A 56,805-nucleotide genomic window follows, 5' to 3' on the forward strand; every position below is an offset into this window, starting at 1 on the left:
GTTCAGTTCTGTCGTCACACACGGATCTTGGACACCCTCGCTGCATGTTCGCAGCCAGACTCGGAATCCTCAGCCCTTGGAATCAATCATCTAGTCGGTTCGGCGGTAAGGAGGCCCGATGCTCGCCCCCACCCATGACACCGAGGAGATCGTCGAAAGGGTCGCCGCGCTGGATGTCGGTAAGGCCAGCCTGGTGTGCTGCGCCCGCGTCCCCGACGACAAGAAGGCCGGCAGGCGGCTGCAGGAGGTGCAGACCTACAACACGATGACGCGGTCGCTGCTGTCGATGGCCGATCGGCTGCGCTGCCTGGGCGTCACCCGCGTGGTGATGGAGGCAACCTCCGACTACTGGAAACCCGTGTTCTACCTGCTGGAAGCACAAGGCTTCGAGGTATGGCTGGTCAACGCCCGCGATGTCAGCACCTGCCCGGCCGACCCAAGACAGACAAGCTGGACGCGGTCCGGCTGGCCAAGGTCGCCGAGCGCCAGATGCTGCGGGCCAGCTTCGTGCCGCCGCCGGCGGTCCGGCTACTGCGCGACCTAACCCGCTACCGGGTGGACCTGGTGGAGGCCCGCACCGCTGAGAAACAGCGGGTGGAAAAGCTGCTGGAGGACGCGCAGATCAAGCTGAGCGTGGTGGCCTCAGACATCTTCGGCGTCTCCGGACGGGCGATGATGGCCGCCCTCATCCGCGGGGAGCGCAGCCCCAAGACGCTGGCGCAGCTGGCGCGCTCCAGCCTGCGCGGCAAGATCCCCGCGTTGGAGGAGGCCTTCACCGGCCGCTTCTCCGACCATCACGCGTTCCTGCTGGCCACCATGCTGGCCCGGGTGGATGCCATCAACGCCGACATCGCCGCCCTCGATCAGAGGATCACCCAGCAGATCGACCCGTTCGCCGCGGCGGTCGAGCGCCTGGATGAGGTTCCGGGGATCGGCCTGACCGCCGCGCGCGCGATCATCGCCGAGATCGGCCTGGATATGAGCCGCTTCCCCACCGCCGCGCACCTGACCTCCTGGGCGAAGTTCGCGCCAGGAGTCAAGGAGTCGGCCGGCAAGCGCAAGGGGAAGAACGCCACCGGGCACGGCAACCGTTACCTGGCCCGCACTCTCGGAGAAGCCGCGGTCGTCGTCGGCCGCACCGACACCTTCCTCGGCGAGCGCTACCGGCGCATCGTCCGGCACAAGGGCAAGAAGCGCGCCATCGTCGCGGTCGGCCGCTCCATCCTGGTCATCATCTGGCACCTGCTGTCCGACCCCGACGCGCACTTCATCGATCTTGGTGCCGACTTCTACACCCGGCGCACCAACCCCGACCGCAAGAAGCACGCCCACGTCCGCGAACTGGAAGCCCTCGGCTACCGCGTCACCCTCGAACCCGCCGGCTGACCGCTACCGTCTCCGCGAATCTGCTGCATGCCGCGACGTGAGGTTCGCTGCCGCATGTCCGGTGAATGTCCGATTTTCGGATCAGGAGAGTGGTAGCTGTACAGCAAGCGCACGCTCGCTGAGCTGGGCAGATGCCTCACGCTGCCTTCACTACCTCAAAGATCATCCCGTGCATGTCCCGCATCTGAATCTGAAATGGCCGTTGCCCCCGTGCCGAGAGGCTACGGGGGCAACGTGTCAGGGATTGAGCTAGCTGGCCTGAGGCCACCGTTCCCGGTCGTAGGGAAGGAGCCAGCCGGCTACCTCGCCTCCGATACGCCTGACTTCCTTCTCCGAGATGCCCGGCCGCAAGGGTAGAACGTAGATCTTGCTCCACCTGGCGGTCTTGAGATCTTCGTGGAGATACTCACGGACATGGCTCGCGAGCCCCTGCGGGTCACTCGGCCGGTAGACCGACCCGACGTAGCAGACCTTCTCCCGGCCGTCCACCACGGCGTACACCGCGCAAGACGCGTCCGGGAGCATCTCGAGGTCTACCTCGTAAGGGTGGGGCATGGGGTGCAGAAGCGCATGCCCGCACATCTCAGCCAGTGCCCTGTAGACAGTGCGGTTCATTAGGCCGCCTCTCCGTTACCAGCCTCCTCGTCCAAGACCGGCTCGTCGAAGTCTTCGGTAGCGCTGAGGGCTCCGTCGATACCGGCCTGGGCTTCGAGAGCTGCCTCCCACCAGCGCTCAGCGTCATCGATCATGTTGCGCAGGTTGTTGCGGAGAAGGACCGCGACGTTACGGCCTTCCTTCTCTATGAGGGGCGTGCCGTCAGAGGCAGTGATCGCCTCGAGATCCCGCATGCTGCTTTCCAGGTTGCGTAGATGCGTCTTGACGGTGGCGGTTGCCTGCTTGAAGCGCTTGCTCACCTCTTCCTCCGGGGGAAGGGGAGCCGGGGGTTCTCCGTCCTTTGGGGCGAGTACCTCACGCAGGAAGACGTTATCGATGAGGAGGTCTTCGCCGGCAGCGCTCTTACGCGGCTGGCCCTGGCTATCGACCTGGCGGGGCTTGAGGCCTTCGCGGTCGTCTTCGACGACCTGCCGGAGGTGCTGCAGCCCGGCCTCGGATTCCAGGAGGGCCTCGATGACAGTGGCGGGAGTGCGGCGATCACCACCCACGCCGGTGTCGTGCCGCGGTCCACTGATCATGCCGCGCTTGGCGAGGACGTAAGCAGCCCGGACCCACAGCTCGGTGCTGGCCGGACCGATCTCGGCATTTGCGAGTTCCTCAACGGCTGCCTCGAACAGGCTCTGAGGGGTACGCCTGGTCGGCTTCCAGGGACGGGTGCTCAAGTCGCGGGGCAGGGCGTCCTTGAACGTCTTCCGGAAGTCGGCCAGCCTGGTGTCGCTGACTGCGCCGTGGAGCTCGCGGGCGACCACCTCGATAGCGAGGGGAAGCTTGGTGTGGCCGGTGACCTTCACACGACGCCGCGTGCCCCCACCGTCCTGGTCGTCGGTGAGGATGAGCGCGATAGGCCGACGGATCGCGTTGTGGGTCTTCGGTTCGTTCGTGGTGAACAGGTAGACAGCGCGGGCAGCGCGGTCGTCGCCATACGGCAGGAGCTTGCGCGCCGAAGCCTCGGTATGGGTGAGCCGTCCTCCGAGCCAGTGCATTTCGTCGGTGGAAATGACCTGCGCAGTGTGGGCAGCGATCAGGCATTCCTCTGCCAGGGAGGCATGGCGGGCTTCGTTGGTCCACTGCTTCTTCGGGTTGAGGTGATCCTGGGCGACCCGAGCCTTGATCGCCTGGGACAGGTCCACGGTGCCCGGGATGTCGGGGTCCACGCCGATGATCAGCTCGAAGTCGGTGGTGGCGCATCGCACCGCCGCCTTCTCGCTGCCAGTGATCTCCTCGGCCGGCTTGTTGGCGTAGCTGTTGATCTTCATGATGTGGCTCTGCATCGGTGCTGCGGCCCGGGGCAGGTCGAACAGCACCTCTTCAGCGCTCAGTCCCATGTAATACAGGGCGTGGCTGGTGCGACTAGATCCCTCACGCACGAAGATATGCGTCGTCGGGGTGGTGCCGTCGTCATAGAAGACTGTGGTGGCCACTCCGATCGGGGGATCCATGATCCCCTGCTCCTCGATGCTGGGGTGCGGGCTGTTGCGTGAGCGCGTGGTATCGATGGCCCATTCGAGCTGCTCGGCCAGTGCCTCACGACTTGGGACCCGAATGCCCATCTCTCCCACACCTTCCTCAGCGGCGAGGGCTAGTGTGGCGGGTGGGGCGCCAACGGGCTGTGCGAGAGCGAACTGGACCTGGTCGGCGTTGCGGGGGTTGTACGGGTCGGGCGCGAGCCTCGCCGTGTAGACCTGCCCGCTCACGACACGCAGGTATGCGCCGGGAATCCGGCGGCGCTGCGGGTTCTCGACCTGGGCCAGGACGGCAGCCGGGTCAGTCCAGATGGTTGAGATCGCTCCGGCAGTGCGGTCGTTAATGCCCTGCTTCTTCAGGGCAGCGCGCAGCGCGCGGTGGGCATCCGAGTCCGGGATAGCCGGGACATGGCGGATGGGTTTGACCAGCTCAGCCGGGTTCGGCTGGCCGTTACCAGAGGTGGGGCTCACCGGTACCTCCTTCAGGCTCCCTCTCCACGGGAACCGCTCCCGTGGAAACAACACACGGGAGCCGGAGACGCCGAACCGGCTCTCGCGTCCCTGCTCAGCGGATCCTGGCCCGCATCACGGGGAGCGACAGAGGCACGATCTACACCTCGTTGGCTTAGCCTCAGCACCTTCCAGGTGCTTGGGCGGGCTGTGCCCTCTCTCTTCGGAGGTCGGCGCCTCCATCGAGAGTACGAGGTGACGCATGCCTCGCGTCACACGACCCAAGGTAAACCGTTCCTCCCGTATCTGCAATAGGTCCGTAAAGTAGCCGCCTTGGGGCGGTCCGTCAGGGTGGGTTGGGTCACCGCCGAGTCTCGCGCCCTGTACGTGAGGTCACCGGGATAAGCTGTGCACGTCTCACCAAGTGACGAGTGTGGGGGTAAGGGCCGCGTAACTGAGCACACGACCCTGCTGAATACATTCATTCCATGCGGCTTGCTGGGTCTGGTTGCCGACGCTCCGGACCGCCGCGGCAAGTGCGTCATAAGCGATGTGGTACACAGCGTCGACTTCGCCGGTACCGCGCGCAATGGCCTGGAGACGACTCGGGAGCGGCTCGGCCGTCACGGTGACGAGATGTGGCTGGCGTCCGCGTCTATGGCGGATCATCTGATTAAATTCGTGACGAATGTTCTGTACGCGGTCGGACCGGATCGTCCACTTGCACGAGATTGCAGCGTGTAGGAACGGTGAGCCTCCGCTCGGATCAGCGATGCCCACGGTGACGTCGGGTTTAATCAAGTAGTCACGGCCAATGGTGACGGCAAGGGCCGGATCGCGTTTTACAAGACTGTCGACCTCACGAAGATGCTGGTACTGGGAGAAGTCGGTAATGATACGGCCGCGGGAGACAACCCAAGATTTACTGGAACCAGCTTGGGTGAGTTGGGCAGCGATATCGCGTTCAACCAAGGACTCTAGAAGAGGGCCGGGATTTCCATAAATGTTCGTGGGAACCCCTGCTGGAACACCGAGCTGGTTAAGGATCTCCCCAGCGAGCGCGACGGACTGATCGCTGTCAGTGTCGGCGGAGTTAGGCACGAGGCTCTGCTTCTTCTTGTTCAGCAGCCAGCCCAGGAGATCCTTCGCGAAAGAGGCGGTCACCCGAGGGACACTACAGCACAGGCCGTACTATTCCCTATCTTGCGGGTCTTCCGCGACGAAATGGATGCCGCAGGCGTCGTGCCGCTCTGTCAGCTAATCTTCGATCTGTGCCTGTTGAACAGGTCATGCCGCTGATGGTTCTCCTGTCCAAGGAACGCCTTAAATTCGCCGAGCTTGTAGGCGACGTCGCCGTTGGACCGCTCGGCCGTTATCAGCTCGAAGTCATGGCCGAGGTGGTTCAGGTGTCGTTCGACCTCCGGCTGCCCCAGCGGATCCTGTGTGTTAGCTAGGCGCTCGACGATCTGCTCAACCGTCAGTGGCCGGCTGCTGCCAAGCAGAACCCTGTAGACGGGGTCCAGCACAACATTAGTGTTCTCCACTAGAACCCGTCGGTCACCCTCCTTCTGTAGAGCTTTTCTAATTGCTACGCCGAGCGCCATGGCGACCGGTGGCGGGAAGGCGTTACCGATCTGCCGGTACTTTGAGGTCTTGCCGCCGAGGAACTCCCATGCGGCGAAGTCTTTGCTGTACCAGCCCTGGATGCGCGCAACCATCTCCACGGTGAGCATCGGATGCCTAGCGCCCTTCACCCTCGGGTTGTTGGGTCCAGGTGGACCATCGGCTACTCCCTTGGCGTCAACTCCCATAGCCTCCCACGCTGCCTTGGCCCGCGTAGGACCAAGGTCAGCACCACCGTGCTTTTTTGAGCCCCCAACAATGGTCGGGGCTATCTTGTTCGCATTTCTGACCCACTCCTCAAGCCTGTCCTCGGGCCAATCGCCTTCGGCCATTAGGTCCCTGAGTAGCTCGCCGACTCCCGGCGGTTCTTCCGTGTGCTTCTTGGGCCACTTGAAGTATTCCGCGTACTCCGGCTGGAGTGCCACCAGTACAAACCGGGGACGGAGCTGAGAAACGCCGTAGTGATCCGCTTGCAGAAGATCCCACTCGGCTATGTAGCCGTACTCCTTCAACCGGTCGAGTACTCGCTGCCGATACGCCGTGAACCGGCTGCCACTCAGGCCCTTGACGTTCTCAAGGAGGAGCGCCTTCGGCTTGATGCGGCCGCACAGCTCCACGGCCCATGCGAACAAGTCTCGCTCGTCAGTGGCCCCCAATTGCTTGCCTGCAATGCTGAAGGGGGGGCACGGCACGCCTCCGGCCAGCAGATCGACGCCCATGTATTCTTCTGGCTTCCAGACCTCAGGGTCAGCGACATCACCGACTTTGACGGTGTCTGTGGCCTCTTTCTCGTCGTATCCAAGCACTTTGATGAGGTTGTGACGGAGCGTCTCGGCAGCTTGCCTGTCAAGCTCGACGGCAAGTGCGTGCCGAAAGCCTGCACGTTCTAGACCGAGCGACTGTCCTCCGGCGCCGGCGCAGATCTCGACCACCTTGAGCACGCCTTCTCCCTCTGATGTCGGCGTGCTTGATCCATCAGCCTCAGCGGCGAGCTCGTAGTCCGACGCTGCGTTTTTGTGTCCGAGAGGCTGCTCTCTGTCTCCAGCTTGGATCTCGACGACGCTAGGCTGCTCTGTGGTCACTGGGATCCCTTTCGTAGTCCGGATGAGGCGATGGACCGGTGGGCAGCTGTATCTTCACGGAGAAGACCGTCAGCCGTACGCCCAATGGGACGAGTGTGGGAGAGAACAAAAGAGTCCAAGCCAGGAAGCAGGCCCACGCGCGAGGGATCTATCCGGCGCCGCTCGACGAGGGCCGATCTCGCAACATGCAGGCCAACCGGCGCTCCAACACCAAGCCCGAGGTCGCCTTGCGTAGCGCGTTGCACCGCATGGGGTTCCGCTACCGGAAGGACCTCCGGCTGGACTTCGGTGAGGTGAAGGTCCGTCCGGACATTGTCTTCACAGCCAAGAAGGTCGCCATCTTCGTCGACGGCTGCTTCTGGCACGTCTGTCCGGAACACGGTCGCTACCCCACCACGAACGAGTGGTACTGGGCGCCCAAACTCCGCCGGAACATGGAACGCGACCAGCGCGTCAACACCGCGCTTGCGGCGGCTGGCTGGCAGGTGGTCCGGCTTTGGGAGCACGAACCTCTGACCACGGCCGTAGCGGCGGTGGTTGCAGCGGTGAGCCCCGATGCTGAGCATGCCAGCGAGACTAGCGTGACCTGCCGACAATCCTGCAATCAGGAGTGAGCACAAGGTCGGTAAGATCCTGGCCGCCAAGCAAGTTAGGGCCTATTGCCGATCTTGCCATGTGACTCGTACGGCCATACTGGAGAGTGCTGGTCAAGCCACGCTCTTACAGCTGTCCATAGCCATAGCCATAGCCATAGCCATAGCCATAGCTGGCGTGTCGAGCGTCCACACCGGATCACCTGCGTACGCTCTGGACCGAGACGGGATCAATAGCGCGAAGCCGTAACAAGCATGGAGTCGTACTCGATCAACTGTCGCTCGCATCCTCGCCCAGGAGCAAACCGAGACTTTTCTGGATACTTTCACGATGTACGGCGGGCAGTTGGCGGTATTGGGACCACACCTGCTCGGCATCCGATAGCGAGCGGTGCCCCACGGCCATCCACCTCAGCAGCTTCTGCTTCTCCTTCCTCCGCAGTTCCTTGATCCGATCCCAGATCTGCTCGGGTGAAAGCTGCGCCCCAGTGAGGTGCTGCGCGGTCTCGTTGCATCGAGCGCACTCGGTGACTAGATCTTCCAGACCGGCCGTGGAGCCGTGCTTGTGTGGGTTCACATGGCCCAAGGTCAGGCGTGCAGTGGTGTCGGGGTCGTCCGGATAGGCCTCGCCTGCGCTGATCCCACATCGAATGCATCGGTGCAGGTCACGTTCCATGACTTGACGGCGGACTTTGCCGCTAATGGAACGGAGACCGGCTGAATGCTGACCGGGTTCCCAGACATGGGTGCCAATTTTCTCCAGGTATAGCTCGTCCGGACTCAATGTAGCCATGTCCCGGTAAGTCTTGATCACCCACCCGGCAGGGCGTAAATCCCGCATCCGGCGGTCAACCTGCTCAACATCGGGGATGGCCTTGCGGAGCTGCTGCTTACTGAAGCGCCTCCCCTCGCCGATCTCCCCGTGCAGCCAAAGGGCGACACGGATCCGCGCGCCCAGCTTTGAGTCGCGCCAGTCTGGCCATACGACGTCCATCAAGACCTCCCCAAGATCCGTTTGAGAGGGAGGGTAGGCGATGCGGTGGGAACCGGCAACCAGCGGCAACGTTCAGCCGATGACCATCAGCACGGAAATGTCGGAGTTGAGGGCTATGATCGCAAGTAGATCGGTTCGAGCCTTTTGGGTATGCGCACAGTTTTGGATGGCTATGACGACTCCCCATACCACTGCTCAGGATGTCCTCGACCTGTTCAATGTCACGCCGGAGACCAGGAGCGCCCTTGCTGAATGGCGTGCCGACGGCTCCAAGAAGCACGCGGTCGTGCCCTTCGTTGAGGCTCACGAAACCTCATTTATCTATCAGCTCGGATCTAAGGACGTCGAGCATGTCTGCAGGACGACGGAACATGCACTTGGCGACGTGAAGCGCGCTACCGCCGAAAGCGTTCAGGACATCGTGAACTGGCATCCAGATTTCGCGTTCATGCACGTCCTCCACTACTGTGCCGAAGCCACGAGGGAGTTACCGACCTGGCAGCTCTTCTACGAGTTCATCCGCGAAGACCCGGAGGCCAAAAACATGCTATGGAGGCCTGCCCAGGAGGAGGTCCAGCGCATCGCCTCCTCTGGTATTAGTAGGTCTATCGTCAAGGACGCCATGCGATGGCGCGTTGGCAACGCTTACTACTCCTTCCTCCGAGAGATTTACGTAACAACGCACCTCCGGGCGGCTGGACTCGACGTCCGCATGCATCCTCTCGCTGACGCCTTATTCCGCGTAGACCTCTGGTGCGGTCGCACAACATGCAGTCTCCTGGTCAAGAACAGCAAGTTCCACAAGGACAACGAGGGGAGGAAGCTCCAGACACGCGAACTGCTTTCAGCGGCAATGCCACCGTTCCAGTTCCACAAGATTCAGCTGGAAAGGGCATCGAGATTCGGCGTGGTTCACTTGCCGAGCGCGGATCAGATCAAACTTGCTGCGAAGCGGCTTCATACTGCGGTCGCTACGGGAGAACCTGCGTAGACGCCTGCCGCGTATCGCTCCATCGAGTAACCGCGCGGCGCCACGGAGGGCACGAAGAACAGTGCGGACCGGGGCGAAGGCACAAACAGCAGCATGTGGCCCCTTGGCTCTTCCGTTGGCGTGGTGTCCATCGAGTCCGGCGCCGACAATGCGCCCGCGCCCTCTGACCCCTGCTACTCGTTCCTGTGGGCCGAAGAGACAGGTCTACCTCATGCGGGTTTCCTTCTAGCGTAGTGCAGGTGAGCTGCTGTCGCTGTGATCATCCCAAGTTGCCCGGTGGCAAGGCCCGACGAAGGAGGGCCGCGGCAGCCGATCGCCCAGCCCGACTCAAAGAGCGCCGAAGTGAGCGATCGTCACGGCCTGTTACCGTCTGATCAGCTCGCTGTGCTGCTCTTGACGTCAGAAGACAGTCGCCCGTAAGCGCGTCGGCGGTGCTGGCCGCGACCGGCCGGAGAGCCGCAGCGCGGCCAGCGACCGCCCGACGCGCGGCAGTCCACCTGCCCACACGGCACCATCATGTCCTGCACAGCCAAACACGGCCCCGACGACCCACGCCTCGGCGAACCACTCTGCCCGAACTGCTACGACTACACCGGCTCGGTCCTGTTCAACGCCCTGGCCCCGCTGCTGTGGAAGCGCCTGGCCGACTCCCTCCGTCGGCACCTGGCCAAGCTCGGCGGCCTGGCCCTGCGCGAACTCCGTGACCACCTCGCCGTCTCCTTCGCCAAGGTCGCTGAATACCAGCGGCGCGGCGTCGTCCGCTTCCACGCCGTCATCCGCCTCGACGGCCCCGACGGCCCCACCACACCACCTCCGGCCTGGGCCACCGCAGACGTCCTGGAGCAAGCCGTACGGCACGCCACCCGCGTCGTCAGCGCCCTCGTCCCTGCCATCGACGACCAACCGGCCCGCCTATTCAAGTGGGGCGCCCAGCTCGACATCCGCCCCATCACCCTGAACGGCGAACTCACCGAACAGGCCGTGGCGGGCTACATCGCCAAGTACGCCACCAAGGCAGCAGAGTGCGTCGGCACCCTTGACCGTCGGATAAGTCCGCTCGACGACCTCGACGCCTTCAACCTGCGCGACCACGCCAAACGCCTGATCGCCGAATGCCTACGTCTGGGCACCATCGAAGAACTGGCCGGCCTCCGGCTCACTCAATGGGCACACATGCTCGGCTTCCGCGGCCACTTCTCTACCCGATCGCGCCGCTACTCCACCACCCTCGGCGCCCTCCGCGCCGCCCGCGAAGACCACGTCCGCGACCACGAAATCACCACCGGCCGCCTCCCGCTCTTCGACGACGACACCGTCCTCGTGATCAGCGAATGGACCTACGCGGGCAAGGGCCACTCCGCGGGCGATCAACTCCTCGTCGCCGCGCTGACCGGTGCCCGCCTCCCGGACATGGGAGGTGGTGCCCGATGAGTCGCCGTGACGAGCTACTCACCGTTGTTCAGGTCCTCGACGAGCTGGGCGGAATCTCCCGCCGCACCTTCTATCGCTGGCGCGAACTTGGGACCGCGCCCGTCTGCATTCAGCTCCCGAACCATGAGCTGCGCGTCTGGCGCAGTGACCTCATGTCGTGGCTCGACTCTCGCCGGGGGATCGCATGAATACCAGCTACGACGTGAAGTTCTGGGAGATCCAGCGCCGTACCGACAGGAAGACCTCGGCGTTCCTCGTCCGCTGGACGGTGGCGCGCAAGCCCAAGAGCAAGACCTTCTGCACCAAGGGCCTGGCCGAATCGTTCCTGTCCGACCTTCGCCAGGCCGCGAAGCAGAGGGAGGCCTTCGACCTGGCCACCGGCCTCCCGCTCTCGATGCTGGAGCCTGAGTCCTCCGGCCCGTCGTTCCTGTCGTTCGCACAGTCCTATGCCCTGCGCCGCTGGCGCACCTCGGCGGCCCGCACCCGCGAGACGGACGCTTACGCGCTGCTCACGCTGGTACCCGCTCTGGTGGCCGATGTTCCGGGCCGCCCTGATGCAGAGGAGGTACGGCAAGCACTGCGCTCTCACGCGCTGCTGCCCGAAGACCGGCGGACAAAGTTGCCCCGCGAGCAAACCGCAGCACTCGCCTGGCTGGAGAAGGCATCGCTGCCCATATCGGCCCTCGGCGAAGCGGCTACGTTGCGCCTGGCCCTCGACGCCATCGCGGTCACCTTCGCGGGCAAGACCGCCGGGGCCAACACCATACGGCGCAAGCGCGGAGTCCTTCATCACCTTCTGGAGCAAGCAGTAGAACAGAAGCTGTTCACGACGAACCCGCTCGATGAGATCAAGTGGACTCCGCCCAAGGCCGTGACCGTCGTTGACCCTCGAACGGTCGTGAGCCCGGCCCAAGCTCGGAAACTCCTCGACGCCGTGCCCAAGGTCGGGCGCAAGCGCGGTGCCCGGCTCAAGGCGCTGTTCGCCTGCGTCTACTACGCCGCGCTCCGCCCGGAGGAGCGGCAGACCTGCGGCAAAAGAACTGCACACTGCCCGAGTCGGGATGGGGCCTGCTCATCCTGGAGCGGGCACGGCCCCAGGCAACCAAGCGCTGGAGTGACAACGGCCAGACCCACGAGTCGCGTCGGCTCAAGCACCGGGCTGACAAGGAAACCAGGGAGATCCCGATCCCGCCGGTCCTGGTGGCCATCCTCCGAGAGCACATCGAGGCGCACGACGTCGCTGAGGACGGCAGGCTCTTCCGCACCGAAACCGGCGGCTCCTACTCAAGCTCCGCCTACTCCTACGTCTGGCAGGAAGCCCGCAGACTGGCCTTCACGCCCGCTCAGGTCGCTTCATCCCTGGGCGCCCGGCCGTACGACCTGCGGCACGCTGCCGTCTCGCTCTGGCTGAACGCGGGCGTCCCGGCCCCTGAGGTCGCCAAGCGCGCCGGTCACAGCGTGGACGTCCTGCTACGCGTCTACGCCAAGTACATCGACGGCCAGCAGGACCACATCAACGGAAAGATCAACGATGCTCTTGAATAGCTGACCCTCGCTCACCTCGGCCCCGGCCCTCACCGCCGGGGCCTTCTGCTTGCAGCATCCAAACGGGTGATTAGTTCCCATCTTGAAGCGCTTGGTCCGACAAACGATCCATATGCCTGCGTCATAGAGACTAAATGGGCCAAAATGGCCCACATGACGACTACGCCCGAAAACCGTGTTGAGACCGCACATTCGCCCCGATTCAACGACTACGACAGGATCGCCGAGGGGTACACGGCCGAGAACGAGACCAGCCTCATCCACGCGTACTACGCGCGGCCCGCGATGCTGGAGCTCGCCGGGGACGTGACCGGAAGGCGCATCCTCGACGCCGGCTGCGGCTCGGGTCCCCTGTTCGCCGAGCTGCGCGATCGAGGCGCCATCGTGACCGGCGTCGACGCGAGCGCCGGGATGCTGGAGCAGGCTCGGCAGCGGCTGGGCGCCGATGCCGATCTGCGGGTGGTCGATCTGGCTGCCCCGCTGCCCTTCCCCGACGAGGCGTTTGACGACGTTGTCGCGTCCCTGGTGCTGCACTACCTGGAAGACTGGGAGCCGACACTGGCCGAGCTGCGACGCGTGCTGAAGCCTGGCGGCAGACTCCTCATCTCGGTCCACCATCCTTTCGGCATCGCTCTCTATCAGCACATGGCCGGGGAAAAGTTCAAGTACTTCGAGACCTGCAGTCGGACCGACGAATGGACCAGGGGCGGGGAGACCGTCCAGATGAGGTTCTGGGACCGGCCGCTGCACGCGATGACCGAAGCCTTCGCCGCGGCGGGCTTTCGCATCAGCGTCATCAGCGAACCGCCGTTTGTGCCGGAAGCCCGCGAACTGTTCCCTGAGGAGCTCCGCGAGATTACCGGCCCGAGGTTCCTAAGCTTCCTGTTCTTCGTTCTAGAAGCCAATTAACGGCGCCGAGTAGCGATCAATTGTGATGACCGAGCGTTTCAGCGGGCGGTTCCCACCGACTGGAGCGCTCATTCGTCCCCAGCTTCGCCTGCGGGCACTCCATTTGGCCTGATCCTTCCGTCGGCTGATGGGCGCGTGTCCGAGGGGACGAGAGAGAACGAGGGTCGCCAACCCGGACGACTTCCAGGGCGTTGTTGCCACCGGTGAGAGGTTCCTCGGTCACGCTAACCATGATGAGTCACGCCATGGAGAGCGCCTAGAGTGCAGCGAGGACGTACGACCTTGAACGGCCAGGACTGCGGGCGGCGAGGACCGGAGCACCACATCAGCCACGGTCACCGATGCCGTGGGGCCGACGGAGGAGGCCCTGCGGCGGCGATCGCCCCGGCCCCGTGCGGTGCTCAGCCACCGCCAGCGATCGTTACGGCCTGGCGATGCGCCGACGTAGAAAGGCCGTTGACCTGGGCCAACCCTCTCAAGATCGGTTCGCATATGGTTCGCGATCACTGGCCTACGGCTGCATTCCGCTGCTCTCAGCGGCCTAGCAAGCAAAAGACCTGCGACTGAGAAGCCGCAGGTCAGGTGCCGAAATGGCTGATCAACTGTGTGCCCCCGGCATGATTCGAACATGCGACACCCGCTTTAGGAGAGCGGTGCTCTATCCCCTGAGCTACGGAGGCGGACGCACCTAAGCCTAGCGAAAGGAGAGCACTGCGTGTGACATCGACCCGAGGGAACTTTCGCGGGATCGGTCACGGGTGCTCTGGTCGGCGGTAAAGGCATGGCAAGCGGTCCCGTGATCAGATCCGGTGCGTGGCTAACGTCGCGCTCGTGACCAGTAGTCGACGTGGTAGGCGGGGCGCGGGGCGGCCGGTGGTGCTGTTCGCGGCGTTGCTTGCGCCCGCGATCCTCGCTGGGGGGCTGCTGGCGGGGGAGCTTGTCGGGTACGACGCGGCCGTCACGGCCGCGGCGATGGAGGGCTCGGGTGAGGGGCGGGCGAGCCGTCGCACTGTGGACGATCGGCAGGCCGGTGGCCGGGTGGCGGGTGAGCAAGGGGACGGTCGCCGGGCGGTGGGTGCGGCGCCGGGGGAGCGGCCGGTGGTGGCTGGTCGAGAGGTCGGGCGCATGGCCTTCGCGCCGGTGCCGGCGCCCGCGCCGCCGCATGCTGAGCGGGCGTTCGAGAGGCTGTTGCCGGCGCCGCTGGGGGTGGAGGCGCCGGAGACGGTGGCGCTTGCCGTACCGAGGCGTCAGGAGCGGGGTGAGGAGCCGGCGGAGGCGCGGCAGGCGGTGCCGGAGCGGCCCGTACGGCAGGAGCCGGCGCGGCCGGGCGGCTGTCCTGACGAGTGGGTGGACACCTGGCTGTGGGAGTTGTGTCAGGAGTATCAGCGGAAGCAGGCGTAGGGATCTGGCGGTGGAGCGGCGCTAATGGCGTGTTCGGAACATAACGGCTGCCGGGAGTTCGGTCCGGGCACCGAGACGGCTGTAGTAACGTGCGTGCCTGACCCAGGTAACGAGTTCGCAAACGGAGGAATCGAACGTGTCAGCCCCTCGATCAGTGGGTCTGATCGCGGTCGTCACGGCGATCTCTTCGGTGCTTCTGGGCATTCCGGCCGTACCCGCGCATGCTGTCGATCCGCTGCCGGACTCCGTTCTCGAGGCCGTCGTCGGCGGCGGGGTGGTGGAGGGGTCCGCCGGGGACAGTACGGCGGTGGCGCAGGGGCCTGGGGATCTTACGGCGCTGCGCAAGGAGGCCGAGAAGTCGGCGAACGAGCTGGCCGCGGCGCAGAAGGTGCTCGACAAGAGGACCAGTGATCTCAAGGCGGCCAACGCCCAGCTCGACAAGAAGCTCGAGGACCTGGCGAAGGCGGAGGCGGCGTTGACGCAGATGCGGCGGCCGATCGCGGACCTGGTCGAGCTGGTGTACCAGCAGCCCATAGGCGATGGCATCGCGCCGTTCCTTGCTGGGGACGCGGACGCGAACACGGCGATGCTGCGCTCGCAGAGCGACGCGAGCGTGCTGGCGCAGGCCCAGCAGTTGCAGATGGAGCAGGTCGCGAAGGCGTACGCGGACAAGCAGCGGCTGGCCGCCGAGGCGCAGGAGTTGCGCGCCACGAACCTGCTCGCCGCCGCGCAGGTGGAGGCGGAGGTCTCCATGCTGACGAAACGTTCGGACAAGGTCGTGCAGTCGCTCACGAAGGCTCTCGTCAAGATGGGCATCAAGATCGACAAGGTGGGGCGCGCGGCCTTCGCGTGCAACCCGCTGCGGATCAACGCGACGACCGAGTATCCCAACGGGCTCATTCCTGAGAACATCCTCTGCCCGCTCCAACAGCGCGGGCACCTGTTGCGGGCGGACGCGGCCATCGCCTTCGTCTCGCTCAACGAGGCGTACAAGCGGCACTTCGGGCAGCAGATATGCGTCACAGACGCCTACCGGACGCTGGCCGAGCAGCAGTCGGTCTACTACCGCCGGCCGGGTTTCGCCGCCGTTCCTGGGCGGAGCAACCACGGGCTGGGCATGGCGGTTGACCTGTGCGGAGGGGTGCAGAGCGCGGGAACCCCGCAGTTCAGGTGGATGGAGGCCAACTCGAAGAGGTACGGGTGGTTCCATCCGGACTGGGCCTACAGCAGCCCTTATGAGCCGTGGCACTGGGAGTACGACCCGCAGATCGATTCCCAGCGCTGACCGCACCCTCCGGCTCGGGGTTCTGGGTGACTGTTCGGGCGTGGAGTGGATGTCGGACAGGGCTTGGCGCCGATCTGGTCAGACCGGGCTGACCTCGGCGCAGCAGTGCGCGCAGCGGGCGGCTGCCTTGGGGATCTCGGACAGGCATTCCGGGCATTCGCGGTGCGTGGTCTCCTGGCGTCCGGCGGCGCGTTCCTTGTAGCGGGTGTACGGCCTGACGACCAGGAAGTACACGACCAGGGCGATCAGCAGGAACGACAGCAGTGCGTTGATGAAGTTGCCGTACTTGAACTGGGCCTGGCCCACCGTGAGCGTCAGCGAGCTGAAGTCGGGCAGGCCACCGAACGCCGAGATCAGCGGGGTCAGCAGATCCGCGACGAAGGACGTGACGATGGCGCCGAACGCCGCGCCGATGACGACCGCGACGGCCAGGTCGATGACGTTGCCCTGCATGAGGAACTTCTTGAAACCGCTCATAGCTACAAATAGTAGCGAATCGCTTACGGTAAGTGCGGGTTGATGGTCACGGAGAGGCGTCCACCGGCTTGGGCGGCGGCGAGCATTCTCGCCTGGTCGGGAGTGGCGGCCAGCACGACGAGTGCGCCGCTGTCAGACTCCGCCGCGGGGATGGTGATGACCGGAACCCGTTCGGCCACGGTCTGGGCGACCTGGCCGGAGTCCCAGGCCGCGAGCACGCCGATGGCGTCGCCGGGGGAGAGCAGGCGTACGGCGTCGGGGTCGGCGATGCGCACCGGCATGGCGACCGTACCCGGAGGGAGCGTGGCCAGAAGCGCGGGGTTGACGAGACGTACGTCGGTGAGGGGCTCGCCGCGGCGCATCGGGGCCGCGAGCGTGCGGCCGACGGCGCCGGTGCTGAGGGCGCCGTCGGGTACGGCTGCCGCGGGGAGGTGGGCCGGCTGGAGGTCGCCCTGGTGGAGGGTGCCGGGTTTGAGGTCCTTGGTGGCGACGAGGACGGTGGTGGTCGGGCCGGGGCCTGGGCGGAGGACGGTGAGCGCGCATGCGAGGGAGAGGGCGGCCAGTGCGGCCGCGATGAGCCGGCGCCGGCGTTCGAAGACGCGGGTCCAGGCGCGCATGGGCGACTCCAAGGGTGGTGTTGCTGGGGCGGATGCCGGGTCGGTGGTCAGGTTCGTTCAGGTTCAGGGTCGGTTCGGGTTCTGGGGTGGGGTCGCGGGCGGGCGTGCGGCGGCGTGGGATGAGCGGCTGGTGTCATCGAGATGAGGCCATTCGCGTGGCGATACGGCGGTTCGGGCGGCTGCTTGTGGAGTGGTGTGTCTTGTGGGCGCTGCCTCGCGGAGGCGGCGTGCCCTTTGGACGCTGCCTTGTGGAGGAGGCGTGCCTTTGGGCGGTGCCTGGTGGGGGCGGGCGTTTGACATGGGCTCTGGCGGTGGACGGGGAAGGGGATGGCGGACAGTGCATGGCGCGAGGGCAGGTTCGAGGGAGGACATGAGGCGGTGGCCGGGGCAAGCGGCGTCGTGGTGTGGTGGCGGCATGAGCTGAGAAAGCGGCGGCGACCGACGCTGGCCCGATAGCGGGTCTGGGAAGTCCGTTCGATGGCTGGTCAGGCATCGTGATGGTGCAGTTGGCCAGGGAAGCGGCGGCGAGCGAGGCTGCTCCGAGGCGGTTGGAGTGGCGCGATGTGGGCCAGCGCCGCGATGCGGTCGAGATGGCGTGGTGTCGTCAGGATGGCGCGATGCGGTCGGATGGCGTGATGGGGGGTCTAAGGCGGCGATGGGCATGATGCGAGGGCGCGTCGCGGCGCATGAAGAGCGTTGTGGCGCTGTGGGGCCGGCGCTGCGTTGGTGCTGACGGAGAGGCGCTGACCGCGGGAAGATCGGGAGGCCTACCGCGGCCGCCGGGAGTTCGAGAGGTCTGGACGGCTACCGCCGTGAGGGTCGCGAGGTTCGGACAGGGGCGTGGGAGGGCGCCGGGGATGTCTGGAGGGGTGCTGGGGATGTCTTCGGCTGGGTCGTTTTCGTGGAGGAAGGGTGGGCTCCGTGTGGGCGGCACGGAGCGCCGTGGCGTACCGGTGATGCCTTGGGCGGTGCTCGTTAGGGCAGGTCGAAGGGCAGCTTGATGCCGTCGAGGGCCGAGCCGCAGGAACAGGTGCGCTCCTCGGGAAGGGCCTGGACGGCGTCGGAGACGAGGGTGCGCATCTTGGCGACGTTCGTGGCGAAGAAGCGGAGCACCTCGTCGTGGGTCACCCCCTCGCCGGCCTCCACGCCTGCGTCATGGTCGGTGACGAGGGACAGCGAGGTGTAGCAGAGGGCGAGCTCCCTGGCGAGGACGGCCTCGGGGTGGCCGGTCATGCCGATGATCGTCCAGCCGTTGCCGGCGAACCATTTCGACTCGGCGCGGGTGGAGAAGCGGGGACCCTCGATGATGACGAGTGTGCCGCCGTCGACCGTGTTCCAGCCGCCTGTTCGGGCTGCGGTGACGGCGACCGCGCGGCCGTCGGGGCAGTAGGGGTCGGAGAAGGAGACGTGGACGGCGCCGCCGGCGTCGTAGTAGGTCTGCACGCGGCCCGACGTGCGGTCGACGAGCTGGTCGGGGACCACGATGGTGCCCGGGCCGTGTTCGGCCTGGAGGGAGCCGACGGCGTTGGGCGCGACGACCTGGCGGACACCCAGTGAGCGGAGCGCCCACAGGTTGGCGCGGTAGGGGATGCGATGGGGCGGGTAACGGTGGTCGCGACCGTGACGGGGGATGAAGGCCACCGAGCGCGTGCCGATGCGCCCGACCGTGACCACGTCGCTGGGCGGGCCGTAGGGGGTCGTGACCTCGACTTCCTGTGCGTCGTCGAGGAGGGAGTAGAAGCCTGATCCGCCGATGACGCCGATGTCTGCGCGAGTGACCATGGGCGAGAGAGTAGCGGGAGCGGGTGGGTGGGGGGACAGGCGGAATCGGGTTCTGTGGATAACGGCTGGGTGGGGTGTGGATAACCAGTCCGGGCCTGGTCTGTCTCACGGACGGGTTGGGGAGCGCAACGCGAGGTGCGGCCGTGGGCGGTGCAGGTGGAGGGGTAGTGCCCCTGAGCGCCGCGGGCGGAGGTGGTGAGCGCCACGGGCGCAGGGGCGGCAGTGGCTGGGCTGGCGGAGGTGCGGCTGTGGACGGTGCAGGCGGAGGGGTGGTGCCCCAGACGATGTGGCGCCAGCGGAGCGTGAGTGACGTGGGCGGAATGGTGGCGATCGTGAGTGGTCCGGACGGAGGGCAACAGCGGCAGGGCTGGCGGAGGGGTGGTGCCGCTGATGCGGGGCGTAGGTGGTGGTCGTGAGTGGTCCCGGGCGGACGGGCAGCAGTGGCTGGGCGGGGGTGGCTGGGCAAGCGGTGAGGTGCTGCCCATAACTGTGGGCAGAGAGGTGGTCTTGAGTGGCGCGGGCGGAGGTGGTCGCTGTGCATGGCGTGGCCGAGGGGCTGCGGAGGCGGAGGGGTGGCAGCGGCGGTGGGGTAGAAGCCCGGCGATGAGCTGCAGGTGTGGGTGGGGCGGGTAGAACCAATCGGCGGCTGAGCTCGTCAAATCCTCCGCACCCCATGACCCTTCGGAGGCCGTCGATGAACCTGGAGGCGCTCCTTCCCAGCGACCCCCAGCGGTTGGGCGACTACTGGCTCGCGGGACGGCTCGGCGCGGGCGGGCAGGGAGTCGTCTACGAGGCTTACGACGCCGCCGGTGCCAGAGTGGCGATCAAGGTGTTGCACACCTCCGACCGGGCTCGCTTCGTCAAGGAGGTCACGGCCGCCCGCCGTGTCGCTTCCTTCTGCACGGCCAGGATCCTCGCCGTGGACGTCGACGCGCCCGAGCCGTACATCGTCAGCGAGTACGTCCCCGGCCCGAGCCTGCGCACGGCCGTCGAGCAGTCCGGGCCTTTCGCGGGGGATCCGCTGCACCGCCTGGCGACGGCCGTGGCGACCGCGCTGGTCGCGATCCACGAGGCGGGGGTGATCCATCGCGACCTCAAGCCGGACAACGTGCTCCTCGGCCCCGACGGGCCCCGCGTGATCGACTTCGGTGTGGCGCGGACGGAGGAGATGTCGCTGACGTCGACGGGGTTCGTCGCTGGGACTCCGACGTACATGCCTCCTGAGGTGTTCACGGGGCAGCGGGCCGGTACACCGGCGGACGTCTTCGCATGGGGCGGCGTGATCCTGTACGCGTCCACGGGCGCCGACCCGTTCATGGACGAGAGTCTGGGCGGGGTGATGCACCGGGTCCTCACGGTGGACCCCGACGTGACCATGCTGCACGAGCCGCTGCGCTCGCTGGTGTCCGCGGCTCTTCGCAAGAGGCCCGGGGACCGGCCCGATGCCAGGGAACTGCTGCTCGGCCTGGTCGGCACCGGCCGTTCCGAGGCTGTGGGGGAGGCGCTGCGTACGGGTCCCGACGGCGCACCGGACTCGGGCCTCAGCACCGGCCGCTCCGAAGCCGCTGGGGGAACGGCGCGGGTCGGTGGTCCGCGGGGGGCTGGGGAGAGGTTGCCCGCGGGTGCCGGGGGTGCGCCCGCTGTGGGTGGGCCTGAGGGGTTGCGTGACGGTCGTTCTCCGGATGCTGGGGAAGCGGCGCGTGCCGAGGGAGCGGCGGGAGATGGTGCGGAAGCGGCGTCTGCCGAGGGAGCCGGGGGAGCGTTGCCGACCGGGCGTCCGGACGCTGCCGGGGGAGCCTCGCGGGTCGGTGGTCCGTGGGGTGTTGGGGAGACGGAGTACGCGGGTGCTGGGGGTGTGCACGCTTCCGGTCGGCCAGAAGGGGCGGGTGCGGGGCGTTCTGCGGGTGCTGGGGGAGCGGCGGACGCTGGCTGTTCTCGGAGTGCTGGGGAAGCGGCGGGTGTCGGGGGTTCTTCGGCTGGCGGGGAAGCAGGGCTCGCCGCGGGACTCGGGGGAACGGCGCCTACCGAGGGACCCGGGGGAGTGGCGCGTGCCGGGGGAACCGGAGGAGCGGCGCCTACCGGGGGAACCAGTGGAGCGGCGACTGCCGGCCGTTCTCGGAGTGCTGGGGAAGCGGCGGGTGTCGGGGGTTCTTCGGCTGGCGGGGAAGCAGGGCTCGCCGCGGGCCTCGGGGGAACGGCGCCTACCGAGGGACCCGGAGGAGTGGCGCCTGCCCCGCGACCTGGGGGAGCGGCGCGTGCCGAGGGACTTGGGGAAGCGGCGCGTGCCGGGGAGGCGTCGGGTGTCGGGCGGCTCGAGGTTCCTGTAGGGGCGTGGCACGCCGATCCGCCACTGGGCGACCTCGCCGAATCCGTCTACGAAGCGCTCGACCCCGCCGACCAGGCCATGGCGCCCCAGGTGTTCCTGCGGCTGACCGACAGTGAGATGACCCGCCGGGTCTCTCCAGAGGAACTGCCCGAGGGCGCGGCAGGTGTCGTGGCCGCCTACCGCGCGGCCGGGATGCTCGACGTGGCCAGGCCGTCCGACGTGGCCAGGCCGTCCGAGGCGGCCAGGCCGTCCGGCGCGGCCGGGCTGCTCGATGGGGCCGGGCCGGTCAACGCGGCCGGGCTCGGCAGGGACGGGCTGCTCGACGGGGCCGGGTCGCTCGGCGGGGCGGTGGCGATCGTCCATCCGGCTCTGCACCGGGCCTGGCCCCGGCTGCGGGGCTGGATCGAGCAGGAGCGGGACGGCCTGGCGGTTCACCGCGCGTTGAGCGAGGCGGCGCGGCGCTGGCAGACCGGCGGCGACGTCTACCGTGGCGCGGCGCTGGAGGAGGCGCTGCGCTGGGCGGCGACCGGCAGGCGGCATCTGACGCTGACCCGGCGCGAGGCGGCCTTCCTGGAGGCGGGTACGGCTCTGGCGCGACGCGCCACCCGGCGGCGCCGACTGGTGATCGCCGCTCTGGCCGTCCTGCTGGTGGTGGCGACGGTGGCGACCGTCGTCGCGGACCGGCAGCGGCGGGTCATGGCCGAGCAGCATCTGGAGTCGGTGGCCAGGCTGGTCGCGGCGCGGGCGGAGGAACTGCGGGGGTCGGATCCGGTGACCGCGATGCGGCTCAGCCTCGCGGCCGCCGATCTGGCGCCGCTGATGGAGACCCGCGCCGCCCTGTACGGCTCGCTCGCCCAGCCGGAGATCGCCGTCTTCAGCGATCCCGGCGCCCCGCCCGGCGCGTTGCAGGAGTTGAGCGCGGACGGCCAGACGCTCGTCTCGGTGGCCGAGGGGGTCGTGCGGCTGCGGCGACGGACGGGCGAGGTCATTTCCGTCCCCGGCGTGGGGGCTGGGGCCTCCGAGGGTGAGGTCACCTCCGTCCCCGGCGTGGGGCCCGGGGCCTCCGAGGGCGAGGCCACCTCTTTCCCCGGCGTGGGGGTCGGCGGTGAGGTCACCTCCTTCACCGGTGCGGGGGTCGGGGTCTCGGCGGTGGAGCTCAGCCCCGACGGCCGCACGCTGGCCGTGACGGATGACGAGCACGTCCAGCTCTGGGATGTGGGCTCGGGCAAGCGGATCGGCGGTCCGATCCGGTCGGCCATGAGCGGGTTCAGCCCGACCGGCCGCCTGCTGGCCTCGGAGGCGGACGGAAAGGCCGGGCTCTGGGACGTGGCCAGGCGTCGATGGGTCGACGGCCTGCCCCCGGCGTTCGGCGTGGTCGTGGGGCCGGGCGACAGGGTCGCGGCCATCGGGCAGGGCGACTCCTCGTGGGTGCTGTGGGACCTGCGGCGGCGGCGGAAGCTGGCGGACCTGCCACGCGAGGTCGAGGCGTGGAGCCCCGACGGCAGGGTGCTGGCCGTGCGCACGGGGGAGACAGCCTTCCGGCTGTGGGACGTCGAGAAGAGCGCCTGGCGTGACCATGACGACAGGACGTTCCCGTACAAGGGTGAGGTGGTCTTCACTCCTGACGGCCGGTTCGTGGCGGGGTTGGGGGACGAAGGCGTGCTTCAGCTGTGGAAGGTCGACGCCATCGACCCGGTGATGTCCCACCCGCTCCAGGTCAGCGGCGCGAGGAGCCTGCGGGCGGGGGATCGTGGCCTTCACTTCCTGACGGGCCTGGGTGAGGTCGTCACGGTCGACATCTCCGCCTTCACCGCGCCGGACGTCCTTCCGGACCTTCCCGGCCCGCGCTACAGCGAGTACGCGGCCCTCGCGGGCGCGGCCTTCAGCGCCGACGGCAGGCGGCTCGCGCTGGCGCACCGGTCATGGGTGACCGTGTGGGAGAGCGCGACCAGGCGGCGGATCGCCCGGGTTCCCAGTGGGGGCGCCGGGCGGCTCGCCTTCAGCCCTGACGGCCGGACGCTCGCCGTCCCCTCGGCGTCGTCCGTGGCGTTGTGGGACGTCGCCTCGGGAACCGGGCGCGGCTCGCTGCCCGGATGGGACGCCGTGTTCGACCCGGGCGGCACGGTCATCGCCGTGGCGACCGAGAAGGCGACCGAGCTGTACGAGGTGGCCACGCGCCGGCGCGTCCTGCGTCTGCCGCCGGGCGACGGCATGGTCTTCAGTCCCGACGGCCGCCTCGTCGCCGTCCGGGGTGCGGGTGACGGCGGCGGGTTGCGCGTGTTCGAGACGCGGTCGGGCAAGGAGGTCAGGATCCCCGGCCACCTCGGCGCTACGTCGGTCGCCTTCAGCCCCGACGGGGGCACGTTCGCGGTGGGCGAGTCGTCCCTTCGCGGGAGGGTCGTCCTGGTCGACACCCGGACGTGGCAGCGCTCCGGGTACGCCTTCACCCGCGAGGAGGTCGCCGGCGAGCACCTGGCGATCTCCCGGGAGGGCATCCTGGCCGTGGCGCAGGAGGGCACGGTGCGGCTGTGGGACCTGACCGGCCGCCGGGTGATGGGCCTGCCCGTCGCCGTCTCGCCGGAGGGCGTCGTGGCGCTGGCCTTCGGTGACGGCGTCCTCCACATCGCCGGTGGCGACGGCTCCCTGCGGGCGTTCCCGATCGAGCGGGGCAGGGCGAAGGCGGCGGTCCGCGCCCGCGCGGGCGGCCCTCTGTCGGCCGCCGAATGGCGGCGGCACATCCCGGAACTGCCCTATCCCGGCAAGTAACCGCACTCCACCACGTAGCCGGATGATCGCGAAGAGTATGCTCGCCTCGACGGGACGGTCCGAGGGGAAACCATGCCAGAGCGTCAGAAGGACCAGGAGGAAGGCCGGCGCCAAGGTCTCGGCCTGATCATCCTCGCGCTCATGCTCGGCATGCTCCTGGCCGCCCTCGACCAGACGATCGTCTCCACGGCCCTGCCCACGATCGTCAGCGACCTCGGCGGCCTGGAACAGCTGTCCTGGGTCGTCACCGGCTACCTGCTCGCCTCGACCGTCTCCACCCCGCTCTGGGGCAAGCTGGGCGACCAGTACGGCCGCAAGCACCTCTTCATCGCCGCGATCGTCATCTTCATCATCGGCTCCGCCCTCTGCGGCCTGAGCCAGTCCATGGGCCAGCTCATCGCCTTCCGCTCGTTGCAGGGCCTGGGCGGCGGCGGCCTGATGGTCCTCGCCCAGGCGATCGTCGGCGACGTCGTCCCGCCGCGCGAGCGCGGCAGGTACCAGGGTTTCTTCGGCGCCGTCTTCGCGGTGGCCAGCATCGTCGGCCCGCTGCTCGGCGGGTTCTTCGTCGACCGCCTGTCCTGGCACTGGGTCTTCTACATCAACCTGCCCGTGGCCGCCGTCGCCCTGGCGGTCATCGTCGCCGTCCTGCCCGGCCGTACCACCCGGACGCGCCACACGATCGACTACGCGGGCATCGTCCTGCTCGGCGGCGCGACGTCCTGCCTGGTCCTGCTGGCGACGTGGGGCGGCACCACCTACGCCTGGTCCGGCCCGGTCATCCGGGGGCTCGGGCTGGCCGCGGTGGCCATGCTGGCGGGCTGGTGGTTCGTGGAGCGGCGGGCCGCCGAGCCGGTGCTGCCGCCGCGGCTGTTCGCGACGCGCAGCTTCACGGTGACGTGCGCGGTCGGCTTCGTCGTCGGGTTCGGCATGTTCGGCGCGCTGACCTACCTGCCGCTGTTCATGCAGGTCGTGTACGGCGTGAGCGCCACCCTGTCGGGCATTCACCTGCTCCCCATGATGGCCGGCATGCTCACCATGTCGATCGTGAGCGGCCAGGTCATCTCGCGTCACGGCCGCTACAGGGCCTTCCCGATCGCCGGCACGGCCGTGGCCACGGCCGGGATGTTCCTGCTCTCGCGCCTGACGGAGACGAGCTCCACCCTCGTCATGAGCGTCGACCTGCTCGTCCTCGGGGTGGGGCTCGGCATGACCATGCAGGTGCTGGTGATCGTGGTGCAGAACGCGGTCGGTTACGCCGACCTGGGCGTGGCCACCTCGGGCGCCACGTTCTTCCGCTCGATCGGCGGCTCGTTCGGCGTCGCCGTCCTCGGATCGGTCTTCACCGCCACGCTCAACGAGGACCTGCGGCTGCTGCTGACCACCGTGCGGCTGCCCCCGGGGTTCGACCCCGAGCAGGTGCGGGCCGATCCGACGATCGTCCAGCGGTTGCCGCCCGCGCTCGCGGCCGACTTCCTGCACATCTACGCCGACGCGATCTCCAGCGTGTTCGCGGTGGCCACGCCGATCATGCTGGTGGCGTTCGTGCTGTCGTGGTTCATCCCCGAGAAACCGCTGAAGAAGACGGTCGCGGCCGGCGACATCGGTGAGGGGCTGGGCGCGACCTCGGCCGAACGGTCGTCACTGGCCGAGGTCGAGCGGGGTCTGATGCGCCTGGCCGACACCGAGCTGCGCAAGGACTACTACGCGAGGCTCGGCGAACTGGCCGGACTCGACGGCGTCTCGCCGGCGGGCGTCTGGATCATCGCCAGGCTCGGCGGCCACGGGTGGGTACGGGCCCAGGACCTCGCCGACCGCGGGAAGGTCACGCGGGCGGAGGGCGGGCCGTACACCGCGCAGCTGATCGCCATGGGGCTGGTCAGGCGGTCAGCGGACGGCGAGTCGCTGAGGCTCACGGCCGAGGGCGACCGGGCGTACACGGCCCTGCTCGGGCGGGCCAGGGACGGGCTCAGGGAGCTGGTCGCCGACTGGGGCACGCACCCCGAGCTGCACCAGCTGCTGGACAGGTTGTGCCCGCAGCTGCTCGGCGCGGACGCCGACCGGCCCGGTTAGCTGGTGGCGGCGGGAGCCGCGGCCGGGGAGGGCGTGGCGGCCGGGGTGCTGCTGCTCGTGCTCTCCGCAGGCTTGGCCGCCGTCGTGGTCGACGTGGTCGTCGACGACGAGGAACGGTTGTCGGTGCGGTAGAAGCCCGAGCCCTTGAAGACGATGCCAACGGCCGAGAACACCTTGCGGAGCTGGCCCTCGCAGGAGGGGCACACCGTCAGGGCGTCGTCAGAGAACTTCTGGACGACCTCGAGTGGCTGGCCACAGTCATTGCAGACGTACTGGTACGTGGGCACGCGCTCCTCCTTAGGTTGGCACTCGACCTACGCGACTGCTAATCATAAACACTCCTCGGCAGCGGCTCATTCCATACCGCGCTCGCCGTACCATCCCGCCAGCTTGCCCCTGCGGCTGACCGCGCGCATCCGGCGCTCGACCTGGTCGCGGCAGGAGGCCGTGGTGACCACCAGCAGCTGGTCGTCCGACCTGATCCTGGTGGTGACGGTGGGGACGAAGCTGCGGCCCTCCCTGACGATCAGCGTGACGTTCGCGTCGGCGGGCAGGCGCAGCTCGAAGATCTCCACACCGTGGAGCAGAGAGCCCTGGGGCACCTTGATCTGGAGCAGGTCGGCGTTCAGCTCCTCCAGCGGCGCCGACTCCACGTCGAGGTCGAGCGGCTCGCCCTCGGTGGCGATGCCGAGCAGCCTGGCGACGTACGGCAGGGTCGGACCCTGCACGAGCGTGAACACGATGACGATCACGAAGACCTGGTTGAACAGGTGCTCGGCGTTGCCGACGCCCGCCGCCCAGGGGATCGTGGCCAGAACGATCGGCACCGCGCCGCGCAGTCCCGCCCACGACAGGAAGGCCTGCTCGCGCCAGTCGATGCGGTCGAGGCGGGCGATCCGCACCAGCCACGCGCAGACGACCACCGACACCGGCCTGGCCAGCAGCAGGAGGACCGTTCCCGCGATGAGCGCGGGCACGATGTCCTCGGACATCTCGCTCGGGCTGGCCAGCAGGCCGAGCATCACGAACAGGCCGATCTGCGCCAGCCACGCGAGACCCTCGGCGAACCCGCGGGTGGCGGCCCGGTGCGGCAGCCTGGCGTTGCCCAGGATCAGTGCCGTCAGGTAGACCGCCAGGAAGCCCGAGCCGTGCAGCAGGACGGCGCCGCCGTACGCGACGAAGGTCAGCGCCAGCACCGCGAGGGGGTAGAGGCCCGAGGCGGGCAGCGCGACGCGGCGCAGCGCGTAGGCGCCGGCCGGGCCGAGCAGGCAGGCCACGCCCGCGCCGATGGCCAGCTCCATCACCGCCTCGAGGACGAACTCGCCCAGACTGGGCACCGGCCGCGCCACCTGGCTGAGCAGCACGACGACGATGACCGTCGGGGCGTCGTTGAAGCCCGACTCCGCCTCCAGGATGCCCGCCAGGCGGCTGGGCAGCGGGAGCCTGCGCAGCACGGAGAAGACCGCCGCCGCGTCGGTGGAGGCCAGCACGCCGCCGAGGATGAGCGCGGTGCGCCAGTCGGCCCCCAGCAGTCCTTGGACGGCCAGCGCCACGACCACGATGCTGACCGCCACCCCGACGGTGGCCAGCGCGAGCGCGGTGGGCACCGATCGGCGGACATGGCTCCACGTCGTGGTCAGACCACCCTCGGCCAGGATCAGCGCCAGCGCGCCGAGGCCGATCTGCTGGGCGAGCATGGGGTCGTCGAAGGGGATCCCGAAGCCGCTCTCGCCGAGCAGGAGCCCGAACCCGAGGAAGAGCAGGAGGCTGGGCAGGCCGCTGCGGTGGGCGACCCGTACCGAGGCGATGGCCGCGATGACGACGGCTGCTCCCAGAAGAAGCCAGACGTCGAGTTTCATCCGGCCCCCTCTCCTGTCCTGAGGGCTATTGTCGCGTACTTGCCGAGCTAGTCCGCCCTGACTGGTCCTGCCTGGTTACGCCGGTTTCTGGACGTTCGTCAGGCCACTCGGCTGCATCACCCACTTGACGCGCTGGTCGTGCGGCTCGGCCGGGACGCCGCTGATCAACTCGCCGTCGTGGAGGAGCGCGACCGTCGGTACGTTCGGCCCGACCCTGGCCAGCGCGCGGTCGTAGGAGCCGCCGCCGCGGCCGAGCCGTACCCCCGAGTCCTTGTCGACGGCCAGCGCGGGGACGATGACGAGCGCGGCGGTGCGGACGGCGTCGACGCCTCTGCGCGTGTCGACCGGCTCCATGATCCCGAAGCGCCCGGGGGCCAGCGTGTCAGGGCCGTCGTAGACCGCCCAGTCGAGGTCGTTGTCGTCGCGCAGCACCGGCAGCATGACCGTCGCGCCGTGCTTCCACAGCGCGAACACCAGCCCGTGCGTGTCCGGTTCGGTGCCGATCGACCAGTAGCACGCCACCAGGCCGGCCATCTGCACCCACGGCTGGTCGAGCAGTGTTTCGCGGATCGTGCGGGCGTCGTCTCGCCGTTTCTGCTCGGTAATGGCGGCACGCTGCTCGGTCAGCCGGCGGCGCAGCTTCAGCTTGTCCACAGATACCTCCAGTAGGGTCCCCTGTATGGCTGACTTCGACCCAGTGACGAAAGCCGTCGTGCCTGCCGCGGGCATGGGCACCCGGTTCCTTCCGGCGACCAAGGCAACTCCCAAGGAGATGCTGCCGATCGTCGACAAGCCCGCGATCCAGTATGTCGTCGAAGAGGCCGCTTCCGCCGGACTGCTCGACGTGCTGATGGTGACCGGCAAGAACAAGCGTTCCATCGAGGACCACTTCGACCGCGCCTTCGAGCTGGAAGGTGCCCTCGAGGCCAAGGGCGACGAGGAGCGGCTGTCCCAGGTCCTCGAGCCCGCCTCGCTGGCGACCCTCCACTACGTACGGCAGGGCGAGCCCAGGGGCCTCGGGCACGCGGTGCTCTGCGCCAAGCAGCACGTCGGCGACCACCCGTTCGCGTGCCTGCTCGGCGACGACCTGATCGACTACCGTGACGAGCTGCTCAAGCGCATGATCGAGGTGCGCGGCACCTACGGCGGCAGCGTCATCGCGCTGATGGAGGTGCCGAAGGAGCAGGTCTCCCTGTACGGCGTGGCCACCATCGAGGCCACCTCCGAGGACGACGTCGTCCGCGTCACCGACCTGGTGGAGAAGCCTCCGGTGGAGGAGGCGCCGTCCAACTGGGCGGTCATCGGGCGCTACGTGATCGACCCGGCGGTCTTCGAGGTGCTGGAGAACACCCCGCCAGGCCGCGGCGGCGAGATCCAGCTCACCGACGCGCTGCGCACGCTCGCGGGCCGCGGCGGCGAGGAGGGTGGTCCCGTCCACGGCGTGCTGTTCCGCGGCCGCCGCTACGACACCGGTGACAAGCTCGACTACCTGCGCACCGTCGTGAAGTTCGCGGCCGATCGCGAGGATCTCGCCCCGGAGTTTGTACCGTGGCTGCGTGAGTTCCTCGATGAAATCGGTTGACGCGCACCTGGCCGACATCCTCGCCACGGTGCGCACGCTGGCCCCGCTCGAGGTCGAGCTCGAGCGGGCGCTCGGCACCACGCTGGCGGAGGAGATCTCCTCGCCGGTGCCGCTGCCGCCGTTCGACAACTCCGCCATGGACGGCTACGCCGTCAGGTTCGTCGACGTCGCCGACGCGCCGGTGACGCTTCCCGTCATCGACGACGTCGCGGCGGGCTCGGCGGAGCTCAGGGCGATCGGGCAGGGGCACGCCGTCCGCATCATGACGGGCGCGCCGCTGCCCGCCGGCGCCGACGCGGTCGTGCCCGTGGAGTGGACCGACGGCGGCACCGCCACCGTGCGCGTCGACCGCCCCGTAGCCAAGGGCCATGCCATACGGCGGGCGGGCGAGGACGTGCAGGCCGGCCAGGTCGTGCTGAAGCCCGGCACCCGCATCGGCGCCGCGCAGCTCGGCATCATCGCCGGCACCGGCCGCCGCAGGGTGCTGGTGCGCCCGCGCCCGCGCGTCGTCGTGCTGTCCACCGGCGCCGAGCTGGTCGAGCCCGGCGCCCCGCTCGGCCCCGGCCAGATCTGGGACTCCAACAGTTTCACGCTCACCGCGGCCGTCCGCGAGGCGGGCGGCGACGGCTTCCGCGCGGGCACGGTGTCCGACGACCCTGCCGCCTTCCTCGACCAGCTCGACGCGCAGCTGGTGCGCGCCGACGTGGTCATCACCAGCGGCGGGGTGTCCATGGGCGCCTACGAGCCGGTCAAGGAGGCGCTCAGCCCGCTCGGCACGGTCCGCTTCGAACGCGTGGCGATGCAGCCCGGCATGCCGCAGGGCTTCGGCGTGGTCGGCGACGACCAGGTGCCGATCTTCACGCTGCCGGGCAACCCGGTGTCGTCCTACGTGTCGTTCATGATCTTCGTACGGCCCGCGCTGCGGAAGATGAGCGGGCTGCCCGCCGGACCCTCGCCCGTCCACACCGCCCAGACGCTGGCCCCGCTCAGGTCGCCCGCGGGCAAGCGGTCGTTCCTGCGGGGCGTGCTGTCCGACGACGGCACGGTGGTGACGCCCGTCCACGGGCAGGGTTCACACCAGCTGGCGGCGCTCGCGTCGGCGAACTGCCTGATCGTGGTGCCGGAACAGGTGACCGATCTGCCCTCAGGGGCCGCAGTACAGGTGATTCGGATATGAGTGGATTCACACACCTCGACCCCACGGGCGCGGCGCGCATGGTCGACGTCGCCGGCAAGGACGTCTCCGTCCGGACGGCCACGGCCACCGGACGGGTCGTGCTCTCCGGCGAGGTCGTCGCGCTGCTGCGCTCCGGCGAGGTGCCCAAGGGCGACGCGCTCGGCGTGGCGCGCATCGCGGGGATCATGGGGGCCAAGCGCACCCCCGACCTGATCCCTCTCTGCCACCCGATCGCCGTCCACGGCGTGTCGGTCACGCTCGACGTGGTCGACGCGGGAGTGGACATCACCGCCGTGGTCAAGACCGCCGACCGCACCGGGGTCGAGATGGAGGCGCTGACCGCGGTGACCGTCGCCGCGCTGGCGCTCATCGACATGGTCAAGGCCGTGGACCCGGCCGCGGTGATCACCGACGTGCGGGTGGAGGAGAAGACGGGCGGCAAGACCGGGGTATGGAGACGCCCTTGATCCGCGCGCTGGTCATCACCGTGTCGAACCGCGCCTCGGCAGGGGTCTACGAGGACAAGTCGGGGCCGCTGCTGGCGTCGCTCCTGGCGGCGGAGGGGTGTGAGGTGTCCGGCCCCGTCGTGGTCCCCGACGGCCCGCCCGTCGAGGAGGCGCTCAGGGCCGGCGTGGCCGAGGGGTACGCGGTCGTCGTCACCACCGGCGGCACCGGGCTGACCCCCCAGGACCTGACACCCGAGATGACGGCCAAGGTCATCACCCGCGAGATCCCCGGCATCGCCGAGGCGATCCGGCAGGCGAACAGGGAGCGGGTGCCGACGTCGGTGCTGTCGCGCGGGCTGGCGGGGCAGGCGGGCGACACGTTGATCGTGAACCTGCCGGGGTCGTCGGGCGGGGTGCGGGACGGCGTCGCCGTCCTGGCACCGATCCTGCGGCACGCGGTCGACCAGATCCACGGCGGCGACCACCCCCGCTGACGCGCCGGCTCGGCTCGTTCTCCCTTGCCTTTCTCGGCACGTCCGGCGCTCCTCAGCCAGCCTCCGGCGGCTACTCTCCGTAGCGGGAAGGCGGCCTCGGTGGGAGAGCCGCCTCCTTCCGTCATGGTGGTCGCCATGGTGGTCGCCTCCCCGGACCGCATCGCCGAACGGCACGCCACCACCGCTCTCCCGTCGGTGACGTCCGAGGCGCCTGGAGAGGATTTGCGGCGCCCGGGACGAGCCTGGGGGCGTCCGGAGAGAAGCTCCGCGCCTGGAGAGGAGCTCTGCGGCGCCCGGGGCGAGCCCCGTGGCGTCCGGGGAGGAGCCCCGCGCCTGGAGACGAGCCCCGCAGCGTCCGGGGAGGAGCTTTGTGGCGTCTGGGACGAGCCCCGTGCCTGGAGGGGAGCCCCGCGGCGCCTGGAGGCGAGCCCCCGGGACAGCGTTCCCCGCGGACCAGGGGGATCCATGGCGGCTTCGCCGTGTTCCGGGGGATGATGAGTGACGTGGATCGACTTCGTGGCTGGCCGGCGACCCTGACCGAGGGGCCCGTGGGACTACGTCCCCTCCGCCTGGCGGACGTCCGCGTGTGGCGCGACACCCGCCTGCGCAACGCCGACTGGCTGCGTCCCTGGGAGCCGAGCAACCCCGAAACGCCCCTGTTCAGGACCGGCCTGGGGCCGTACCTCTCGATGGTCGCCACCCTGCGCAGAGAGGCCCGCCAGGGGCTCGCCATGCCGTGGGTCGTCACCTACGAGGGCAGGTTCGCAGGTCAGCTCACCGTCGGCGCCATCGTGTGGGGCTCGGCCCGGACCGCTCAGGTCGGCTACTGGATCGACGGCGCGCTCGCCGGACGTGGCATCACCCCCACCGCGCTGGCCATGGCCGTCGACCACTGCTTCTTCACCAGCGGCCTCCACAGACTCGAGGCGAACATCCGTCCCGAAAATCACGCCAGCCGCAGAGTGGTTGAGAAGCTCGGGTTCAGGGAAGAAGGCATTCGTAGGCGTCAGCTCCACATCGACGGGGCCTGGCGCGACCACATTTGTTACGCGCTGACCGTGGAAGACGTGCCCCGCGGGCTGCTCGTGCAGTGGCGTCGCGCGGGGTCGTCGCATGAAGAGGTTTGACGATCTCGCGACACACCGCACCGAATACTCGTCAATTAGTGACACGCGGTCTTACGGTGCGTGACGTGAGCACATCGAAGACGCCGAGAACACGCACGCGTCTTCGTGCTGCCCGCAGGACCGTTCCCGGGGGGTCCACGACGCTTGGTACGGCCTTTCCTGGCGCTCGGAGGTGGCCGTGAGCAGCGTGTTGCTGTACCTCGCCATCGTGGTGATGTGGCTGTGCGTGCTCGTGCCGATGTGGTTGCGCAGAGACCGGAGCAACCTGGCCGAGCTCGAGGAGTTCTACGCGGCCGAGATCACCGGACCTGTCCCGACCATGGCCGCCTCCTCCCCTGTGGAGTCGCAGGACTCCGAGCCCGTCGAGCCGTACGACACGATCAGCGACCTCACGCAGCCGCCGGTCGACCTGCGTCACCTGCGCGCCCGCCGTCGAGCGATCATCGTAGCGCGCCGCAGGAGGATGCTGTTCTTCTCGATCCTTCTGGTGCTCGCCTCCGTGGTGACCGCCGCCGTCCAGGTCATCCCCTGGTGGGGGGTGGCGCCCGCGGGCGTCCTGCTCGCTTCCTACCTCACCGTGCTGCGCATCGCCACCCGCATCGACAGGGAACGCCGCCTCCGCGCCGCCGAGGCCCGTGCCGCCCACCTGCGCCGCCAGCGCGAACGGCGCCGCGCCGAGACCCTGGCCGCCGAGCAGGCCGAGGCCGAGATCATCGAGTTCCGGCAGCCCGACGTGCTCTTCGACCAGTACGCGGACCCGCCTCGCCGCGCGGTGGGCGACTGAGGCGGGCACGCGCGGCGCGTGGTTGGCGCGAGGACCCTTGGAAGTTTGCTAATCTAGTCGAGGTCCTTGGGGATGTAGCGCAGTCCGGTAGCGCACTTCGTTCGCATCGAAGGGGTCAGGGGTTCGAATCCCCTCATCTCCACCAGGAAGATGCAGGTGAGAAGGGTCCTCGGAGTAATCCGGGGGCCCTTTTCTCATGTCTGAAAGTCGATGGGAGCCAATCGGGGAGCCATCTCACTCGGATTCTCTACCCGTGTCGGCTGTCGCCGAAGATCGTGTTCATCGTGTGGGCACCCTTGGTGATCACTGGCCTGAGCTGGTGCGGGTACACGGTTTCCGTGTCGTTGGTGCCCGCGTGCTCGACGAGATCGGCGATGGTCTCGATGGGTACGCCCTGGCGGACTTGAGCACGGCTTCTGCCTGTTGCCGCGTGAGTGCCTTGCTGGGGCGTCCGCCCGTGCCCGTGCCCGTGGGCGTGGTGACCGGCTCGGCAACGTCCCTGAGCGCCATGTCACGTGTTTGAGCTTGCCGGATGGCTTTCTTGAGCACGCTGTGGGTCTCTCACAGGGTGGTGGTGGCCAGCTTGCCGGCGAGCTGGTCGAGCCGCTCATCCACGTGATCGGCACATAGCTGCTGGAGTTTGATCTTCTCCAGCCCTTGGATGACGTGCGTCCCGGCGAGGACGCGTAGCTTGCCGGAGATCACTGCTCCGCTGGCCGTGATGATCCTCCATGGCGGCAACGCGCTCAGATCGGCTACCGGATGTGGAGTGGTCTACTCTCCCAGGATGACGGAGACACCTGAACATCTGGCCCTACCCATCGCCTTGGCCGAGGTGGCCAAGGTGGGCTTCGAGTGGACGTGGGACGAAGAAACCGACGAGGCTCACGGTTGTGATTTCGAGCTATACGAACGACTCGAGGCGCCGGAGAGGACCGCGTGGTGGTTTCGCCTGTGGACCGGTAACGATGAGGTCGACGGCAGCGAATTCCGCTTCTTCGGCACTACTGGGGCGGGCGACTATGTCGGTTTCTGGCTGGTTCGGCCTGCTATGTCAATCACCGAGCAGCCTGTCGTCTACCTCGGTTCTGAGGGTGAATGCGGCGTGATAGCTCGCGATCTCGGTGATCTGCTCCGGTTGTTCGCGGACGGCTTGGGCCCGGCAGAGGCATTCACCGACCCAGGTCGTGAGACGCAGCCGAACGAGGCATTCCAGGCGATCGCGGAGCGGTACGCGCCGGGGAGGCGCCGTTCCGCGGCGGAGATCGTGGCGGGGGCACGAGAGGAGTTCCCGGGCTTCTCGGAGTTCATCGACGCGATGTGCCGGTGAGTGAAGTCCGCGTCGTGGGCGCACGCAGATGCCGTGTACGTCAATGAGCGCATGACCCGCAAAGCTCCCCGGCATGCCGAAGCCGAACGCAAGGATCAGGCCCTCCTGGAGGCCGCGAAGAAGGTCCTGGCCGTGGACGGGGCGCACGCGCCGGTGGCAGCGATCGCGACCTGCGCCGGAGTCGGCATCGCCAGGTTTCCCGAGGCCTTGGGATTGTCGGAGACCTCGGCCAGAGTCGATCCATATCGGTAGCGACGGCCGCGCGAGCGCTGACGGTGTACGAGTCGTGGCGACGGTTAAGTCCGAAACGTGCCAGTGCCCGCTGCTTCATCCCTGCTTGGCTGGGTGCCTGCACGCCACGCGCACCTGCCTGAACGGGAATCATGTCCACCACCACGCTCGCCCGGCCCCGCTCGCCCCTCATCAACTGGCTCGCGGTCACCTCGCTCATGCTGGGCATCTTCGCCATCGTCACCAGCGAAATCCTGCCCATCGGCCTGCTGACCGCCATCGGCGCCGACTTCGGCATCTCCGCCGGCACCACAGGGCTGACCATGACTCTGCCCGGCATCGTCGCCGCGGTCGCCGCACCCACCGTCACACTGACCACCGCGCGCCTGGACCGCCGCGCGATGCTGTGCGTCCTCATGGCGGTGCTCGCCGTGGCCGACGTGCTGGCCGCAGTGGCGACCTCCTACTGGGTCATGCTGCTCTCCAGGGTGCTCGTCGGCCTCACCATCGGCGGTTTCTGGTCGATCGGGGCCGGGCTGGCCGGCCGCCTGATGCCGCCACACGCCGTCAGCACCGCCACCGCTGTGATCTTCTCCGCCGTGCCACTGGGCTCCGTGCTCGGCGTACCGGCCGGCACCTTCATCGGCAACCTCGCCGGCTGGCGAACCGCCTTCCTGGTCCTGGCCGTGCTGGCCATCCTGGTCCTGGCCGCCCTGCTGATACTGCTGCCGCCACTGCCCGCCCACCAGGTCACCAGCCTTCGCGTCCTGCTCGACCTGCTGCGCACCCGGGGCGCCGCCATCGCTCTGCTGGCCACCGTCCTCATCGTCTTGGCCCACTTCGGCACCTACACCTACGTCACGCCCTTCCTCCAGGACGTCACCGGCCTGCCTCCCACAGCCGTCAGCGCCGTCCTGCTGGCGTACGGCATCGCCGGAATCATCGGCAACTTCCTGGCCGGCAAGGCCACCGCCACACGCCTGCGAGCCGCTTTCGCAACCTGCGGCTGCCTGATCGCGGCCACCACCCTGCTGCTGCCCTCGGTAGGTGGCACGACCGTCGGCGCCGTGGTGTTGCTCGTGATCTGGGGTCTGGCCTACGGAGGCGTGCCCGTCTGCTCGCAGGCATCGTTCATCACCGCCGCCCCTCACACGCCCGAAGCCGCCACGGTCGTCTTCACCTCCTCCTTCCAGGCGACCTTCGCCCTCGGCGCGTTCCTCGGCGGCCGCGTCGTCGACGCCTTCTCGGTCTCCACCGTGATGATCTGCGGCGGGCTGACCGCTCTGCTCATGGCGGTATCCCTGTGGTCACTCACCAAATCTCGCTGAGCCGGCGCCCTGCATCCCCGCAGCCGACAGGAGCCGCAGCCAAGCCGTCCAAACGGCTGGGCCCGGGAAGCGGTCTTCAGAGCCTTGCTTCCGTAGGTTCAGGCTGACTCGTGAACACCCCGCCCAGGTTCCGGAGCCTCTTTCGATGTCTTGGGGCCATCTCACGTGGACTCGACCCGGAGGTTGTCGCCGAAGACGGTGATCATGGCCTGAGCTGGCCGTGCCCTTGTCGGGATCGAGTGCCACGGTGACCCGCCGTACGCAGGTCGCGTTCGCTGATCGCGGCGTCGATCCCGTTGCGGTGCAGCGTGGGCGGGTCGGCTCAATCCCCGAGGCGTGCCAGGCGACGTGATCTTGTTACCGGTGGAAGCGTGGCGGCGGCGACGGAGCGGGCTGTAAGCTGTTCCGACGTTTGCGATCTACCTTTTGAAAGCCGCGTTGTTTCCGGCTTGGCGCCGCATCTTGATTTAATTCCGGGGAGAAAGTCGTGGCCTCATCGGAGGTGCTGTACGCGCACAGCGCGATCAAGCAGAAGGCCGGGACCGTATGCGATACCGCAGACGATATCCGGATCGCCCGTCGCGATTGGAAACAGGCGCTCGAGTCACCTGAGGATGAATTCAAGCTCACCGATCCGACCGCAGCCGTGGTTGCCGTTCGGGATGCCTGGGAGAAAGAATTCGAAGTTTATCGCGAGGTGCTCGAACAGTGGTGCCTGGCAACCCGCGCATCAGCCGAAGGGTTCAAGTCGGTTGATGACTATGTCGCCGCCAAGAATCGGCGCGTCGCGGACGGCCGTACGTGACCTCGGACGACTACCTCCAGGCGACTACCGCGATCAACCGGCTCAAGCAGGTCGGCACCTTCCTCGCGACGGTTTCCAACCCGGCCCTCATGATCGGCGAGATCGTCAGCAGTATTTACACGTTGGCCTCGATATTTCGGGACGTCCCCGGGGATCCGGATGGCATCGACGACCTCGGCAAAGCCTTCCGCAATATGGCGACCACGCTCAACACCGCCAACACTGATATCGACCACACAAAGTCTTCCGTCCCTTCAGTATGGACGGGCGACACCGCCACGGAGGCGCTTGCCGCGCTCAAAGCGACCGACGATCTGCTGCAGCAGGCCACGCCGGCCATGCGCAAGGCGGCCACGTTGCTGGAGGAGTACGCCGACGAGGTTCGCCGGTTGAAACGGGAGCTGGGCCATCATCGGCAACACCTGGCTGAAGCAGTGGGCCAGCTCAACAGCACTCTGGACATCCTGCGCAATATCTGGGACACCGTATGGCCGTTCGACCATGACGGCGGCATCATCGATGAGATCCGCAAGGCGATCAGGGCCATTGACGGCGCCATCGAGGTTTTCGAACAACTTCAGACCGCGTCCGACACACTGCGGCGCGGGCTGCGGGACGTGCAGGGCAAGGCGCGCGCCGGTGCCGTCCGGTCACACCACGTGGACGCCTTCGATGCGGTCCTCCTGGCCAACGCGGGGATCGCCGGCACCACAGGGGAAGAAGACGGCATCCTGAGCACGGCACAGCTGGCCCGGGCGGCGTCCAAGATGGACGCCTTGTCGGAAGCGGAGCGGGCCCGCATGCAGCAGCTTCTGGAAAGCGCGGGCTCCGAGGCGGAGCGGGCCTATCTGATGAAGGCGCTCGCAGCCGGGCACGCGATCGATGACATCGGCAACTTCGCCAGGGCCATTCACGGCAAGAGTGAAACCTGGCTACGCGATCACCTCAGCCTGGTCAACCCGGGCAGCAGCGGGACGGTCCTCGTCAACGGAGTCGAGCTGGAGCAGCAGAATCAGACGACCTGCGGCTCGACCTCGATCATGGTGGCCCGAGCGATGAACGACCCGTTGTACGCGCTGGGCCTGACCACGGATGAGAAGGGCAACTCGCTGTCAGGGACCGACCTGCGGGAGAAGTTCGCCAACGAGCAGAACCGCATCCACGATGCCACCAACACCCTGTGGCCACAGAGCCTGGGCACCAGCCCATGGGGACTGTCCGACGAGATGAACAAGCACGCGGACTCCTTCGGCACCGACTATGACTGGCGGATCGTCGATGACACCTCTGCCGGGTCGGTCAACCCCGCCCTCAACGACGCCGTCGGTGCGGTGGACGCCGGCCACACGGTGCCGGTCCTCATCGGAGACTCCTATCCTGCCCACTATGTGCTGCTCGTCGGGCACCAGGGCAATGACTTGATCTTCTATGACCCGAGCGGGCAAATGGTCCGCGTCAGTGAGGACGATTTCCGCAACGGCAACGTCTCGGCGCTGGGATACAAACACGTACAGGGCGTGGTGGCCCCCAAATGACCAGGCGACTCCTCCTGGTGCCGATCTGCGTGCTGCTGAGCGGGTGTATGGCCCCGAGCGCCACCACGCAAACCGATCAGGATCGCATCACGGTCATGCGGTCACAGCCCTTTGCCGGTGAAGCCATCAGCAAGCCGTCAACCAGGGTCGCCTTCCAGAACTCGGACCGGCTCCGCGCAACCCGCGGCCAGGTGGCCGTGGTCCTGACCGATCAGGCCACGGGGGCTCCGGCTGAAGACGCGCGGCAGTGGGCCGTGAAAGGCATGCGAAAACTGCGTGACAGCGGCTGGACGGTCTACGCCACGGCCTGTCTGCCACCTCGTAAGTCCGATGACCCCGACCCGCCTCAGGATGGCGTCTGGGACGCGTGGTCATTCGTCGCCTACGCGTACAAGATTGTCGATGGGGTGTCCTATTTCGCCAGCGCAGGCGGGGTCGGGCAATTGCCGGGCAAGGTCAAGATGTCCATCGAAATGCGCGCACCGAGCTCGCGTGAGCCGGTGTCGGATCTGTTCCCCGACCGGCCGCCGCCACTACCGGTAGGGACGAGTTGCGTGGAAACCGGTGGTCTGCCGGCCAAGAAGGTCACCAACGGCCGCATGGTGGTCATGGGCGAGAGTGGTCCCGACCAGGCCGGCAAGGGAGCGCGGAACGACAACGTGCGCTAGTGTCCGGCGCCTGCCATTTGTTGAAGATATTAGGGAAGTCGGGCCGCGATAGCCCGCTGTCCTGACGGGGCGCTCGCCGGCGTCTGCAAGGGCTCTGGTGCCGTCGACGTGCCTCCCGCCCGGGCCGTCGATGGTCAGCGACGGTGTGGGCTCATGATCACAGGTTCCCGGTTCGTCCATGAGGACGGTCGGTGTGCGCCCTCGAGCCTGGCACGAGCAGGCCAGACAGCGAGGAAGTATCGGTCGAAGAGACGCCGTCCTCCTTCTATGAGAATGACCTTGTGAGGTACTTCAGGCGTCCATGGGATGAAGGTCGTGGGGACGAGTACGCCAGCTGGGGGACGTCGACGTTCTATCTGGCCGTTGACGACACCGGAACCGCGCATCAGCAGGTCGAGGTGTACGCCAACGGAGTGGTCCTCGCGTATGACGAGCAGCATGCTGAGGATCGGTACGGAGGATTGACTTACGCGGATCTCGATCTGGAGGAGTTCTCGCCTTTCGAGATCACACGGCAGGAGTTCTTCGATGCTCTGGCTGAGATTGAGCCCATCAACCGTCACCACTTAGGCGACGATGGTATGTGTCCCAGAAACCGATCTGGTGCCCCGCCTCCCGTCTGAGGCGGGATGTGTTCCCGCAGGCGAGAAGCAGATGGACGAACCTGCACCAGATCCGCACAGATGCTGCGCATCGCTCGCATACGTGTCTGCTTCGATGGCGCCGTGACAGAGCGGAGGACACCTGTAGCGGGCGACATCTACTGGACGTTCGGCTGCGGGCTGTCGGCGATCACCGCAATGGCGTGCGGCACGATCGGGACCTTCTTCGACATACACCTGGTGACTCGCGCGCAGATCTACTGTCTGGGCGACCTGAGCGCGGGAGAGAAGTTCGCCGGCACCGTATGGGTCTTGAGCCGGATCGTGATCTTCCCGATCGTCTCTGCGCTGTCTGCGCTTGTCGCACTGTCGTTCCATCTGCTGACCCGGCTGCCTTGGCTCGCACGTCGCGCTTGGGTGGGGCCTGTCTTGCTGGCTCTCACCATTGCCGGATCCGTCGCCGGACCGATTGCGATGACTCTGTACGACGTGGCCACCGAAGGCGCCTCAGGCGATTGCGTTATGCCGTGGTGGCCGTCGTGGCTTCCCTCTTGACAGTGGAGGAAGTGCCACAACAGGTTGCCCCAACGCAGCGCACAGAACATCCACATCAGGTTCTGTCCGCGCCGGAGTTCCCTGTGTTACGGCAAGTCGCGGCAGGCAGCGCCGCCGGCCGTTCTGAGCGGGTCGCGCAGCGGCGGTGGGGGTCCTCGTCGGGGTGGTGACACAGGCTCAGCTCTCGAGTTCGGCGAGGTCCTGAGACGTCAGGCGGATTCGGCTCGCGCCCATGTTCTCCTCCAGGTGGTCGAGCGAGCCGGTGCCGGGGATGGCGAGCAGCGCGGGAGAACTCGCCAGCAACCAGGCGATCGCCACCTGCGCCGTGGTCGCCCGGTGGCGGGCCGTGACCCGCTCCATGCGAGCCGGGTCGATCGGGCGAAGGCCGCCGCCGAGCGGGAAGAACGGCACGAAGGCGATCCCGTCCTTCTCGCACTGCGCCAGGAGCCCGGCGTCGCCCCGGTCCTGCACATGGAAGCTGTTCTGCACCGCCGCGACCGGGGCGATCGTCCGCGCCTCGGCGACTTGGACGGCGTCGACGTTGCTGAGGCCCAGGTGCCGGATCAGCCCTTGCTCGCGCAGGTCGGCGAGGACCGCGAACCGGTCGGCGACCGACTCGCCTCCGGGCCCGGTCATGCCGCCCACCCGCAGGTAGACGAGGTCGAGCCGGTCCACGCCGAGAGTGCGCAGGTTGTCCTCCACCAGGCCTCGCAACGCGTCCGGGCCGGCCTGGCCGCCGGGGATCCCGTCGGCGTTGAACAACGGTCCGACCTTCGTCGCGATCACCAGGTCGTCGTCATAGGGCGCGAGCGCCCTCCGGATGAGGTCGTTGGCCGCCACCGCGCCCCTCCGGTAGAACCACGCCGTGTCGATGTGGTTGGCACCCAGGTCGACCGCGCGGCGCAGTACCGCGACGCCCGTCTCCGGATCGCGGACGGGGCCCTGGAACACACCGGTCGGCAGTCGCATGGCGCCGAAACCGAGGCGGCGGACGGCGAGGTCTCCGCCGAGGAGGAACTCTCCAGGTGAAGCGGCTGCATGCATGTCGTTGGTCGTCATGCCGACCAGCCTCCTCCGCCCCGTACGGCGAGCCAACGCGGTGGCAGCAAGCTGCCACCGCGCCGCGACGGCGGTGATAATGAACGGGTGACTGCCGATCAGCTCATCACCGTCCGCGGTGACCTCGAGCTCGTCGCCCGGACCGGTCACCTGTTCGCCGGCATACGGCAGGAGTTCGTGTGCGTGGCCCGTGACCTGGCCACCTGGTCGCAGCCCGCGGCACGGCAGGCCGTCGCGGACCGGATCCGCGCGACCGGCGCTGCCGCTTTCCCGGTGAAGAAGCTTCTCAGCCCGGTGGCTCTCGCCGACGAGGCGGCCAGGCTGCATCTCCGCGAGATCACGGCCAGGGGCGCCCAGGTGCGGATCAGCTCGACGCCTCTTCCGCACGAGACGCTCATCATCGACCGGCGGGTGGCGATCCTCGCCGGTCGTGACGCGCCGGGTCCCAGGGAGTTCACCGTGACCACCTCGCCCGTGCTGGTCGGCGGTGTGCACGCGCTTTTCCAGGCGGCCTGGGAGACCGCCACCGATGTCGACGCCTATCTCGCGGGGGAGGTGCCCCACCTCGACGCCGACGGCTTGGAGGTCCTGCGTTCTCTGGGCGCCGGGCACACCGACGAGGCGGGGGCCAGACGGCTCGGCCTCTCGCTGCGCACCTACCGGAGACGGGTCGCGGAGCTGATGGCGAAGCTCGAGGCCGACTCCCGGTTCCAGGCGGGCCTCCGCGCGGGCGAACTCGGGCTCGGCGGATCGGCGGCGACCGGCTGACGGTGCGCGGCCTGTCCGGATCTTCGGGCGGTGGTCGGCTGGCGGTGTGCGGCCTGTCCGGATCCTCAGGCGGTGCCGGTTCGGGTGGCGGTGACGACCACCGTCGCGTAACGCATCGTGAAGCCGCCCCCCATCGCGTCGATGGCGGCCCCCACGCCCTCCAGCACCTGCGCCAGTTGGTCAGGCGGGAACCGGGTGAGGGCGCCCTGGGTCGGCATCTGGTCCAGCCACTCGTCTCTGGTGTAGGGCTGCTCCCAGTCGAACCGCCACTCTTCGGGCTCGCCGAACCCGCTCACCTGCCGGATGCCGTCGGCGGCCTTGGCGTACAGCGCCTGGTACCCGTCCAGGCCCGGCGCCACCGGGAGCTTGACCGGCGAGTCGGGCATCACCCGCCGGTAGACCGAGACGAAGGCGTCCGTCACGTCGGGCGGCAGCTCGAAGGCGTTCCAGAACGCCGCCAGGCGTCCGCCGGGGCGCAGCACCCGCGCCGCCTTGGCGGCTCCCGCGGCCGCGTCCACCCAGTGCCAGGTCTGCCCGGCGACGACCGCGTCGAAGGTACGGCCGGCGGGCTCCCAGGCTTCGAACGTCGCCACCTCGACCTCGAGGCCGTGGCGCCGGGCGAAGTCGGCCATCCGCGCGTCGGGCTCGACGCCCAGGACGGCGCAGCCGGCCGCCTGGAACTGCCGGGCGTCGATGCCGGTTCCGCAGCCGACGTCGAGAAGGTCGGGCCCGGGGCTGCCGGCGACGATCCGGTCCACCATGGCGTCGGGGTAGTGGGGCCGGGTCCGGTCGTAGCGCTCGGCGTCCACGCCGAACGACTCGGCCACCTGTCGGTGCTGGTGAGGCTCGTGTTCAGGAAGCGGCGCTCCCGCCGAAGGTATAGTGGGCATGCGCCCACCATAGTGGGCACGTGCCCACTCATCAATCCGACGAGGAAAGGAGAGACGCACGATGCCGACAGGGGTGGCCCTCCGCGATCCGCGGGAGCAACTGTTCGACGCCGCCGAGCGCGTCCTGCTCCGCGATGGGCCGAACGCGCTGACCAGCCGCGCGGTCACCACCGAGGCAGGGTGCGCCAAGGGTGTCCTGCACCGGCACTTCCCCGACTTCGACGCCTTCCTCGCCGAGCTCGTGCTCGACCGCATCGCCCGGATCGACGCCCAGGCCGCCGCGCTGCGCGGGTCCGCCGGGACCGGCACCGTCGCCGGCAACCTCACCGACGCGCTCACGGATCTGTTCGAGTCGGTCGCCGTGGCGATCGTCAGCCTCATCACCGCCAGGGACAACCTGCGCACCAGGCTGCGCGAGGCCAGGCCGACCGGCGTTCCCGTACTGGCGGAGGCCACGGCCATGATCGCGTCCTACCTCGTCGCCGAGCGAGAACAGGGCCGCCTCGCGGCGGACGCCGACGTCGACACGCTCGCGCTCACGCTGATCGGGAGCGGGCACCTGCTGTTCGCCGGCCAGTACGGCACGCCGCCGGAGGCAGGCGCCGTCCACAAGGTCGTGACCACGGTCATCGGCGGCGTCGTGCAGGAGAGTGCGGGCTTTTGACCCCGTAAAGAGGAATTCCAGATACTCTGCCGGACGTGCGGCGATTGATCATGTCCCGCGGGGTATGGCTGGCGCTGTTCGCGGCCGTCGTGGCGGCGGGGATCGTGGCGATCGTGCGTTCTCGCCGGCGCCCGCCGGTTCAGCGGGCTGAGGCGGCTCCCGCCACCCCCGTTCCCGCCCCCGCCCCTCCCGTCACCCCCGTTCCCGTCCCCGCCCAGAGCAGCAGGCCTAGGGCACCGTGGCCTCCGGCGCCGGTCCTCGGCACCCCCACCGCCGAGGATCTCCACCGTTACGCCGCCAGACCCTCCGTCCTGGACCACCCCGCGTTCGCGGAGATGGACGACCGGCCGAGGGTGCCGCTGGAGCCCGCCGTCCGACGCCGCCTGACCCGCTGGGGCATCGCCGGGCTGACGCTTCTCGTCCTGGCCGCCGGCACCCAGGCTCTCGAATCGGCCGTCTTCTCCAAGGAACGACCAGAGGAAGAGGCTCGCCAGGTCGCCTCCTTCGTGTCGCAGGACGCGCTGTGCGACAAGACCACCTCGGATGTCGATGCCAGGTGCCTCTTCGCCGCGATCGACGAGCGCCAGGCCGATGAGCGCCAGGTCGTCGAGCGCCAGGTCGTCGAGGGCGTGGAGACGCAGGCGCCGGCGCCGGTGCCGGACTACCAGCCGACGCCCGACGCGGACTGCCGGCCCGGCAGCGCCGGCCCGCGGGTACGGAAGGTCGACGCGAAGGTGGCCCGGGCGGTGAACCGGCAGTGGCGGCGGATCGAGGCCTGGCTGAAGACGAACGCCCCGAAGTCCTATCGCACGCTGGGCAGGCCTGGAAGGGCCGAGGACATCGCGGCGGCGGAGGCGCGGATGGGCTCGCCGTTCCCCGACGACCTGCGGGCCTCGCTCCTCCGGCACGACGGGACGGTCGAGGTGAAGGACGTCTGGGGGTTCGGCTTCCTGGGCAACTGGAGCCTCAGCGTCGAGGAGATGCACGGCACGTGGCAGCAACTGTGCGAGATCGACGGCGAAGACATCCGCGACGGGGGCTTCTCCGATCCGCGAACCGACTGGTGGGACGGGCGCATGCTGCCCATCGGCTCCGACGGGTCGGGGAACCACCTGGTGATCGACTCGGTGGAGCGTGACGTCGGCGACACCGATCACGAGGGCAGCATGACCTTCACGCCCGGAGGGCGCCCGATCCGCTCGTACTACGCCCTCCTGAAGGCCACCGCCGACGCCATGGAGGGCAACGGCTCCATCGGCTACTGGAAACCCAAGGCGGTCGCCGGCGAGCTCGACTGGGAAGTCCTCTGAGGCATGGGAAGGGGTCGTCGGTCACAAGCCGGCGGACCCACGCCTGACCTGCCTTGGAACCCGGCCCGCACGTTGATCGTTCAGGCGGGTGGCTGACACATGCCATCAACCGTCGACAGGGAGAGACAAGCCGTGGTCTTCAAACGGATGCTGGGCGCATTCGGTGTGGGCGCCCCCTCGGTGGACACCGTCCTGACCACTCCGCGCACCCAGCCGGGCGGGACGCTCACCGGCGAGGTACGGCTCAACGGCGGCGACTTCGACGCCGACATCGAGCACATCACCCTTGGCCTGGTCGCCCGGGTCGAGATCGAGTACGGCGAGGGCGAGGGAGCCGGAGTGGGTGAGTTCTCGCGCGCCCAGGTCTCCGGCCCGTTCGTCCTGCGCAAGGGCGAGGAGCGCACCATCGGCTTCAGCATCCCGGTGCCGTGGGAGACGCCGATCAGCGAGATCGGCGGACAGCAGCTGAACGGCATGGCGCTCGGCGTGCGCACCGAGCTGGCCATCGCCAAGGCCGTCGACAAGGGCGACCTGGACATGGTCTCCGTCGAGCCGCTGCCCTCCCAGCTGCGCATCCTCGAGGCGTTCCTCCAGCTCGGCTTCCAGTTCAGGTCGGCGGACCTGGAGGTGGGCCAGATCTACGGCTCCAGCCAGCAGCTGCCGTTCTACCAGGAGATCGAGTTCTACCCGCCGCCCCAGCACGCCGGGATCGTCGGCGAGGTCGAGCTGACCTTCGTCACCAACCCGGGCGGCCTCGAGGTCGTCCTGGAGGCCGACAAGCGGGCCGGCCGCTACTCGGGCGACTCCATCGGCCGCTTCACCATCAGCCACGACGACGCCATGCGCACCGACTGGCCGAGCGAGATCGGCCGCTGGCTTGCCGGCCTCAGCCAGTACGGCGGCCACCACGGCGGTTACGGCCACGAGGGGTACGGCCACGGCGACCACCACGGCGGTTACGGCCACCACCAGCACCACGAGCAGCACGGCGGGCCGGGGTGGGGCGCGGTGGCCGCCGCCGGCGCGGCGGGCGTGGTCGGCGGCCTGGTGGCCGGCGAGGTCATCGAGGAGATCTTCGAAGGTGACGAGGAGGAAGGCGGAGACGGCGACTGGTAGCGCGCCGCAGGGGCGGTCCGGACGACGAGCCTGACGGGCGGGCCGACCGGTAGCCGTCTCCGCGCCGGACTGTGCGCCACTCAGAACACCGGCCGGGCCACGAGTTCGTCTCGTGGCCCGGCCGGCGACGGTGGGACCTACGTGCGGCGCCTGCCGTACGCGCCGGCGGTGAGCGACACCCCGAGTGCGGCCAGCGCCACCTGGATGCCGAGCTCGATCCAGTCGATGCCCGCCGTGTCCGCCACCCCCAGGGTGGCCGCGATGGCGGTGCCGACGAGTGCCGCGACCACACCGATCACGATCGTCAGCCAGATGGGCATCCGCTGCCGCCCCGGTACGACCAGACGCCCCAGGGCGCCGATGACGATACCGATGAGGACACCGGAGATGATGCCGGTGATTTCCACGCTGCGACTCCCGAAGGTCGGCGATCTCTCTCGTTCCGGTCAACGAACGCCCCGCAGGCGTGGTTCCTCGGAGGGTGCGCGTCGAGAGCCGCCGCGGGAACGGGTGGGCTAGCCGACCGGCACGATCTCCACGTAGCCGTTGCTCCAGCCGGTGTACCACTCGAACACCTCTGCCGCGCTCAGCCCGCGCGACGCCATGGTCTGGACGAACATGTCATGGAGCTCCGCGGCGCTCGCGGTGAGCTCGCCGTCACCGGTGAGGTCGATCGTGCCCAGGAGCCGCCCGGTGTGGATCTCTCTGACCTGCAACACTGTCACTCACTCCTGATCGAAGATGGAGGTCGTCGCCGAGGCGTTCTCCGCGATTTTCTCCCATCGCTTCCAGACGCCGGCGAACCAGTCGCCCCGGCCCAGACCCTCGAAGTACGGCCGGACGGACTGGATCTGCCGGCCCAGCCGCACGACGTCGGAACGGCTCAACTCGTTCGGGATGTACTCGAAGCTGCTGACGATGTACCCGGACATGTCTCTCGACACCCAGTGGTCGGCGAACGGGCTGATCGTCACCTCGGCGATGCGGCCCACGTACTGCGGCGGAAGGCCCTCGAACGAGCCCGACATGTCGATGCCCCAAGGCTCCCCGTGCTCGTCGAGGATGATGTTGAGCCGGTTGGCGTCACCGTCGACGGCGAGCACGTGGAGCAGGCCCAGGAGCTTGGCCGCCAGGGTCGTCGGTGCGGGAAGGAAGCCGAGCGCCGTGCCGTCGCCGATGAAGGGCATCACGATCGTGTGGGGATCGAGACGGTAGATGGGCGGCACATTGGCACCGATGGCCTCGCCCAGGACCGACCCCAGCACCTCCGCGTCCGCCTGTCCTGTCCGCTCGACGACTTTGTGCACCCAATGGGACCCGTCGCTGAGGTGGTGCGAGGTCACGCTGCGCGCGGATACGCCGCCGGTCAACCTGTGGCCGTCCTCCTCCGGGCGGAAGCCTTCGAAGGCCCGGGCCAGTTCGGGTGGCAGGGGCCGGTGCCCGGGGTGCGGGGGGATGTTCGACGGTTGCGAACGTCCGACCTGGTCGGGGGGTCGGCTGATCGACTCGTCGATGCGGTTTCTCGGGGTGTGGGCGTCGGGCGCGTGCGGCAACGGTGAGGTGGCGGCCTCGGGTGCGGAACGGGAGTTCCCGCCCTGTGCGGTCGACCGCGCGTAGTCGTCGAGGCTGTAGGCGATGCGCGGGTCGCGGGTCTCGGGTGAGCGTGGGACGGCGGCCTGCGTGGTGGGGGACGGGTGGTTGTCGAGGCTGTAGGCGATGCGCGGGTCGCGGATCTCGGGTGAGCGCGCGCCGCCGGAGCCGTCGCCGGAGGCGTGCCCGACCGGCTGTGGCGCGGCGCGGTCGCCGTCCGCCAGGTGCGTTCCCGCCCCCTGCCGGGACCCGTCGGCGTGCGTCGCCGGGCGGTCCGCGGGTGGATCCAGCGGACGGTTGATCAGGTCGTCGATGCTGCGTCTCGGACCCGTGGCGTTCGGCTCCGGCCGGGCGGGACGCGGCACCTCGTCGGCGCCTGCCCGCCGTGGGGAGAGATCGTTCGGACGTGCCGACGAGTCGTCGGCTCGGCGTCCCTCGACGATTGGCGTCCGGTCGCCGCCCTGACGAGACGGCCCTTCCTGCCTGGCTCCCGTCTCCGGTGCGGCGCGCGTCCCATGGCTCTCGGGGACGCCGCGTCCCGAGGCGGTTTCGGGAACGGCGCGGTGCGGTGGGCCGGCCGGCACGCGCGCGGGTGCCGCAGGAGGGGTTCTCGGCCCCGGCGCGGCCGGTTCGCCCCGGACGGGGGCCGGGAATTCGGGGCGCGTGATGAACGGGGGCGGGGCGATGTCCGCCTGGGCGGTGCGCGTGAAGAGGCCGGGCGTGCCCGTGTGATCCTTGGCCCCGACTCGGGTGGGGGCCTCCGGCGTGGTCTGGGCGAGGCTGGTGATGGCACCGTCGGCAGGCCCGAGGACGCGGCGGGCGGGGCCCGGGGGTGGTCCGCCGTCGGGGTGAACGGCAGGCGGTGCGCCACCCCCTTCGACATGGCCCGGCACGTGCGCCAGCAGATGCTGGCCGTCCGCGCCCAGGGCGGCGGAGGTGCCGCTCTTGAGGATGAGGTCCCAGTCCAGCGGCTTGCCGTCCAGCGTCAGGCTGATCGCCGTGGTGGCCGACCCCGTGATGCCGTACTGCGCCATCTGGCCGGGCATCGTGGTGGTCAAGGCGGCCAGCAGCCTCTCGCCGAAGGCCGCCTCGGCACGGGCCACACCGGCCCGTAACGCCGGGGTGGCCAGCCGTCCCAGCCCGCCGCCCAGCAAGCCGGTCAGCAGTCCGTTGATCGCGCCGTCGCGCAGGCTGACCAGGAGCTGGTTCACGTCGACGTCGTCCCGCCGTCCCCCCAGGACCTGGGAGAGCTGCGTCGCGAAATCCATCCCCCCGCCGAAGACGGCGAAGGCGGCCATCAGCCTGAGTGTGTGCATGGCGATCTGCAGCGCGCTCATGCGCGTGATCTGCAAGAACGGCCGGAGCAGCCATGGTGCCTGCCAGAGCAGCAGCGGCAGCGCGACGATCAGGAAGACCACGATAAGCGTGATCATGCGTTGGGCGTGCTGGATCGTCACTCCGACGGCGTTCAGCGCGATCGCCGCGTCGATCAGTTTCTTGACCAGGTCGGCCTGCCGCCCGCCCACCGTCCGCTGCACGTGCGCCACGAAAGCCTGCTGGGCGTCGCCGTCCCACGCGTCGCCCACCAACCTCGCCGTGGCCGGATCCGCCGCGGCCGTGCCCGCCACCACCCGGTGCGCCGTGGCGACGCAGGCGTCAGCCATCCGGAAGCACCGCTGCGGATCGCCCTCCGGCCAGGCCATCCCGGTGACCCAGTCCACATACGGCCGCAGGAACTCCGGCACCACGCACCCGTCGAACCCCATGATCGACCGCCGTCAGCGCCTGTCGGTGCCGATCACACGTTCCGCCGGTTGGCCTGCTCGGTGACCTCGTAGACGTCGGCGTTCACGCGCAGGCCGGTGCCGGTGTAGGTGAGCTCGTCAAGATAGGCGTCGAACGCCGCGAAGATCTCTTCCTCGATCCGGGGGAGGTGCTTGGCCAGCTCCGCCCCGTACTGATCGCTGCCGAGTGCCGTCCTGTCCCTGTCGAAGGCCTTGCGCAGGGCCTCCTTGGCGTCGGCCACCTCGATGTGCCGGTCGCCGAACACGGCGCTCTCGCGCCGGATCGTCTGCCAGTCGGCGGAGTAACCTTGCCGGTTCATGCCGAACCGGGGTAAGGCAGCAAGGAGTCGAGGTCCGCGCCCTCGCCGAAGATCTCCTCGTACGGCAGGCCCTCGGGAAGCAGCGGGCCCACCAGTTCCCTCGACCGATCCGCCACGGCGGCCGTCGCGCGCGTGATCTGTTCGGTGATCGCGTTGGCGAGTTCGGTGGGCGACAACCTGCGATAGACCCTCGGGTTCAGCTCGATACGGCGCACCTGCCCACGCGGCCCCACCGTCACCGTGACCATCTCGTCGTCCGACTGAACGGAGACTTCCACCTTGTTGAGCTCGGCGTACGCCTCCTTGATCCGGCGCGCCTGCCGTTCGTACTCCTCGGTGAGCTCGCTGAGCGTCGCGCTGAACTCGTCCACCCCTGACTCACCTCCATCGACGCCATGACGCCTCATCCGCGAGGCGTGCGAGCCTCGTCTCCACAGCCGCCAGGGCGACCTGGCCGAGCGGCAGGTGGAGCGTGTGGCGACCATCTCTGGTCGATGGATCATGAGGGCGCCTGAGCGTAACATGACCGACCCGGCGCGGACGAGGGTCGCGGCGGAGGTCAGGACGCGGCGTCTCCCGGGCGCGGCCGGTTCGAGGCGCCGGGTCCCGTCCCGGTAGGCGGAGGTGAGGCCCCGTCCGACGTATGACCGGTGTTGACCGGCAGGTAGGCCAGGTCGCGGGCCATCGCCCTCGCCTGGCCGGTCACGATCCGGGATCCGGCCAGCGGCCGGCAGGCTGCCGCACTGCGTCCACGACGAGGAGGACCGGATGGTGCCGTCGTCCTGCCCGCCATGGTCGACGACCTGCGTCACGAGCGGGCCCGCACCGGCGAGACGATCGGCCGGCTCCGGGCCTCCCAGCAGGTCGTCGAGGAGATGCTGGACACCGCGTTGAACAGGACCGCCTGAGCGGGATCGGGCTGTCCACGTCGCGCGGCGGCGGCGCGCCCTCAGTACTTCTTGAGCGAGATGGCCGTGGCGGCCTTGTGGATGGGCTCGACCATCTTGGCCGTCATCCGGTCCTTGCCCGGCAGGTAGTGCATCAGCGACAGCATCGTCATCGCGATCCTGACCTGGGCCTTGCTCCGCATCACCATCCGCTTGATGTTGGCGGGCCCGAGCTTCTGGTTGGCCGCGGCGAAGGGCCGCATCTCCCTCTCGTAGGCCGCGAAGCCGGCCTCGTGGTCGCCGCCCGCCGCGGCCAGCTCGCCGGCCAGGACGTAGGCGCCCACCAGTGCCAGGCTGGTGCCCTGGCCGGAGGCGGGGGAGGCACAGTAGGCGGCGTCGCCGACCAGCGCGACCCTGCCGGTGGACCAGCGGTCCATGTGCACCTGGCTGAGGGAGTCGAAGTAGAAGTCGGGCGCGTCGGCCATGCCCTGGAGCAGGCGCGGGACCTCCCAGCCCTCGGCCGCGTAGGCGTCGGCCAGGATCCGCTGCTGCTGGGCGCGGTCGCGGGGGTCGGGCGCGCCCTGCCCGTCCGCGGAGAACAGGAACATCGCCTTCGCGCCGGTGTCCTTGGCGGTGCTGTAGGTCAGCGCGGTACGGCCGGGGCCCACGTAGGTCAGCTCCCACCGGTCGAGGTCGAGGTGGTTGGGCACGCTGAAGATCGAGACGTAGTAGCCCATGTCGCGCACGAACCGCTGCTCGGGGCCGAAGGCCAGCCCGCGCGTGTTGGAGTGCAGCCCGTCGGCGCCGACCACCAGGTCGTACCTGGCCTGCCTGCCGCTGTCGAAGACGACGTCCACGCCGTCGGGGCCCTCGGTCAGGGAGGCGATGGAGTCGCCGAAGCGGTAGTCGACCGTGTCGCGGGTCAGGTCGTACAGCAGCTTGCTGAGGTCGCCGCGGAGGATCTCGGCGTCCTCGTGGACGCGGCCGCCGAACGTGTCGCCGTCCATGGAGGCCACCCGCTTGCCGGCCGCGTTGACGATCGAGCCGCCCTGGACGTCGGTGCGCTCACGGCGGATCTCGTCGAGCAGGCCCATGTGGGCGACCACCTCGAGCGCGGCTCCCCTGATGTCGATCTTGTAGCCGCCCGCGCGGATCTCGGGTGCCCGCTCGACCACGGTGGGGGTGAACCCGTGGCGGTGCAGCCAGTAGGCCAGGGTCGTGCCGGCGATGCTGGCACCCGAGATCAGGACGGTGCGGTTCTTCATGGGAGGCTCCTGGGGGAGAGGGGGGTTCTGCCTGCGCTCCAAACCATACATGCGTCTCACACGCTTGTGCAACACCTCTGTCTTAGACGTGCGTGTGAAAATGCGGGAGCCGATCCCCGCGAGCGTTCTGTCGGGGCGTGCTCGTAAGGTGGCGTCCCATGGAGAACAAGGCCCTCGTCGCCGCAGGCGTCACCGTGCTGCTGTGGGCCTCGGCGTTCGTCTCGATCCGCAGCGCCGGCGCCGAGTACAGCCCCGGAGCCCTCGCCCTGGGGCGGCTGCTGGCCGGGTCGGCGGTGCTGGCGGTGATCTGGCTGGCGCGTGGCGGCGGCGTCCCGCCCCGGGCGGCGTGGCCCGGCATCCTCGGCTCGGGCCTGCTCTGGTTCGGGCTCTACATGGTGGCCCTCAACTGGGGCGAGCAGCTCGTCGACGCGGGCACGGCCGCCATGGTGGTCAACATCGGCCCGATCGTGGTCGCCCTGCTCGGCGGCTGGCTGCTCAAGGAGGGCTTCCCCCGCGCCCTGCTCGCCGGGCTGGCCGTGTCGTTCGTGGGGGCGGCGATCGTCGGGGTGTCGATGTCCGACGGCGGGCGCTCCTCGCTCGGCGGCGTGCTGCTCTGCCTGCTGGCGGCCGTCTCGTACGGCATCGGCGTCGTCTTCCAGAAGCCCGCCCTCCGCCACGCCAGCGCCCTGCAGGTGACGACGTTCGGCTGCTTCGTCGGCGCGGCCGCCTGCCTGCCGTTCGCCTGGCAGCTGGTCGAGGAGGTGTCCACGGCGTCGGTGAGCGCCACGCTCAACGTCGTCTACCTGGGCGTCTTCCCGACCGCCCTCGCGTTCACCACCTGGGCCTACGCGCTGGCCAGGACGACGGCCGGGAAGATGGGCGCCACCACCTACCTCGTGCCCGCGATCGTGGTGCTGATGTCGTGGGCCGCGCTGGGCGAGGTGCCCGGATGGCTGACGCTGCTCGGCGGCCTGCTCTGCCTGGCGGGGGTGGGTGTCTCGCGCAGCAGGCCCGTGCGGTCAGGCGGCCGGCGGGTGGGCTGACCTAAAGCCGGCCTGCCGGGTCGGCGGGACGAAGGAGATCAGCAGGCAGATCGCGCCGAGCGGGATGAGGTCCTTGCCGGCGACCGGCAGCCCGAAGCCGGGCACGACCCGAAGACGAACGAGTCGCCGCCCAGCGGCCTCCCGCGCCCCCCGCGCTTCCGCGCCTCCCGCGCCTCCCGCGCTTCCGCGCCTCCCGCGCTTCCGCGCCTCCCGCGCTTCCGCCTGTCGTCGGGCGCTGTGCGCGCGGGCGCGGCGGGAGGCGGGGTGTGGGGCGCGGGAGGCGGGCCGCTTCCTTGTCGAGGGGGCGGAAGGGTCGCGGAGGGGATCCGGCACGGACCCCCTGCCCCCGGCGGCGCGCTTAGACGCTCACGTACTTCCGTGGTCGAAGCGCGTGGGCCCGTAGCGCCGCCAGCGCCGCCGACTGTCCGGCGGGCGTCAGCCGTATCGAGCCGTCGAGGGTGACGCCGAGGCCCAGCGCCGTGACGTGGCGCAGGAGCGTCGCCAGCGTGCCGGCGACGTCGTCGGGACGCCAGCCCTCCCCGCCGACCACCTCGGAGACCTTCGCGCAGAGCTCCGCCCACGGCAGCGGGTCGCCCGAGGCGAGCAGGAGCAGAGCCGCCTCGCCCGCCGACACGGTGAGCTCGCTGTCGCTCTGGCCCAGCAGCAGGCCGGTGGCCGCCTCCCACAGGTCGTCGGGCGAGGCGAGCAGGCGGCGTCCCTCGGCGGTGATGACGAGCCTGGTCCCGAAGGGCCGGATGACGCCGAGTGTGTGCTCGGCCAGCTCGCGCAGCGCGATGGCCTCCGGCGAGGGCGGCAGCCGCAGCGGCACGCCCTCCTCCGAGGCGGCCAGCGCCAGCAGTCCCTGCAGCGCGGGCAGCGGCGCGGGCGGTACGGGCGCGTGCAGCCGTACCTCGAACGGCTGGGCCAGCTCGCGGCGGGCGGGCCCGCGGCCGAGCACCCAGCGGTTGAGCCGCTCGCCCTGCACCCGGTGCAGCCAGCTGTCGCCGCCGAGTTCGGGGCGCGGCTCGGTCAGCCAGCGCCGGGTGAGCTCGACCTGGCCGTCGAAGTCGGGGGAGGTCAGCATGGCCAGCTCGAGCGCCGCCGAGCACGCCACGTGCGCGCCCAGTTCCTCGGGCCCCATGATGGTGCTCCACTGCAGCTCGGGCACGTCGGGCGGGAGCACGCCGGTGGCCTTGAGCGCCTGGTGGTAGGCGGCGGTGCCGGCTTCCTCCCCGTCACGCTCGTAGGTGCGCAGGATCTCGGTCGTGGTCGGTGACTCGCACAGCGCGGCGTAGCGGTCGAGACCGCCGAGCCGCAGCAGCCGGCCGAGGGAGACGGCGGTGCTCTCGCGGTCGCCGTCGACCTTGATCGGCAGGGTGAACCAGAGGAATCCACATACGTCGAGCTGAGTGACCGTCTCCAGCGGCTCGCCGCCGGTCAGCCACTCCACCGCGGTCCTGGCCTCGTCGGCCACTTCGGGCTCGGATCGCTCCAACTCCAGGAGAAGGGCGGCCACGTCCGGTGCAGGCATGCCTCGAAGTTTGCCGTATGGACCCCAGCCCTGACGATGACCGAAACCGGTGCGTATCGGGTCGTGCACGGCGCCTACCCTACGAAACCAGTTGCAAGCGGACAGTTCTCTGGATCATATCCACCGTGACCGGAGCAACATGCGGGCATTCCAATCGGCATACGGGATCACCTCGCCCGACAGGACGGGGTAGAGCCACCCGAAGTTGATCAATGCAAGCAACGCGAACGCGCCGATCACCGCGGCGCCGATCATGCGGCGGGACGGCGAGGCGGTCGACGGGCCGATGATCAGCCCCGCGGCCAGCGTGAGCGCGAGCACCATGAACGGGACCATCGGCGCCGCGTAGAACAGGAACATCGTGCGGTTGTCGGCGATCGCCCAGTAGAACCAGGGCAGCCAGCCCATGAGGTAGGCCAGCAGGACCGCCCCCGCTCGCCAGTCGCGGGAGGCGACGTACCACACCACCATGGCGATCAGCGCGGCGAGCCCGCCGTACCAGATGACGGGGGTGCCGACGCCGAGGACCGCCTCCGAGCAGTCCTTGACCCCGCAGATGTTCTGCCTGCCCTCGTAGAAGAAGGCGACGGGGCGCAGCAGCAGCGGCCACGACCACGGCTCGGACTGGTAGGGGTGGGAGGAGTCGAGCTGGCTGTGGAAGCCGAGGACCTGGAAGTGGTAGTCGATCCACGACCCGATCGAGTGGATGACGAAGTGGACCGGGCCCTGCGAGGTCGCCTCGGTCCAGTTGCGGCTGTATCCGGTGGCGTTGGCGAACCAGCCGGCCCACGTGGCGACGTAGGTGACCGCGGGCACCAGCGCCATCGCCATGAGCCCGGAGGGCACGTCCTTCTCCAGCGCCCCCGCGTACGGCGAGCGCAACCCGACCGCCTTGCGCGCCCCCGCGTCCCACACCAGCGACATGATCGCGAAGGCGACGAGGAAGAAGATGCCCGACCATTTGACCGCGCACGCCGCGCCGAGGCAGACTCCGGCCGCCAGCCGCCATGGCCGTACACCCAGGTAGGGGCCCCGGTCGGAGTGTGTGGCGCTCTCGTACCAGTCGACCAGGCGCGAGCGGGCCTTGTCGCGGTCGACCACCAGGCAGGCGAACCCGGCCAGCACCCAGAACATCAGGAAGACGTCGAGCAGCGCGGTGCGTGAGAGCACGAACGTCAGGCCGTCGAGCGCCAGCATCAGGCCGGCGAAGCAGCCGAGCAGCGTGGAGCGGGTCATCCGGCGCGCGACCCTGGCGATGATCAGGATCGACAGCGCGCCGACGAAGGCCGCGGCCGCCCGCCAGCCGAAGGGGTTGAGCCCGAACAGCCACTCGCCCGCCGCGATCATCCACTTGCCGAGGGGCGGGTGGACGACGTAGGAGGCGCACTCGCCGATCTTGTCGGCCGCGCACTGCTTCCACATCTCACCGGTCCGCCCGGCGAGGACCAGCTTGTCGGCGTCCTTGACGGTGACGCGCTCGACTCCCCAGGTGAGCAGGGAGTAGGCGTCCTTCATGTAGTAGGTCTCGTCGAAGACCACGGCCTTGGGCCGAGCGAGGTCGGTGAAGCGGAGCACGGCGCCGAACACGGCCACGACCAGCGGCCCGATCCATCCCCAGAGGACGTTTCCCGGCATGGCCGGGACCAGCCTGTCGCGTAGGGATCGCGCAGGCTCGCCCTCTGCTTTGGAGAAGGCCTGGTGCGAGAAATCGGTCACGGCCATTCGGACATCGTAGGGGCCCCAACGCGGTAGGTACGTAAGAAACACCGCCCATTTGGGGCTGCCTGACACAATGGCCAGGTGAGAGAACAGGGCAGGCTGGTGCTGGCGGGCGCGCCTATCGGTCAGGTCGGCGACGCGTCACCAAGACTACGTGAGGCGCTGGAGAACGCCGACGTGGTCGCCGCCGAGGACACCAGGCGACTGCGCAGGCTGGCCGCCGATCTGGGCGCCGAGATCGGCGGAAGGATCGTCTCCTACTACGACCAGAACGAGGCCGCCCGCGCCACCGAGCTGATGGAGTCGCTGCACGACGGCCGCACGGTGCTGGTGATCACCGACGCGGGGATGCCGGGAGTGTCGGACCCCGGCTACCGCCTGACCAGCATGGCCGTCGAGGCGGGCATCACGGTCACCGCGCTGCCCGGCCCCTCGGCCGTCACCACCGCGCTCGCCGTCTCCGGCCTGCC

At 68.8% G+C, this 56,805-nt stretch carries 51 protein-coding genes, 2 tRNA genes and 2 pseudogenes (1 of these 55 only partly in view); 32 read left to right on the forward strand and 23 right to left on the reverse strand.

What is annotated here, in order from left to right; all coding sequences use genetic code 11:
* Window positions 1-118 precede the first annotated feature (118 nt).
* Window positions 119-1,386 (forward strand): annotated as a pseudogene (locus ACWENQ_RS42815) (IS110 family transposase).
* Window positions 1,387-1,635: 249 nt separating this feature from the next.
* Here ACWENQ_RS42815 and ACWENQ_RS42820 read toward each other — a convergent pair.
* From ACWENQ_RS42820 to ACWENQ_RS42835, 4 genes are all read right to left on the reverse strand, one after another.
* The gene (locus ACWENQ_RS42820; protein WP_452419384.1) at window positions 1,636-2,001 is read right to left on the reverse strand and encodes a hypothetical protein; all 366 of its coding nucleotides are present in this window, start codon (window positions 1,999-2,001) and stop codon (window positions 1,636-1,638) included.
* Window positions 2,001-3,995 (reverse strand): hypothetical protein, encoded by a 1,995-nt coding sequence (locus tag ACWENQ_RS42825; protein WP_452419385.1) that lies wholly within the window; start codon window positions 3,993-3,995, stop codon window positions 2,001-2,003. Before ACWENQ_RS42825 ends, ACWENQ_RS42820 begins: the two co-directional genes overlap by 1 nt.
* A gap of 396 nt (window positions 3,996-4,391) precedes the next feature.
* Window positions 4,392-5,138 (reverse strand): NgoMIV family type II restriction endonuclease, encoded by a 747-nt coding sequence (locus ACWENQ_RS42830; RefSeq protein WP_452419386.1) that lies wholly within the window; start codon window positions 5,136-5,138, stop codon window positions 4,392-4,394.
* An 89-nt stretch (window positions 5,139-5,227) separates the two neighbouring features.
* Window positions 5,228-6,679 (reverse strand): DNA cytosine methyltransferase, encoded by a 1,452-nt coding sequence (locus tag ACWENQ_RS42835; protein WP_452419387.1) that lies wholly within the window; start codon window positions 6,677-6,679, stop codon window positions 5,228-5,230.
* 95 nt (window positions 6,680-6,774) lie between these two features.
* On the opposite strand from ACWENQ_RS42835, the gene ACWENQ_RS42840 reads away from it, so the two are divergent.
* Entirely contained in the window at window positions 6,775-7,293 is a 519-nt protein-coding gene (locus ACWENQ_RS42840; RefSeq protein WP_452419388.1) for a very short patch repair endonuclease, read from the forward strand.
* 250 nt (window positions 7,294-7,543) lie between these two features.
* Here ACWENQ_RS42840 and ACWENQ_RS42845 read toward each other — a convergent pair whose 3' ends face one another.
* A complete protein-coding gene (locus tag ACWENQ_RS42845; RefSeq protein WP_452419389.1) occupies window positions 7,544-8,266 on the reverse strand; it encodes an HNH endonuclease in 723 nt (240 codons plus the stop codon).
* A 79-nt stretch (window positions 8,267-8,345) separates the two neighbouring features.
* Between ACWENQ_RS42845 and ACWENQ_RS42850 the strand changes: the two genes are divergently transcribed.
* From ACWENQ_RS42850 to ACWENQ_RS42870, 5 genes and pseudogenes are all read left to right on the forward strand, one after another.
* Window positions 8,346-9,257, forward strand: coding sequence for a hypothetical protein (locus ACWENQ_RS42850; protein WP_452419390.1), 912 nt, complete (start codon window positions 8,346-8,348; stop codon window positions 9,255-9,257).
* A gap of 480 nt (window positions 9,258-9,737) precedes the next feature.
* Window positions 9,738-10,688, forward strand: a pseudogene (locus tag ACWENQ_RS42855) (replication initiator); the annotation flags it as partial.
* Window positions 10,685-10,876, forward strand: coding sequence for a helix-turn-helix transcriptional regulator (locus tag ACWENQ_RS42860; protein WP_452419391.1), 192 nt, complete (start codon window positions 10,685-10,687; stop codon window positions 10,874-10,876). The pseudogene ACWENQ_RS42855 and the gene ACWENQ_RS42860, both read left to right, overlap by 4 nt.
* Before the next feature lie 1,012 nt (window positions 10,877-11,888).
* Window positions 11,889-12,233: a hypothetical protein gene (locus tag ACWENQ_RS42865; protein WP_452419392.1), complete on the forward strand. Its 345-nt coding sequence runs from the start codon at window positions 11,889-11,891 to the stop codon at window positions 12,231-12,233.
* Window positions 12,234-12,377: 144 nt separating this feature from the next.
* Window positions 12,378-13,142, forward strand: coding sequence for a class I SAM-dependent methyltransferase (locus ACWENQ_RS42870; protein WP_452419393.1), 765 nt, complete (start codon window positions 12,378-12,380; stop codon window positions 13,140-13,142).
* A 607-nt stretch (window positions 13,143-13,749) separates the two neighbouring features.
* Here the strand turns inward: ACWENQ_RS42870 and ACWENQ_RS42875 are convergent.
* A tRNA-Arg gene (locus ACWENQ_RS42875) sits at window positions 13,750-13,822 on the reverse strand.
* A 151-nt stretch (window positions 13,823-13,973) separates the two neighbouring features.
* Here ACWENQ_RS42875 and ACWENQ_RS42880 point away from each other — a divergent pair.
* Both ACWENQ_RS42880 and ACWENQ_RS42885 read left to right on the forward strand, forming a co-directional pair.
* Window positions 13,974-14,543, forward strand: coding sequence for a hypothetical protein (locus ACWENQ_RS42880; protein ID WP_452419394.1), 570 nt, complete (start codon window positions 13,974-13,976; stop codon window positions 14,541-14,543).
* 136 nt (window positions 14,544-14,679) lie between these two features.
* Entirely contained in the window at window positions 14,680-15,828 is a 1,149-nt protein-coding gene (locus ACWENQ_RS42885) for a D-alanyl-D-alanine carboxypeptidase family protein (RefSeq protein WP_452419395.1), read from the forward strand.
* 78 nt (window positions 15,829-15,906) lie between these two features.
* Here the strand turns inward: ACWENQ_RS42885 and mscL are convergent, their stop codons facing one another.
* The 3 genes from mscL to ACWENQ_RS42900 form a co-directional block, all read right to left on the reverse strand.
* The gene (gene mscL / locus ACWENQ_RS42890) at window positions 15,907-16,305 is read right to left on the reverse strand and encodes a large conductance mechanosensitive channel protein MscL (protein WP_449918232.1); all 399 of its coding nucleotides are present in this window, start codon (window positions 16,303-16,305) and stop codon (window positions 15,907-15,909) included.
* 23 nt (window positions 16,306-16,328) lie between these two features.
* Window positions 16,329-16,922, reverse strand: coding sequence for a Flp pilus assembly protein CpaB (gene cpaB, locus ACWENQ_RS42895; RefSeq protein WP_452419396.1), 594 nt, complete (start codon window positions 16,920-16,922; stop codon window positions 16,329-16,331).
* Between the two features lie 975 nt (window positions 16,923-17,897).
* On the reverse strand, window positions 17,898-18,704 hold the full coding sequence (locus ACWENQ_RS42900) for an S-methyl-5'-thioadenosine phosphorylase (RefSeq protein WP_452419397.1): 807 nt from the start codon (window positions 18,702-18,704) through the stop codon (window positions 17,898-17,900).
* A 694-nt stretch (window positions 18,705-19,398) separates the two neighbouring features.
* On the opposite strand from ACWENQ_RS42900, the gene ACWENQ_RS42905 reads away from it, so the two are divergent.
* A complete protein-coding gene (locus ACWENQ_RS42905) occupies window positions 19,399-23,796 on the forward strand; it encodes a protein kinase domain-containing protein (protein ID WP_452419424.1) in 4,398 nt (1,465 codons plus the stop codon).
* A 72-nt stretch (window positions 23,797-23,868) separates the two neighbouring features.
* Entirely contained in the window at window positions 23,869-25,866 is a 1,998-nt protein-coding gene (locus ACWENQ_RS42910) for an MFS transporter (protein ID WP_452419398.1), read from the forward strand.
* Here the strand turns inward: ACWENQ_RS42910 and ACWENQ_RS42915 are convergent.
* From ACWENQ_RS42915 to ACWENQ_RS42925, 3 genes are all read right to left on the reverse strand, one after another.
* A complete protein-coding gene (locus ACWENQ_RS42915) occupies window positions 25,863-26,153 on the reverse strand; it encodes an FmdB family zinc ribbon protein (RefSeq protein ID WP_452419399.1) in 291 nt (96 codons plus the stop codon). The two genes, ACWENQ_RS42910 and ACWENQ_RS42915, sit on opposite strands and share 4 nt — an antisense overlap.
* A gap of 66 nt (window positions 26,154-26,219) precedes the next feature.
* The gene (locus ACWENQ_RS42920; protein ID WP_449918219.1) at window positions 26,220-27,725 is read right to left on the reverse strand and encodes a potassium/proton antiporter; all 1,506 of its coding nucleotides are present in this window, start codon (window positions 27,723-27,725) and stop codon (window positions 26,220-26,222) included.
* Window positions 27,726-27,800: 75 nt separating this feature from the next.
* Window positions 27,801-28,379 carry a 5-formyltetrahydrofolate cyclo-ligase gene (locus tag ACWENQ_RS42925; protein WP_354905310.1) on the reverse strand — a complete coding sequence of 193 codons (579 nt, stop codon included), beginning with the start codon at window positions 28,377-28,379 and terminating at the stop codon, window positions 27,801-27,803.
* A gap of 25 nt (window positions 28,380-28,404) precedes the next feature.
* Here ACWENQ_RS42925 and galU point away from each other — a divergent pair, with 25 nt between their 5' ends.
* From galU to ACWENQ_RS42960, 7 genes are all read left to right on the forward strand, one after another.
* Window positions 28,405-29,307: a UTP--glucose-1-phosphate uridylyltransferase GalU gene (gene galU / locus ACWENQ_RS42930; RefSeq protein WP_449918215.1), complete on the forward strand. Its 903-nt coding sequence runs from the start codon at window positions 28,405-28,407 to the stop codon at window positions 29,305-29,307.
* Window positions 29,294-30,484 (forward strand): molybdotransferase-like divisome protein Glp, encoded by a 1,191-nt coding sequence (glp, locus tag ACWENQ_RS42935; RefSeq protein WP_449918214.1) that lies wholly within the window; start codon window positions 29,294-29,296, stop codon window positions 30,482-30,484. Before galU ends, glp begins: the two co-directional genes overlap by 14 nt.
* Window positions 30,481-30,951 (forward strand): cyclic pyranopterin monophosphate synthase MoaC, encoded by a 471-nt coding sequence (moaC, locus tag ACWENQ_RS42940; protein ID WP_354905315.1) that lies wholly within the window; start codon window positions 30,481-30,483, stop codon window positions 30,949-30,951. Before glp ends, moaC begins: the two co-directional genes overlap by 4 nt.
* Entirely contained in the window at window positions 30,936-31,424 is a 489-nt protein-coding gene (locus ACWENQ_RS42945; protein WP_354905317.1) for a MogA/MoaB family molybdenum cofactor biosynthesis protein, read from the forward strand. Before moaC ends, ACWENQ_RS42945 begins: the two co-directional genes overlap by 16 nt.
* A gap of 494 nt (window positions 31,425-31,918) precedes the next feature.
* Window positions 31,919-32,551 (forward strand): GNAT family N-acetyltransferase, encoded by a 633-nt coding sequence (locus ACWENQ_RS42950; protein WP_354905972.1) that lies wholly within the window; start codon window positions 31,919-31,921, stop codon window positions 32,549-32,551.
* A gap of 178 nt (window positions 32,552-32,729) precedes the next feature.
* Window positions 32,730-33,335 (forward strand): divisome protein SepX/GlpR, encoded by a 606-nt coding sequence (gene sepX / locus ACWENQ_RS42955; protein ID WP_452419400.1) that lies wholly within the window; start codon window positions 32,730-32,732, stop codon window positions 33,333-33,335.
* A gap of 68 nt (window positions 33,336-33,403) precedes the next feature.
* A tRNA-Ala gene (locus ACWENQ_RS42960) sits at window positions 33,404-33,480 on the forward strand.
* A gap of 416 nt (window positions 33,481-33,896) precedes the next feature.
* Here ACWENQ_RS42960 and ACWENQ_RS42965 read toward each other — a convergent pair.
* Window positions 33,897-34,040 (reverse strand): hypothetical protein, encoded by a 144-nt coding sequence (locus ACWENQ_RS42965; protein ID WP_452419401.1) that lies wholly within the window; start codon window positions 34,038-34,040, stop codon window positions 33,897-33,899.
* Window positions 34,041-34,122: 82 nt separating this feature from the next.
* Here ACWENQ_RS42965 and ACWENQ_RS42970 point away from each other — a divergent pair, with 82 nt between their 5' ends.
* The 8 genes from ACWENQ_RS42970 (at window position 34,123) to ACWENQ_RS43005 (ending at window position 40,389) form a co-directional block, all read left to right on the forward strand.
* Window positions 34,123-34,665, forward strand: coding sequence for an SMI1/KNR4 family protein (locus ACWENQ_RS42970; RefSeq protein WP_452419402.1), 543 nt, complete (start codon window positions 34,123-34,125; stop codon window positions 34,663-34,665).
* A gap of 33 nt (window positions 34,666-34,698) precedes the next feature.
* Window positions 34,699-34,917, forward strand: coding sequence for a hypothetical protein (locus ACWENQ_RS42975; RefSeq protein ID WP_452419403.1), 219 nt, complete (start codon window positions 34,699-34,701; stop codon window positions 34,915-34,917).
* Window positions 34,918-35,048: 131 nt separating this feature from the next.
* Window positions 35,049-36,224 (forward strand): MFS transporter, encoded by a 1,176-nt coding sequence (locus ACWENQ_RS42980; protein WP_452419404.1) that lies wholly within the window; start codon window positions 35,049-35,051, stop codon window positions 36,222-36,224.
* 487 nt (window positions 36,225-36,711) lie between these two features.
* The gene (locus ACWENQ_RS42985; RefSeq protein ID WP_449918203.1) at window positions 36,712-37,029 is read left to right on the forward strand and encodes a hypothetical protein; all 318 of its coding nucleotides are present in this window, start codon (window positions 36,712-36,714) and stop codon (window positions 37,027-37,029) included.
* Window positions 37,026-38,564, forward strand: a complete 1,539-nt coding sequence (locus ACWENQ_RS42990; RefSeq protein ID WP_452419405.1) for a WXG100-like domain-containing protein — start codon at window positions 37,026-37,028, stop codon at window positions 38,562-38,564. The genes ACWENQ_RS42985 and ACWENQ_RS42990 overlap by 4 nt, the downstream gene beginning before the upstream one ends.
* Window positions 38,561-39,232, forward strand: coding sequence for a hypothetical protein (locus ACWENQ_RS42995; RefSeq protein ID WP_452419406.1), 672 nt, complete (start codon window positions 38,561-38,563; stop codon window positions 39,230-39,232). The genes ACWENQ_RS42990 and ACWENQ_RS42995 overlap by 4 nt, the downstream gene beginning before the upstream one ends.
* Window positions 39,233-39,423: 191 nt before the next feature.
* Window positions 39,424-39,855 carry a hypothetical protein gene (locus ACWENQ_RS43000; RefSeq protein WP_452419407.1) on the forward strand — a complete coding sequence of 144 codons (432 nt, stop codon included), beginning with the start codon at window positions 39,424-39,426 and terminating at the stop codon, window positions 39,853-39,855.
* Window positions 39,856-39,915: 60 nt separating this feature from the next.
* The gene (locus tag ACWENQ_RS43005) at window positions 39,916-40,389 is read left to right on the forward strand and encodes a hypothetical protein (protein WP_452419408.1); all 474 of its coding nucleotides are present in this window, start codon (window positions 39,916-39,918) and stop codon (window positions 40,387-40,389) included.
* A 177-nt stretch (window positions 40,390-40,566) separates the two neighbouring features.
* Here ACWENQ_RS43005 and ACWENQ_RS43010 read toward each other — a convergent pair whose 3' ends face one another.
* The gene (locus ACWENQ_RS43010) at window positions 40,567-41,448 is read right to left on the reverse strand and encodes an oxidoreductase (RefSeq protein WP_452419409.1); all 882 of its coding nucleotides are present in this window, start codon (window positions 41,446-41,448) and stop codon (window positions 40,567-40,569) included.
* An 87-nt stretch (window positions 41,449-41,535) separates the two neighbouring features.
* On the opposite strand from ACWENQ_RS43010, the gene ACWENQ_RS43015 reads away from it, so the two are divergent.
* A complete protein-coding gene (locus tag ACWENQ_RS43015) occupies window positions 41,536-42,216 on the forward strand; it encodes a DNA-binding response regulator (RefSeq protein ID WP_452419410.1) in 681 nt (226 codons plus the stop codon).
* A gap of 65 nt (window positions 42,217-42,281) precedes the next feature.
* Here ACWENQ_RS43015 and ACWENQ_RS43020 read toward each other — a convergent pair whose 3' ends face one another.
* On the reverse strand, window positions 42,282-43,106 hold the full coding sequence (locus ACWENQ_RS43020) for a class I SAM-dependent methyltransferase (protein WP_354905386.1): 825 nt from the start codon (window positions 43,104-43,106) through the stop codon (window positions 42,282-42,284).
* 61 nt (window positions 43,107-43,167) lie between these two features.
* Between ACWENQ_RS43020 and ACWENQ_RS43025 the strand changes: the two genes are divergently transcribed.
* The 3 genes from ACWENQ_RS43025 (at window position 43,168) to ACWENQ_RS43035 (ending at window position 46,196) form a co-directional block, all read left to right on the forward strand.
* Window positions 43,168-43,770 (forward strand): TetR/AcrR family transcriptional regulator, encoded by a 603-nt coding sequence (locus tag ACWENQ_RS43025; RefSeq protein WP_452419411.1) that lies wholly within the window; start codon window positions 43,168-43,170, stop codon window positions 43,768-43,770.
* Window positions 43,771-43,805: 35 nt separating this feature from the next.
* Window positions 43,806-45,080, forward strand: coding sequence for an SMI1/KNR4 family protein (locus tag ACWENQ_RS43030; protein WP_452419412.1), 1,275 nt, complete (start codon window positions 43,806-43,808; stop codon window positions 45,078-45,080).
* A gap of 132 nt (window positions 45,081-45,212) precedes the next feature.
* Entirely contained in the window at window positions 45,213-46,196 is a 984-nt protein-coding gene (locus tag ACWENQ_RS43035; RefSeq protein WP_449918180.1) for a sporulation protein, read from the forward strand.
* A 137-nt stretch (window positions 46,197-46,333) separates the two neighbouring features.
* On the opposite strand, the gene ACWENQ_RS43040 is transcribed toward ACWENQ_RS43035, so the two are convergent.
* From ACWENQ_RS43040 to ACWENQ_RS43065, 6 genes are all read right to left on the reverse strand, one after another.
* The gene (locus ACWENQ_RS43040; RefSeq protein WP_354905397.1) at window positions 46,334-46,603 is read right to left on the reverse strand and encodes a GlsB/YeaQ/YmgE family stress response membrane protein; all 270 of its coding nucleotides are present in this window, start codon (window positions 46,601-46,603) and stop codon (window positions 46,334-46,336) included.
* A 108-nt stretch (window positions 46,604-46,711) separates the two neighbouring features.
* Window positions 46,712-46,921 (reverse strand): hypothetical protein, encoded by a 210-nt coding sequence (locus ACWENQ_RS43045; RefSeq protein ID WP_449918176.1) that lies wholly within the window; start codon window positions 46,919-46,921, stop codon window positions 46,712-46,714.
* On the reverse strand, window positions 46,922-49,552 hold the full coding sequence (locus ACWENQ_RS43050) for a WXG100-like domain-containing protein (RefSeq protein ID WP_452419413.1): 2,631 nt from the start codon (window positions 49,550-49,552) through the stop codon (window positions 46,922-46,924).
* A gap of 32 nt (window positions 49,553-49,584) precedes the next feature.
* Window positions 49,585-49,890, reverse strand: coding sequence for a hypothetical protein (locus ACWENQ_RS43055; RefSeq protein ID WP_449918173.1), 306 nt, complete (start codon window positions 49,888-49,890; stop codon window positions 49,585-49,587).
* Window positions 49,887-50,261, reverse strand: coding sequence for a YbaB/EbfC family nucleoid-associated protein (locus ACWENQ_RS43060; RefSeq protein WP_449918170.1), 375 nt, complete (start codon window positions 50,259-50,261; stop codon window positions 49,887-49,889). Before ACWENQ_RS43060 ends, ACWENQ_RS43055 begins: the two co-directional genes overlap by 4 nt.
* Before the next feature lie 578 nt (window positions 50,262-50,839).
* Complete coding sequence (locus tag ACWENQ_RS43065) at window positions 50,840-52,042, reverse strand: FAD-dependent monooxygenase (protein ID WP_449918167.1); 1,203 nt, start codon at window positions 52,040-52,042, stop codon at window positions 50,840-50,842.
* A 158-nt stretch (window positions 52,043-52,200) separates the two neighbouring features.
* Between ACWENQ_RS43065 and ACWENQ_RS43070 the strand changes: the two genes are divergently transcribed.
* Window positions 52,201-53,085, forward strand: coding sequence for a DMT family transporter (locus ACWENQ_RS43070; RefSeq protein WP_452419414.1), 885 nt, complete (start codon window positions 52,201-52,203; stop codon window positions 53,083-53,085).
* 358 nt (window positions 53,086-53,443) lie between these two features.
* On the opposite strand, the gene ACWENQ_RS43075 is transcribed toward ACWENQ_RS43070, so the two are convergent.
* Both ACWENQ_RS43075 and ACWENQ_RS43080 read right to left on the reverse strand, forming a co-directional pair.
* On the reverse strand, window positions 53,444-54,616 hold the full coding sequence (locus ACWENQ_RS43075) for a hypothetical protein (protein ID WP_449918162.1): 1,173 nt from the start codon (window positions 54,614-54,616) through the stop codon (window positions 53,444-53,446).
* Window positions 54,617-54,730: 114 nt separating this feature from the next.
* Window positions 54,731-56,338, reverse strand: coding sequence for a dolichyl-phosphate-mannose--protein mannosyltransferase (locus ACWENQ_RS43080; protein ID WP_354905421.1), 1,608 nt, complete (start codon window positions 56,336-56,338; stop codon window positions 54,731-54,733).
* Window positions 56,339-56,416: 78 nt separating this feature from the next.
* On the opposite strand from ACWENQ_RS43080, the gene rsmI reads away from it, so the two are divergent.
* Window positions 56,417-56,805, forward strand: partial view of a 16S rRNA (cytidine(1402)-2'-O)-methyltransferase gene (gene rsmI / locus ACWENQ_RS43085; RefSeq protein ID WP_452419415.1) — the 5' portion only. 460 nt of this gene lie beyond the right edge of the window; only the first 389 of its 849 coding nucleotides appear in the window; its start codon is at window positions 56,417-56,419; its stop codon lies off the right edge, out of view.

This window comes from Nonomuraea sp. NPDC004354, from assembly GCF_053602555.1.

Bases quoted from the DNA above. Each gene is read 5' to 3' on its own strand.
- ACWENQ_RS42820 (WP_452419384.1), bottom strand. From the start codon at position 2,001: ATGAACCGCACTGTCTACAGGGCACTGGCTGAGATGTGCGGGCATGCG.
- ACWENQ_RS42845 (WP_452419389.1), bottom strand. From the start codon at position 8,266: ATGGACGTCGTATGGCCAGACTGGCGCGACTCAAAGCTGGGCGCGCGG.
- ACWENQ_RS42850 (WP_452419390.1), top strand. From the start codon at position 8,346: ATGACCATCAGCACGGAAATGTCGGAGTTGAGGGCTATGATCGCAAGT.
- ACWENQ_RS42860 (WP_452419391.1), top strand. From the start codon at position 10,685: ATGAGTCGCCGTGACGAGCTACTCACCGTTGTTCAGGTCCTCGACGAG.
- ACWENQ_RS42870 (WP_452419393.1), top strand. From the start codon at position 12,378: ATGGCCCACATGACGACTACGCCCGAAAACCGTGTTGAGACCGCACAT.
- mscL (WP_449918232.1), bottom strand. From the start codon at position 16,305: ATGAGCGGTTTCAAGAAGTTCCTCATGCAGGGCAACGTCATCGACCTG.
- cpaB (WP_452419396.1), bottom strand. From the start codon at position 16,922: ATGCGCGCCTGGACCCGCGTCTTCGAACGCCGGCGCCGGCTCATCGCG.
- ACWENQ_RS42900 (WP_452419397.1), bottom strand. From the start codon at position 18,704: ATGGTCACTCGCGCAGACATCGGCGTCATCGGCGGATCAGGCTTCTAC.
- ACWENQ_RS42905 (WP_452419424.1), top strand. From the start codon at position 19,399: ATGAACCTGGAGGCGCTCCTTCCCAGCGACCCCCAGCGGTTGGGCGAC.
- ACWENQ_RS42910 (WP_452419398.1), top strand. From the start codon at position 23,869: ATGCCAGAGCGTCAGAAGGACCAGGAGGAAGGCCGGCGCCAAGGTCTC.
- ACWENQ_RS42920 (WP_449918219.1), bottom strand. From the start codon at position 27,725: ATGAAACTCGACGTCTGGCTTCTTCTGGGAGCAGCCGTCGTCATCGCG.
- galU (WP_449918215.1), top strand. From the start codon at position 28,405: ATGGCTGACTTCGACCCAGTGACGAAAGCCGTCGTGCCTGCCGCGGGC.
- glp (WP_449918214.1), top strand. From the start codon at position 29,294: ATGAAATCGGTTGACGCGCACCTGGCCGACATCCTCGCCACGGTGCGC.
- moaC (WP_354905315.1), top strand. From the start codon at position 30,481: ATGAGTGGATTCACACACCTCGACCCCACGGGCGCGGCGCGCATGGTC.
- ACWENQ_RS42945 (WP_354905317.1), top strand. From the start codon at position 30,936: ATGGAGACGCCCTTGATCCGCGCGCTGGTCATCACCGTGTCGAACCGC.
- ACWENQ_RS42950 (WP_354905972.1), top strand. From the start codon at position 31,919: ATGAGTGACGTGGATCGACTTCGTGGCTGGCCGGCGACCCTGACCGAG.
- ACWENQ_RS42970 (WP_452419402.1), top strand. From the start codon at position 34,123: ATGACGGAGACACCTGAACATCTGGCCCTACCCATCGCCTTGGCCGAG.
- ACWENQ_RS42980 (WP_452419404.1), top strand. From the start codon at position 35,049: ATGTCCACCACCACGCTCGCCCGGCCCCGCTCGCCCCTCATCAACTGG.
- ACWENQ_RS42995 (WP_452419406.1), top strand. From the start codon at position 38,561: ATGACCAGGCGACTCCTCCTGGTGCCGATCTGCGTGCTGCTGAGCGGG.
- ACWENQ_RS43005 (WP_452419408.1), top strand. From the start codon at position 39,916: ATGCTGCGCATCGCTCGCATACGTGTCTGCTTCGATGGCGCCGTGACA.
- ACWENQ_RS43010 (WP_452419409.1), bottom strand. From the start codon at position 41,448: ATGACGACCAACGACATGCATGCAGCCGCTTCACCTGGAGAGTTCCTC.
- ACWENQ_RS43020 (WP_354905386.1), bottom strand. From the start codon at position 43,106: ATGCCCACTATACCTTCGGCGGGAGCGCCGCTTCCTGAACACGAGCCT.
- ACWENQ_RS43025 (WP_452419411.1), top strand. From the start codon at position 43,168: ATGCCGACAGGGGTGGCCCTCCGCGATCCGCGGGAGCAACTGTTCGAC.
- ACWENQ_RS43050 (WP_452419413.1), bottom strand. From the start codon at position 49,552: ATGGGGTTCGACGGGTGCGTGGTGCCGGAGTTCCTGCGGCCGTATGTG.
- ACWENQ_RS43055 (WP_449918173.1), bottom strand. From the start codon at position 49,890: ATGAACCGGCAAGGTTACTCCGCCGACTGGCAGACGATCCGGCGCGAG.
- ACWENQ_RS43065 (WP_449918167.1), bottom strand. From the start codon at position 52,042: ATGAAGAACCGCACCGTCCTGATCTCGGGTGCCAGCATCGCCGGCACG.
- ACWENQ_RS43070 (WP_452419414.1), top strand. From the start codon at position 52,201: ATGGAGAACAAGGCCCTCGTCGCCGCAGGCGTCACCGTGCTGCTGTGG.
- ACWENQ_RS43075 (WP_449918162.1), bottom strand. From the start codon at position 54,616: ATGCCTGCACCGGACGTGGCCGCCCTTCTCCTGGAGTTGGAGCGATCC.
- ACWENQ_RS43080 (WP_354905421.1), bottom strand. From the start codon at position 56,338: ATGGCCGTGACCGATTTCTCGCACCAGGCCTTCTCCAAAGCAGAGGGC.